Annotated in this window: 54 protein-coding genes and 1 tRNA gene; 46 read left to right on the top strand and 9 right to left on the bottom strand. The window is 49.3% G+C overall.

Features of this window, described 5'->3' with window-relative positions:
* Nucleotides 1-118 precede the first annotated feature (118 nt).
* Nucleotides 119-859, top strand: coding sequence for a hypothetical protein (locus tag AB1756_00725; GenBank protein MEW5805875.1), 741 nt, complete (start codon nucleotides 119-121; stop codon nucleotides 857-859).
* A 151-nt stretch (nucleotides 860-1010) separates the two neighbouring features.
* On the opposite strand, the gene AB1756_00720 is transcribed toward AB1756_00725, so the two are convergent.
* Entirely contained in the window at nucleotides 1011-1460 is a 450-nt protein-coding gene (locus AB1756_00720) for a JAB domain-containing protein (GenBank protein MEW5805874.1), read from the bottom strand.
* 16 nt (nucleotides 1461-1476) lie between these two features.
* Nucleotides 1477-1719: a hypothetical protein gene (locus AB1756_00715; protein ID MEW5805873.1), complete on the bottom strand. Its 243-nt coding sequence runs from the start codon at nucleotides 1717-1719 to the stop codon at nucleotides 1477-1479.
* Between the two features lie 107 nt (nucleotides 1720-1826).
* On the opposite strand from AB1756_00715, the gene AB1756_00710 reads away from it, so the two are divergent.
* From AB1756_00710 to AB1756_00680, 7 genes are all read left to right on the top strand, one after another.
* Nucleotides 1827-1903, top strand: a tRNA-Ile gene (locus AB1756_00710).
* A 103-nt stretch (nucleotides 1904-2006) separates the two neighbouring features.
* Nucleotides 2007-2735: a C4-type zinc ribbon domain-containing protein gene (locus tag AB1756_00705; protein MEW5805872.1), complete on the top strand. Its 729-nt coding sequence runs from the start codon at nucleotides 2007-2009 to the stop codon at nucleotides 2733-2735.
* Nucleotides 2716-3141, top strand: coding sequence for a ribonuclease HI family protein (locus AB1756_00700; GenBank protein ID MEW5805871.1), 426 nt, complete (start codon nucleotides 2716-2718; stop codon nucleotides 3139-3141). Before AB1756_00705 ends, AB1756_00700 begins: the two co-directional genes overlap by 20 nt.
* On the top strand, nucleotides 3138-3845 hold the full coding sequence (locus tag AB1756_00695) for a YggS family pyridoxal phosphate-dependent enzyme (GenBank protein MEW5805870.1): 708 nt from the start codon (nucleotides 3138-3140) through the stop codon (nucleotides 3843-3845). The genes AB1756_00700 and AB1756_00695 overlap by 4 nt, the downstream gene beginning before the upstream one ends.
* A 47-nt stretch (nucleotides 3846-3892) precedes the next feature.
* Entirely contained in the window at nucleotides 3893-4399 is a 507-nt protein-coding gene (locus AB1756_00690; GenBank protein MEW5805869.1) for a DivIVA domain-containing protein, read from the top strand.
* Nucleotides 4396-5670 (top strand): imidazolonepropionase, encoded by a 1275-nt coding sequence (hutI, locus tag AB1756_00685; protein ID MEW5805868.1) that lies wholly within the window; start codon nucleotides 4396-4398, stop codon nucleotides 5668-5670. Before AB1756_00690 ends, hutI begins: the two co-directional genes overlap by 4 nt.
* A gap of 35 nt (nucleotides 5671-5705) precedes the next feature.
* Entirely contained in the window at nucleotides 5706-6341 is a 636-nt protein-coding gene (locus AB1756_00680; protein ID MEW5805867.1) for a cyclodeaminase/cyclohydrolase family protein, read from the top strand.
* Here AB1756_00680 and AB1756_00675 read toward each other — a convergent pair.
* The 3 genes from AB1756_00675 to tsaD all read right to left on the bottom strand — a co-directional run bounded on the left by AB1756_00675 (nucleotide 6333) and on the right by tsaD (nucleotide 9673).
* Nucleotides 6333-6698: a hypothetical protein gene (locus AB1756_00675; protein MEW5805866.1), complete on the bottom strand. Its 366-nt coding sequence runs from the start codon at nucleotides 6696-6698 to the stop codon at nucleotides 6333-6335. The two genes, AB1756_00680 and AB1756_00675, sit on opposite strands and share 9 nt — an antisense overlap.
* 97 nt (nucleotides 6699-6795) lie before the next feature.
* A complete protein-coding gene (gene lepA, locus AB1756_00670; protein MEW5805865.1) occupies nucleotides 6796-8592 on the bottom strand; it encodes a translation elongation factor 4 in 1797 nt (598 codons plus the stop codon).
* A 7-nt stretch (nucleotides 8593-8599) separates the two neighbouring features.
* Nucleotides 8600-9673, bottom strand: coding sequence for a tRNA (adenosine(37)-N6)-threonylcarbamoyltransferase complex transferase subunit TsaD (gene tsaD / locus AB1756_00665; protein ID MEW5805864.1), 1074 nt, complete (start codon nucleotides 9671-9673; stop codon nucleotides 8600-8602).
* A gap of 134 nt (nucleotides 9674-9807) precedes the next feature.
* Between tsaD and AB1756_00660 the strand changes: the two genes are divergently transcribed.
* Entirely contained in the window at nucleotides 9808-10221 is a 414-nt protein-coding gene (locus tag AB1756_00660) for a methyltransferase (GenBank protein ID MEW5805863.1), read from the top strand.
* Here AB1756_00660 and AB1756_00655 read toward each other — a convergent pair.
* Genes AB1756_00655 through mtnA form a run of 4 tightly spaced genes read right to left on the bottom strand, consistent with a single transcriptional unit; the run spans nucleotide 10216 to nucleotide 15194 of the window.
* Entirely contained in the window at nucleotides 10216-12192 is a 1977-nt protein-coding gene (locus AB1756_00655; protein ID MEW5805862.1) for a glycosyltransferase, read from the bottom strand. The genes AB1756_00660 and AB1756_00655 overlap by 6 nt on opposite strands.
* A 15-nt stretch (nucleotides 12193-12207) precedes the next feature.
* Nucleotides 12208-13143: a glycosyltransferase gene (locus AB1756_00650; GenBank protein MEW5805861.1), complete on the bottom strand. Its 936-nt coding sequence runs from the start codon at nucleotides 13141-13143 to the stop codon at nucleotides 12208-12210.
* An 18-nt stretch (nucleotides 13144-13161) separates the two neighbouring features.
* Nucleotides 13162-14100: a glycosyltransferase gene (locus AB1756_00645; protein MEW5805860.1), complete on the bottom strand. Its 939-nt coding sequence runs from the start codon at nucleotides 14098-14100 to the stop codon at nucleotides 13162-13164.
* A gap of 47 nt (nucleotides 14101-14147) precedes the next feature.
* A complete protein-coding gene (gene mtnA / locus AB1756_00640; protein MEW5805859.1) occupies nucleotides 14148-15194 on the bottom strand; it encodes an S-methyl-5-thioribose-1-phosphate isomerase in 1047 nt (348 codons plus the stop codon).
* A 115-nt stretch (nucleotides 15195-15309) separates the two neighbouring features.
* On the opposite strand from mtnA, the gene AB1756_00635 reads away from it, so the two are divergent.
* The 37 genes from AB1756_00635 to AB1756_00455 form a co-directional block, all read left to right on the top strand.
* Complete coding sequence (locus tag AB1756_00635; GenBank protein ID MEW5805858.1) at nucleotides 15310-16962, top strand: methylmalonyl-CoA mutase family protein; 1653 nt, start codon at nucleotides 15310-15312, stop codon at nucleotides 16960-16962.
* A 19-nt stretch (nucleotides 16963-16981) separates the two neighbouring features.
* Complete coding sequence (locus tag AB1756_00630) at nucleotides 16982-17956, top strand: ABC transporter ATP-binding protein (GenBank protein ID MEW5805857.1); 975 nt, start codon at nucleotides 16982-16984, stop codon at nucleotides 17954-17956.
* On the top strand, nucleotides 17881-18936 hold the full coding sequence (locus AB1756_00625) for a dipeptide ABC transporter ATP-binding protein (GenBank protein MEW5805856.1): 1056 nt from the start codon (nucleotides 17881-17883) through the stop codon (nucleotides 18934-18936). Before AB1756_00630 ends, AB1756_00625 begins: the two co-directional genes overlap by 76 nt.
* Nucleotides 18937-19035: 99 nt before the next feature.
* Nucleotides 19036-20610, top strand: coding sequence for a TolC family protein (locus AB1756_00620; protein MEW5805855.1), 1575 nt, complete (start codon nucleotides 19036-19038; stop codon nucleotides 20608-20610).
* Nucleotides 20611-20657: 47 nt separating this feature from the next.
* Nucleotides 20658-21428: a Yip1 family protein gene (locus tag AB1756_00615; GenBank protein MEW5805854.1), complete on the top strand. Its 771-nt coding sequence runs from the start codon at nucleotides 20658-20660 to the stop codon at nucleotides 21426-21428.
* Between the two features lie 15 nt (nucleotides 21429-21443).
* Nucleotides 21444-22835 (top strand): efflux RND transporter periplasmic adaptor subunit, encoded by a 1392-nt coding sequence (locus AB1756_00610; GenBank protein MEW5805853.1) that lies wholly within the window; start codon nucleotides 21444-21446, stop codon nucleotides 22833-22835.
* A 1-nt stretch (nucleotide 22836) separates the two neighbouring features.
* Nucleotides 22837-23520: an ABC transporter ATP-binding protein gene (locus tag AB1756_00605; GenBank protein MEW5805852.1), complete on the top strand. Its 684-nt coding sequence runs from the start codon at nucleotides 22837-22839 to the stop codon at nucleotides 23518-23520.
* A gap of 1 nt (nucleotide 23521) precedes the next feature.
* Entirely contained in the window at nucleotides 23522-24739 is a 1218-nt protein-coding gene (locus tag AB1756_00600; protein MEW5805851.1) for an ABC transporter permease, read from the top strand.
* 240 nt (nucleotides 24740-24979) lie between these two features.
* The gene (locus tag AB1756_00595; GenBank protein MEW5805850.1) at nucleotides 24980-25624 is read left to right on the top strand and encodes a MotA/TolQ/ExbB proton channel family protein; all 645 of its coding nucleotides are present in this window, start codon (nucleotides 24980-24982) and stop codon (nucleotides 25622-25624) included.
* 10 nt (nucleotides 25625-25634) lie between these two features.
* Nucleotides 25635-26090 (top strand): biopolymer transporter ExbD, encoded by a 456-nt coding sequence (locus AB1756_00590; GenBank protein ID MEW5805849.1) that lies wholly within the window; start codon nucleotides 25635-25637, stop codon nucleotides 26088-26090.
* Between the two features lies 1 nt (nucleotide 26091).
* Nucleotides 26092-26565, top strand: coding sequence for a biopolymer transporter ExbD (locus AB1756_00585; protein ID MEW5805848.1), 474 nt, complete (start codon nucleotides 26092-26094; stop codon nucleotides 26563-26565).
* A 21-nt stretch (nucleotides 26566-26586) separates the two neighbouring features.
* Nucleotides 26587-27345 (top strand): energy transducer TonB, encoded by a 759-nt coding sequence (locus tag AB1756_00580; protein ID MEW5805847.1) that lies wholly within the window; start codon nucleotides 26587-26589, stop codon nucleotides 27343-27345.
* A 180-nt stretch (nucleotides 27346-27525) separates the two neighbouring features.
* Nucleotides 27526-28725, top strand: coding sequence for a tetratricopeptide repeat protein (locus tag AB1756_00575; GenBank protein MEW5805846.1), 1200 nt, complete (start codon nucleotides 27526-27528; stop codon nucleotides 28723-28725).
* A gap of 52 nt (nucleotides 28726-28777) precedes the next feature.
* Complete coding sequence (locus tag AB1756_00570) at nucleotides 28778-30028, top strand: site-specific DNA-methyltransferase (GenBank protein ID MEW5805845.1); 1251 nt, start codon at nucleotides 28778-28780, stop codon at nucleotides 30026-30028.
* Between the two features lie 237 nt (nucleotides 30029-30265).
* Nucleotides 30266-30634, top strand: a complete 369-nt coding sequence (locus AB1756_00565) for an NADH-quinone oxidoreductase subunit A (GenBank protein ID MEW5805844.1) — start codon at nucleotides 30266-30268, stop codon at nucleotides 30632-30634.
* Nucleotides 30618-31088, top strand: a complete 471-nt coding sequence (locus AB1756_00560; GenBank protein ID MEW5805843.1) for an NADH-quinone oxidoreductase subunit C — start codon at nucleotides 30618-30620, stop codon at nucleotides 31086-31088. The genes AB1756_00565 and AB1756_00560 overlap by 17 nt, the downstream gene beginning before the upstream one ends.
* A gap of 90 nt (nucleotides 31089-31178) precedes the next feature.
* Nucleotides 31179-32321, top strand: coding sequence for an NADH dehydrogenase (quinone) subunit D (gene nuoD / locus AB1756_00555; GenBank protein MEW5805842.1), 1143 nt, complete (start codon nucleotides 31179-31181; stop codon nucleotides 32319-32321).
* Nucleotides 32318-32785, top strand: a complete 468-nt coding sequence (locus tag AB1756_00550) for an NAD(P)H-dependent oxidoreductase subunit E (GenBank protein MEW5805841.1) — start codon at nucleotides 32318-32320, stop codon at nucleotides 32783-32785. The genes nuoD and AB1756_00550 overlap by 4 nt, the downstream gene beginning before the upstream one ends.
* Before the next feature lie 42 nt (nucleotides 32786-32827).
* Nucleotides 32828-34090, top strand: coding sequence for an NADH-quinone oxidoreductase subunit NuoF (nuoF, locus tag AB1756_00545; protein ID MEW5805840.1), 1263 nt, complete (start codon nucleotides 32828-32830; stop codon nucleotides 34088-34090).
* 9 nt (nucleotides 34091-34099) lie between these two features.
* Nucleotides 34100-35680, top strand: coding sequence for a 2Fe-2S iron-sulfur cluster-binding protein (locus AB1756_00540; protein MEW5805839.1), 1581 nt, complete (start codon nucleotides 34100-34102; stop codon nucleotides 35678-35680).
* A 19-nt stretch (nucleotides 35681-35699) separates the two neighbouring features.
* Nucleotides 35700-36770, top strand: coding sequence for an NADH-quinone oxidoreductase subunit NuoH (gene nuoH, locus AB1756_00535; protein MEW5805838.1), 1071 nt, complete (start codon nucleotides 35700-35702; stop codon nucleotides 36768-36770).
* A gap of 15 nt (nucleotides 36771-36785) precedes the next feature.
* A complete protein-coding gene (locus AB1756_00530; GenBank protein ID MEW5805837.1) occupies nucleotides 36786-37277 on the top strand; it encodes an NADH-quinone oxidoreductase subunit J in 492 nt (163 codons plus the stop codon).
* Complete coding sequence (gene nuoK, locus AB1756_00525; protein MEW5805836.1) at nucleotides 37274-37582, top strand: NADH-quinone oxidoreductase subunit NuoK; 309 nt, start codon at nucleotides 37274-37276, stop codon at nucleotides 37580-37582. Before AB1756_00530 ends, nuoK begins: the two co-directional genes overlap by 4 nt.
* Before the next feature lie 4 nt (nucleotides 37583-37586).
* Entirely contained in the window at nucleotides 37587-39668 is a 2082-nt protein-coding gene (gene nuoL, locus AB1756_00520; protein ID MEW5805835.1) for an NADH-quinone oxidoreductase subunit L, read from the top strand.
* A 24-nt stretch (nucleotides 39669-39692) separates the two neighbouring features.
* Nucleotides 39693-41381 (top strand): NADH-quinone oxidoreductase subunit M, encoded by a 1689-nt coding sequence (locus tag AB1756_00515; GenBank protein ID MEW5805834.1) that lies wholly within the window; start codon nucleotides 39693-39695, stop codon nucleotides 41379-41381.
* The gene (locus AB1756_00510; protein ID MEW5805833.1) at nucleotides 41357-42919 is read left to right on the top strand and encodes an NADH-quinone oxidoreductase subunit N; all 1563 of its coding nucleotides are present in this window, start codon (nucleotides 41357-41359) and stop codon (nucleotides 42917-42919) included. Before AB1756_00515 ends, AB1756_00510 begins: the two co-directional genes overlap by 25 nt.
* A gap of 192 nt (nucleotides 42920-43111) precedes the next feature.
* Nucleotides 43112-43354: an AtpZ/AtpI family protein gene (locus tag AB1756_00505; GenBank protein MEW5805832.1), complete on the top strand. Its 243-nt coding sequence runs from the start codon at nucleotides 43112-43114 to the stop codon at nucleotides 43352-43354.
* Nucleotides 43338-43742 carry a hypothetical protein gene (locus AB1756_00500; GenBank protein MEW5805831.1) on the top strand — a complete coding sequence of 135 codons (405 nt, stop codon included), beginning with the start codon at nucleotides 43338-43340 and terminating at the stop codon, nucleotides 43740-43742. Before AB1756_00505 ends, AB1756_00500 begins: the two co-directional genes overlap by 17 nt.
* On the top strand, nucleotides 43739-44620 hold the full coding sequence (atpB, locus tag AB1756_00495) for a F0F1 ATP synthase subunit A (GenBank protein MEW5805830.1): 882 nt from the start codon (nucleotides 43739-43741) through the stop codon (nucleotides 44618-44620). The genes AB1756_00500 and atpB overlap by 4 nt, the downstream gene beginning before the upstream one ends.
* Before the next feature lie 39 nt (nucleotides 44621-44659).
* Complete coding sequence (gene atpE, locus AB1756_00490; protein MEW5805829.1) at nucleotides 44660-44902, top strand: ATP synthase F0 subunit C; 243 nt, start codon at nucleotides 44660-44662, stop codon at nucleotides 44900-44902.
* 11 nt (nucleotides 44903-44913) lie between these two features.
* Nucleotides 44914-45414, top strand: a complete 501-nt coding sequence (atpF, locus tag AB1756_00485; GenBank protein ID MEW5805828.1) for a F0F1 ATP synthase subunit B — start codon at nucleotides 44914-44916, stop codon at nucleotides 45412-45414.
* 130 nt (nucleotides 45415-45544) lie between these two features.
* A complete protein-coding gene (gene aroB / locus AB1756_00480) occupies nucleotides 45545-46645 on the top strand; it encodes a 3-dehydroquinate synthase (GenBank protein MEW5805827.1) in 1101 nt (366 codons plus the stop codon).
* A 112-nt stretch (nucleotides 46646-46757) separates the two neighbouring features.
* Nucleotides 46758-48143, top strand: coding sequence for a sigma-54 dependent transcriptional regulator (locus AB1756_00475; protein MEW5805826.1), 1386 nt, complete (start codon nucleotides 46758-46760; stop codon nucleotides 48141-48143).
* Between the two features lie 293 nt (nucleotides 48144-48436).
* On the top strand, nucleotides 48437-48859 hold the full coding sequence (locus AB1756_00470) for a hypothetical protein (GenBank protein MEW5805825.1): 423 nt from the start codon (nucleotides 48437-48439) through the stop codon (nucleotides 48857-48859).
* A gap of 47 nt (nucleotides 48860-48906) precedes the next feature.
* Nucleotides 48907-49287 (top strand): hypothetical protein, encoded by a 381-nt coding sequence (locus AB1756_00465; protein ID MEW5805824.1) that lies wholly within the window; start codon nucleotides 48907-48909, stop codon nucleotides 49285-49287.
* A gap of 35 nt (nucleotides 49288-49322) precedes the next feature.
* Nucleotides 49323-49544, top strand: coding sequence for a hypothetical protein (locus tag AB1756_00460; protein MEW5805823.1), 222 nt, complete (start codon nucleotides 49323-49325; stop codon nucleotides 49542-49544).
* Between the two features lie 20 nt (nucleotides 49545-49564).
* Nucleotides 49565-50760: GGDEF domain-containing protein (locus AB1756_00455; GenBank protein ID MEW5805822.1), on the top strand; the 1196-nt coding region annotated here is incomplete at its 3' end.

Genomic DNA, 50760 nt, shown 5'->3' with positions numbered 1-50760 from the left:
GTGTTAATAATAAAAGGAGTTCTATCAGAGTTTCCGATGCGTTTCTACATTTTATTTGCTCTCAGTTCTCATGTACACTTTTTGGATAGGAACCAAAAATTTATTGTCCGATGGGAATTTGTTAGTTGAAAACTTTACTGAAAAAGTAAAAACAAAAATTCCAAAAACCGAAGCTATCATCGAACGCGATCTGGTTTATCCAGCAATACGCGGTTCAGATATTCAAAGATGGAAAGCATTTCCCCAAATAAACGTCTTAATAACTCACCCCGCCTCACAAACTCCTTATTCTGAAGAAGAAATGAGGAGGAGATGGCCAAGGACTTATAGTTATCTAACTAACTTCAAAGATGTTTTGCTACAGAGAGCACTTTATAAACACTTCCATGAGAAAGCCAACAATCCTTTTTATGGACAACGTCTTTTCGGGGACTATACTTTTTCGAGACACAAGGTTGTGTGGAAAAGAATGACAACTGACTTAATCTCTGCAGTAGCTACCCAACATAAAACTTCATTTGGTTATAAAACAATAATACCTGTTGAGACTGTTACCTTCTTCTCGACTGAAAATGAATCCGAAGCTCATTATCTTTGCGCCATTATTAATTCAACACCTGTACGCGATTTTATTAAGTCGTTTTCTTCTGCCGGCCGTGGCTTCGGCACGCCTTCGGTAATGGAGCATGTCGGCATTCCAAAATTTGATCCTAAAAATCCGCTCCACCAAAAACTCACTGAAATCTCTAAGACATGCCACCGGTTAAAATTGGAAGGCAAAGAAAAAGAAATTGAGAAATTAGAAAAAGAAAATGATGAGTTAGTGAAAAAATTATTCGGTATCAAAGAAAAAACTTGAGACCGGAACTACGATAAGCGCATTGATCAGCATTTCTATAAACTTCACAATCCGTACAAGAAAGCATGCACTAAAGTAATTTTAAATATCTAACTTGGAGTTAGCAATCAAAAAATAAGGAGATGCTTTTCACATCTCCTTTTTGACTCTTTTATTTCCTGCCATCCAAAAGCCCCTCCTCAGAAACTCTCAAGAACGCTTCTTCTCCCACAATCACATGATCCAGTACTTTGATTCCTAGAATCTCACCACTTTTTACGAGCAGCTTCGTTACCTCCAAATCATCTTGGCTGTAATTGACTCTGCCCGAAGGGTGGTTATGGAAAAGAATCATTGAAACTGCATTGGCCAGGATCGAGGATTTAAAGACTTCCCTGGGATGAGTCAGGGTACTGCTCAAAGAGCCAGTTGAGACGAAGTTCACCGAATTAATCTTGTTGCTCGCATCGATATTGATGACCCCAAAGACCTCCCGGTCAATGTTATGAAGCAACTTCCTCACAAAACTTGCCACATCCTTGGGGGTGTCGAGTGCATCCTTTCTGTACTCGTGCTTATTGTCTTTGACGAGCCTAATTTTTACGATATTGATCTTGTGCACGTTAAATCCCTCCTTTCTACTCATCCATGTGTTTGAATTCAGATACAGGAAGAGAAATCAGCCTCCCACCGATTCTTTCAAGCTCTGTTGATTTCTCCCAGCTCTCCTCATTTTTTGCTGCTCTTGTTAACGCATTGGCGATCCCGAACTGGTCATCCTCAGGTTCTGCTCCGAAGGCAATGAGGATGTTCTCTATCTGTGCTTCGCTTAGTCCATAGTGCTTCACCACATTGCTGATAACGGTCTTCGGGTTTCTCACTTTTATTTTGAATCTCAGGTGCTCATTTTCCTGATGATTCAGCTATACTCGCTGCTCATTGACAGAAAATCTCAAAATATTATAATGAAACCGCTTAAATAGAGTGTGGGCCCATAGCTCAGTTGGTCAGAGCAACTGACTCATAATCAGTAGGTCCTAGGTTCGAGCCCTAGTGGGCCCACCAGCGATTTTATGAAACAAGAGAGATGAAACGAAAAAGGATAGAAGGAGATCATACCGATGCAAGCGTTCCTTCGTGAACGCTTTTTTTATTTTAGGGGACGCCTTTGGAGAGAAACCTGTATGTGATCGTGGAGCTTCAGAAGACCATCCTGACCATGGAGAGGTTGAAATCTCTCATCAAAGAAGGACCTGCACGGCTTGAGCGATTCGATGCAGAGGTCAAGAAAGAGGAGGAAAAACTGAGATCGGAAAAAGATGGTCTCGAGAGTGCCATCAAGATCAAAAGAAAGGAAGAGGGAGACCTTCAACTTTTGCATGCGAAACTAGAGAAATACAAAGACCAGCTTATGACGGTCAAGACGAACAAAGAGTACACCGCAATGCTCCATGAGATCGAGCTCTGCAAAAAAGAGATCGACAGGCTGGAGGAAGACGTCATTCAGAAACTGTATGACATAGACATGCTCCAGAATGAGGTGAAGAGAGAAGAAGAAACTTTCACAAAGGAGAAACTGAGGATCGAAGCGGAAAAAGAGAGAGCAGAACAAGAGATACGGGAAGCCGAGGTCGAGATCGGCCGACTGGAGGCGAGAAAAGGAGACCTCGAAAAGAGACTGCCCGAGAACATTCTCAAGGAGTTCTATAATATCGCCTCCATCCGGGGAGGCATTGCCGTCGCCCGGGCCGAAGACTACACCTGTCAGGCGTGCAAATTGAGGCTTCGCCCCCAGGTCTTCCTTGATGTGAGAGCCAACAGCGGCCTCATCTCATGCGAGAACTGCGGCAGATTCCTCTACTATGAGGAAGGTTTGAATGCAGGACAAACAACTTAACTTTCTGATCGATGGGGCTTCGAGGGGAAATCCTGGCCCCGCCGGGTTCGGCATCGTCGTTTACGATGCGGAGTGGCAGAAGGCGGATGAGATCAAGGGGCAGCTTGGGGTCAACACAAACAACTATGCCGAGTATATGGCTTTGATCAAAGCGCTCGAGCACGCCCTGGAGAAAGGAGCCATGAAGGTCAGGGTCTACTCTGATTCCGAGCTGATCGTCTGGCAGATGAAGGGGAAATATAAGATCAAGAGCAAAAACATCATCCCCCTTGCCAGGAAGGCTTTTACTCTGGTCCGGCAGTTGAAGCAATTCGATATCAAAAAGATCCCGCGGGCGAAGAACAAGAAAGCAGATCTCCTGGCGAACGAAGCCATTGATTCAAGCATTGAAGAAAAAAGACGATGATAGAGATTGAAAGGCTCAGAGATAATATCCGCTCCGTTGTTGAACAGATAGAAGAGGCAGCATCTCGGTCGTCGAGACGGAAAGAGGATATTCTTCTTCTTGCAGTGACGAAGGCGGTTCCTCCCGAAATGATCGAAATGGCCATTGATGAGGGGCTCCGGTTCTTCGGCGAGAACAGGGTTCAGGAGGCTGCCGATAAGATTCCAAGAGTCAGTCCCGGAGTTGTGTGGCACATGGTGGGACACCTTCAGACAAACAAGGCAAGAAGTGCAGTGCGGCTCTTCGAGATGATACACTCAGTAGATTCCATAAAACTTGGAAGAGTGGTGGATCGGCATGCCCGGGAGATCGGAAAGATACAAAAATGCCTCGTTGAGGTCAATCTCTCTGGCGAGCCGAGCAAGTACGGGATGAATGCAAAAGAGCTAAAGCATTTTCTAGAAGCAGCTTCCGCGCTGACAGGAATATCCATCCAGGGGCTCATGACCATTCCACCGTATGATCCGGACCCTGAGAGATCACGCAGATATTTCATAAAATTGAGAGAGCTTGCAAATGAGGCATCAGGGTGGAACATACCGCATATCTCCATGAAGGAACTGTCAATGGGGATGACAGAGGATTTCCCAGTGGCAATCGAGGAGGGTTCAACCATCATCCGGATCGGCAGGGCGATCTTCGCCCGGATGCCTCTGGAGACTTGATCGGCTATAAGGGGACGAAGTCCGGTAATGGATCAACAGGAGGGCATATGAAATTGACGCCAATGGATATCGAGCATCATAAATTCCACAGGGAATTAAGAGGGCTCAAGAGAGAAGAGGTAGAAGATTTTCTTCGCACCGTCGCTCAGGAGCTTCAGAACCTGATAGCGGAGAACGGGCGGCTCAAGGACGAGATCTTCGCGCTGAGAAGCATGGTGGACGATTATCGCTCGCGGGAGAAGAACCTTCAGGAGATGATTTACTCCGCCCAGAGGTTTTATGAGGACATGAAGAACAAGACCAAGCAGGAAGAGGAATTGATCCTCAAGGAGGCGAGGATCAAGGCGGAGAAACTCCTCGATCAGGCTCAGATGCAGGTGGAGAGCCTGGAAAAGGAGATCTTAACGCTGAGGCTTGAGCGCGATTCCTTCGATCGACAGATCCGGGACCTGCTCGAGAGCCACCTGAGCCTCCTCGATTCGAAGAAAGAAGAGGGTGAATGGAAGGACAGGCTGAGGTTCATAAGGAGGAGAAAGAACAACGAGGAGGAATGAAAAACGCGGACCTTGCCATCATCAATGCTTCTGAATTGGCGACCCCTTCAGGATTCAAAGCGGCATCTGGAAAAGATACGGGAAGATTGAAGATCATCCAGGATGCGGCTGTTGCGGCACATGAGGGAAGGATTGTTTTTGTCGGTAGCATGGGACAATTCAGGAAGGAATGCTCCCTGACGCCGGATGCAAAGGTCATCGATGCGAGCGGAGGGACAATCATCCCCGGATTCGTCGATTGCCACACCCATCTTCCATTCGCAGGGTTCAGGGATGAAGAATTCCTTCTCAGGGTTTCCGGTGCCACCTACGAGGAGATTGCGAGAGTCGGTGGCGGAATATGGAACACGGTGAAGAGAACGAGAGAAGCATCATTGGAAAAGCTTGCCGCACTTTCGCTGCGGCGTCTGGACAGGATGCTTCTCCATGGCACGACGACCTGTGAGGCGAAAAGCGGTTACGGGCTGACATTGAAAGACGAGATGAAGCAGCTCGAAGCGATCCGGAAAGCTGCACGGAAACATCCTGTCAGAGTCATTCCAACTTTGCTCGGGGCGCATACAATCCCTGGAGAATACAAGAATGACAGGGAATGCTACGTCTCGCTGATCATCGAGAAGATGATTCCCGAAGTAGTGGAAGGAAGATTGGCGGAGTTCTGCGACGTTTTTTGTGATGAGCATGGCTTTTCATTGGATGAGAGCAGGAGGATCATAACGGCAGCGAAATCGTTTGGCTTGAAGATAAAGGTGCATGCCGATCAGTTCTCCTCTTCCGGGGGCTCCACTCTTGCCGCAGAGTTCGGCGCCGCTTCAGCCGATCACCTTGAGAACATCTCGGATGACGATATCGATAAGCTGGCGAGGTCAGGAACCGTGGGAGTCCTTTTGCCTGGCTCCGTCTATTTCCTGCTGAAGAAGAGTTATGCACCAGCAAGAAAGATGCTTTCTGCAGGGATGGCTCTCGCCATCTCAACGGACTTTAATCCAGGAAGCAGCATGACTGAATCGATGCTTCAGATCATCCAGCTATCTGTCTTCATGATGGACATCTCCGTGGATGAGGCGTTAACGATGGCCACGTTGAATGGGGCTGCAGCCCTCGGGCGAGCCGATAGAATCGGCTCGCTAGAAGTAGGTAAGGATGCGGACATCCTCATCATGGACATCCCCAGCCATATCCATCTTGCCTATCACTTCGGCATCAACCACTGCTCGGACGTGATAATCAAAGGCAAGGCATGCGTCGAAAACGGTAAACGCATCCAATGAGTTTTGGAGCTGAGAAATTCATAGAAGGAAAAACGATGACCGAAAAAACGCTAAAAGGATTCTTGGAAGAACTGTCTTCATCAAACCCGACACCAGGAGGAGGGAGCATCTCGGCGCTGGCAGGTGCAATCGGAGCTTCTCTTTTGGAAATGGTTTGCGGGTTGACCATAGGCAAGGAGAAGTTCAAGAAATACGAGGAAGAATTGATCGGCGTCAGGGGAAAAGCGGCAGAGCTGAAAATTGAGTGCTTTTCTCTCATAGAGAAGGATGCCGAAGCCTTTAACAATGTGATGGCATCCTACCGGATGCCAAAAGGCACGGACGCCGAGAAAAAAGCCAGAAGCGAGGCCATTGAAAGAGCGACCTGCGAGGCAACTCGTGTCCCCCTCGAGACGGCGCGGCTATGCCTGGAAGTGCTCAAACATATCTCCAGTTCTATCGCGAAGGTCAACCCCAATGCCATAAGCGATATTGGTGTTGGAGCGCTCCTGGCGCAATCAGGGATAGAGGGGGCAGCCCTGAATGTCATAATAAATGTTCCATCCATACAGGATCAATTGTTCAGGGAAGAATCAGAGAAAAAGATCATGGCGGTGAGAAATAAAGGCAAGGCCTTGAAAGAGGATATATTGAACCAGGTGGAGGAAATGATTAAAGGAAGCTTAGAATAATGGTGCGGATTCCTGCTGGTCGAAAGCCCAGTCGTAAACATAGACCTTGAAATCGACGCGGATCATATATTTTGCCTTGATGGTGATGCTCTTCTCCGTCCTGTTCACTACAAGATTCCTTCGCGTTATAGGGAGCCCCAGCTCTTTGGCCTTGTCTAGCAGGATCTGCATCGTCTCATCGGCGCTCTTGCGGAGTGAAGCCATCCGCGCCTCTTCCCTCATCGTATCCCTGAACTCGTAAGTCTTTACTTTCACAGGCACTATCTTGTAAGCGACGAATACCGCGATTGCGATGATGACGAGGGTGATGATCAAGCCAATCCGCCCTTCTCCTTTCTGGCCAAAGATCCTCTTCATAATCTCCTCCATTCAAGATAGTTTACAGCTCTTGGTTTCAAAATATAAGTGTAGAAGCCGATCTTTGTCAAGAATCTATTTTACATTTCTAAAGGATTTAATCGGCTTTTAGGATGGAGAGGAAGGCTTCCTGCGGGATGTCGACGCGGCCCACTTTCTTCATTCTCTTCTTTCCCTCTTTCTGCTTTTCCAGGAGCTTTCTCTTTCTCGTGATGTCGCCGCCGTAGCATTTTGCGGTGACGTTCTTTCTCAGCGGCTTGACGGTCTCTCTTGCGATGACCCTGTTACCAATGGCTGCCTGGATGGATACATCGAAAAGCTGCCGGGGAATGATCTCTCTCATCTTATGGGTAAGCTCTCTTCCTCTCTGGATAGCCTTCTCCCTGTGTATGATGAGTGAGAGTGCATCTACGGGTTCTCCATTGACAAGCATGTCCAGCTTGACGAGGTCGGAAACTCTCCACCCGGAAAGGTGGTAATCAAGCGAGGCATATCCTCTCGAGCAAGACTTGAGCTTGTCGTAGAAATCAATGACGATCTCGTTGAAGGGCAGCTCGTATGTGATTATGACTTTTGAAGGGGAGAGATACTTTATCTCCCTCTGGACTCCTCTCCGCTCTTCTGCCAGTTTCAGGATGGGTCCCATATGCTCGGGAGGAGTCAGAATCATCGCAGTTATGATCGGCTCCTCGATCTTGTCTATATCCTGGATGGAGGGAAGCTTAGATGGGTTGGAGATCTCGAGCGCTTCTCCCTTTTTCGTCATCACCCGGTAGCTCACGCTAGGTGCCGTCGTGATAAGGTCTATCGAAAATTCCCGTTCGAGCCGCTGCTGGATGATCTCCATGTGGAGAAGCCCCAGAAAGCCGCAGCGGAACCCGAACCCCAGCGCAGATGACACTTCGGGTTCATATGAAAAGGAAGAATCGTTAAGACGGAGCTTCTCGAGAGAATCCCGTAACGACTCGTAGTGAGTGTCCTCAGTAGGGTAAAGCCCGGCGAACACCATAGGCTTTACCTTCTGAAATCCAGGGAAGGGGTTAGTCGTGGGGTTCTTCTCTTCCGTGACCGTATCGCCGATCTGCGTATCGGCAACCCTCTTGATCCCCGCGGTGATGAACCCAACCTCTCCCACTGAGAGCTCCTCGACCTCTATCGGCTTAGGAGTAAACTTTCCGACCTGTTCCACCTCTCCAACCCTTCCCGTTGAGACGAGCTGCATCCTCATACCTTTTCTTATGATTCCATCAATGACTCTTATGAGAATAACCACACCCCTGTAAGAGTCATACCAAGAATCGAAAATGAGAGCCTTCAGCGGGGCCTCGATGTTTCCGGAAGGAGGCGGAATATGCTTGATGATCGATTCCAAGATTTCGTCCACCCCCCTGCCTTCCTTGGCGCTGGCGAGAAGAGTGTGTTCATTGTCCAGGCCGATGACATCCTCGATCTGCTCTCTGACGCGGGTGATATCGGCGCTGGAGAGGTCTATCTTGTTGATGACCGGAATGATTGTCAGATCATTCTCTATGGCCATATAGGTATTGGCAAGGGTCTGCGCTTCGACTCCCTGGCTGGCATCGATGACGAGGAGCGCCCCTTCGCATGCGGCCAGGCTTCTCGAGACTTCGTAAGAAAAATCAACGTGCCCGGGAGTGTCTATGAGGTTGAAGAGGTAATTCTCCCCCGATTTCGACCTGTAGTTCAGGGCAACGGCGTGAGCCTTGATCGTGATCCCTCTCTCCTTCTCCAGATCCATATTGTCGAGGACCTGATCCTCCATCTCCCGAAGAGAGAGAGCCTCGGTTTTTTCAAGGATCCGGTCGGCAAGGGTCGACTTCCCATGGTCTATGTGAGCAATTATGGAAAAATTTCTTATGAGTTTCTGATCCATGGATGCATTATAACCTCAGATCAGGCTCAGCGTTGAGCGCCAGGTCGGCAAACTGGCGCCGTTCAAGCTTTAGAAATGCAGCGGATGCTACCATGGCGGCGTTGTCGGTCGTCAGCTCCTGGCTCGGTATGTACACTTTCCACCCGGAAAGCTCTCCCTCTTCTCTGAAGCGTTTCCGGAGGCAGGAGTTGCAAGCTACTCCACCCGAAACTACGATGGATTTGACCTTCTCCTTTTTCGCTGCAAAGAATGTCTTGTCCACAAGAGCATCCACTACGGCTTTCTGAAACGATGCCAGGAGATCAAAGACTTTTTTATCAATGCTTTCCCGGTGATCCGTCCGCTTTCCTTCTTCTGATGCATCTCCCTTGAATACAGGTTTGATCCCCTCTGCCTGGACGTATCTCAGAACGGCTGTCTTGAGACCGCTGAAGCTGAAGTCAAGGGTCATGTCCGTCATCCGCGCTTTGGGAAATCTGATCCTATCGGGGTCTCCTCGTCGGGATAGTTCATCGATGATGGGTCCACCGGGATATCCAAGACCGAGGAGCTTGGCCACTTTATCAAAAGCCTCGCCTGCCGCATCGTCTCTCGTCCTGGCTAGAGTCATGTATACGCCTTCTTCAGGCACAAGGAAGAGAGAGGTATGTCCCCCCGAGACGACCAGGGCGACAGCGGGGAAATCGATGTCGGGATTCTCTATGAAGGGGGAGCGTATGTGAGCTTCCAGATGGTTGATGGCGATGAGAGGAACCCTGTAAACGTAGCTGATCGACTTGGCTACGGCGATCCCGACGAGAAGGGAACCAACTAATCCTGGACCGTACGTGACGGCGACAGCGGAGAGCTGGTGGAAGTCCATACGTGAGCGCTCCATCGCCTCGGTGACGACGATGTCTATATTCTCGAGCTGATGCCTCGAGGCGAGCTCGGGAACGACTCCGCCATAATCCTTGTGGATGTGAATCTGCGAGGAGACGAGGCTGGACAGTATCCGCGTCCCATTCCGCACGACGGATGCTGCCGTCTCATCGCAGGATGTTTCAATTCCCAGGATCGATTTCTCTTCCGATATATTCATGCTCGATACAGGCAGAATAGAATGCAACTATTTTGCACTCATAAATTAGCATCGAATAGAATTATGCGTCAAACCCCGCAGAATCATAGATATTTATTTTCATTCCGTTCCTATGTTGGAATGTGGATTCCTGGTTGAAGGTCTCCGATGTTCTGAAGGGAGGCGAGCTTCTCGGAGGATTACTCCTTCTTGCAGGGCTGGTCCTTGCATCCTGGTGCGCCATTCTCTTTCTCACACTCGGCAGGGGAACACCGGCCATCATCCATCCTCCAGAAAAACTGGTCGTCAGCGGACCTTACGGATTTGTGCGGAATCCCATGATGACCGGGGCTTTCCTCATGCTGCTGGGAGAAGCGCTCCTTTTCGGCTTCCTCTTGCTTCTCCTCTTCGTCTTTTTCATAGCCCTTCCGGTGGGCTATCCGCTCATCCGCTATGAAGAGGAGGAACTGGAGGAGAGATTTGGCGACTCCTACCGTGAATATAAAAAGAGAGTTCCCAGACTCCTGCCGAGGCTTCGAAGGCGGGATGAGGAACGGGAGACATTATAGGTTCTGGATCATGTCATCTATCTTGCGGCCAATGACGCGCGAAGAATAATTCTCCTCAACGAACCTGATTGCATTGGATGATATCTTTTTCCAGAGGGCCTCATCGCTGTAAACCATAATGACTCTTTCAGCGAAATCGCCGGGAGTATCGCCGATCAGGATGTTCTCTCCATCCACGACATTCATCCCTTCGGCCCCAATGGAGGTCGTGACTACGGGGATGCCGGACGCCATGGCCTCCCCGATCTTCCCCTTCAATCCTGCTCCGAATCGAAGAGGGGCGACAAAGACCCTGCAGGATTGCATGTAAGACTGAAGGTCATCGACGGGGCCCGTGAATATCGTCTCATTGCTTCCGGACTCTTTGATGAGCGCGTCTATGTATTGACCGACGACAAAAAGGTTCAACCTGAGAATCTCTTTCTTGATAAGGGGAAAGATATCCCTGTTGAAATACTTCACAGCATCGGGATTGGGGGGATGTCCATAGCCTCCGACGAATAGAAGATGATCCCTGCTATGGAAACCGCTGATTTTGCTTGCTATGTCGTGTATATTCGGGATCACCTCGATCCTGACCTGTGGCAACTCTTTCATCAACATTTCTTTCTCTTCATTTGTTATTGCAATCGTCAGATCGGATTGTCCGTATATGGATAGCTCCTGTCGTTTCGTCCGAAGCGATCTCAGCATCATCTTTTCATCATCCAGAAGCTCAGCCATCCTCCCTTCCCTCAGGAAGTGAACGTCGACGGAATCAGTGATGAGTTTCGTCTGCTTCCCGTATTTACGGCAGAGCTTCAGATAGTGTTGTCCCATGTCATAATGGACAAACCATACGAGATCGCAGGGATTGAGGGCGAGGAATTTTTTCAGGAAGAATCTTCTCTTGAGCGTTCGCATCGAGATTCCCTCCCCTTTTTTGAATAGGGGGGCAACCATTACGCCTATCTGCTCCAGGTCAACTTTGTATCTATTCTGATCGTCCTGAGGCCGATGGGCAAAGAAAGTCAAGCGGTGTCCCTGTCCGGTCAGAATCTTGAGGATGTTGAAGAGCCGGAGGGCTCCGGAATTCCTGTCGTGAGCCGGTAACTGGTGATAGATGACCAGAATGTTCTTGCCTCTTCGCCTGTCGGATGCCATCTCATAGAATCTTTCTTCAGGCGGGAATTGTTGTGAGAGGACGCATTTCCACTTTTCTACGAACTTTACCCTGTTCACCTCCTGGTATCTCTTGATGCTCGTGTACACATCTTTGCCACAGGAGACACCCTCATGGTGCTTGACGACGCACAGCGGCTGATAGAGGACCTTGTAACCCATCTGGCGGATTGAGAAGCAGAGGTCGGTATCTTCATAGTAAGCCGGAGAGAATCTCTCATCGAACCCACCCACTTTATCGAAGAGGGCCTTCCTGACGAGGAGGCAGGCGCCGGAGCAGTAATCAACCTCGCGGATAAAGTTGTACTGAGGCATATCAGCAGTTTTGTAGCGTCCGTAATTCTTTGCGGAGCCATCCCGGAAGACGATCCCGCCTGCTTCCTGGAGTCTTCCATCCGGATAAATCAACTTCGCTCCGACCGCACCAACTTTTTCATCCGTTTCGGCCAATCTCATCAGATGATCGGCGAAACCGCCGTGTGGAACCGTATCGTTATTCAGGAATAGAATGTATTTACCTCTGGCGATTCTGGCTCCTCTGTTGCAGGACTTTAGAAAACCTATGTTCTCAACATTCTGGAGAATGTGAATCCTCCCTTTCAAACTCTCCTTCAATGAATCTTTCCAGGAGGCCAGATGTTTTTGTGTGTCATCAGTCGAGGCATCATCGACGATGATGAGTTCTGCATCGCCGCCGAGCTCTGGAACAACGGCTTCAAGGTATTGTCTTGTGAATAAGAGATTATTGAAAACGGGAGTGATGATAGACAATCGAATTTCCGGAACAGCTTCTCTTTCTTTATGCATCATTCTCCCATCGGCGTTTCATTTAAGATTCTTTCGAATATGTCGGCGGAATAATGAGCCGGGAAGCGCGATTTCCAGGATCAGACGGCGATAATTCTTGAGGCTTGGATAATGGGAAACGGCTGCGCGGAAATGTTCTAAGATTGCGCTGCGCGGGAAATCGCCACTTTTCAGCATAAGACTGCCAACGCGTCCATAAAGATTGCCGATGCAGCGATTGACAATGGAAGTATTGAGTCGGGAATAATCCGGGTGCCTTTCGACAAAGTGCAGCGCCACCCGTAGAGCTTCACGGGAAGTTTGTACGAGATCCCTTGTCGTGTTCTGCCTGTGGCGGCGATAGAGATAGAGCGGCTCATCGAGATAAGCCAGTCTGTATTTCAGAGTGAATCGGAGGGCCATATCAACGTCGCATCCGAAGGCGAGCTGTTCGTCGAACAGTCCCACCTCCTCGAGACAATCCAGGCGGAGAATGGGAGTCGATGCGATCCCCCAGTCTCCGCCGACCAGTATGCTCTCCGTTGTGAAGAATCTTCCCGGCGATCGCTTCGGCATGACCTCAAGCAATTTGTCCTTACCATTCCGGGTAGATTGAAGGACACGCCGCCCTACAATTAAACCACCGATATCTGGTTCGTTTTCCATGACGTTCATGGCGCGTTCGAGATAAAGAGGATCCAGGAGATCATCGGATTCGAGAAAAGCAACGATCCTGCCCTTCGCCAGTCCGATCCCGCGATTGTAGTTGGCGGCGATTCCTGCGTTTGGGAAATCATAAAAGCTGATCCTGGAAAGGTAAGGCATGACGACTTGATGAGTCGCATCTTCAGAGCCGTCATCTACGACGATGATTTCATGGTCCCTATAGCTCTGAGCCAGGACACTCTCAATTGCGGCCTGGATGTAGGCAGCATGATTGTAGCTGGGAATTATGACGCTAACCCTTGGCATCATTATTCCTTATAGTTCATATCACACGCGTCTGCTTCGTTCCCATTTTCTCCATCTTTCATAACTTTCTGGAAAGATGTAACTCCATAGCAGGTAAACATAAGCCCGGAGGAAGAATGGGAATGTGGCAATACTGCGCAGCAGGTAACATCGCGCTTCCCTCAAAGTGGCGGCATTGCCGGAGGATAGTGCCAGAAGTTCACGTCCAAGCCTGATGCTCTCCTTCCCCATGGCTCTGCGGAAGAACCAGGGGTGAGACCTGACGAACTCGGGATGCTCTGCAGAGAATTTCTCCAGGATGCGTATCCACATTCGGGCATTAAGCGAGCGGTCGCCGCTGACATTCTCGCCATGGATCCGGCAGAGCAGCAACGGTTCCGGAACGCCGACCATCCTGGTATGAAAGGAGAGGCGAAGCCACATATCGCAATCGGCCGCAGAGGGGATCGACTCATCAAAACCACCTACCTTTTCAAAGAGATGACGCCGGACCATCGGCATCATAATCGCGCCACTTTCTCCCCAGAGCAGGGATTTCGTGGTAAAGGAAAGATCCACTTTTTTCTTCCCGAAGGTTCGGTTCGTTCTCGAACCGTCAGAGCGGATGGCTCTAGCGCGCATCGCGATGAGCCCGGCATCCGGGTTCACCCTGGACGCTTCGATAAGGGTTTCAAGGGTTTGGGGTTCCCACATGTCATCGGAGTCGAGGAAGGCAACCCATTCGCCCGTGGAAGCGCGGATGCCGCTATTTCGCGCCGCCGCCTCGCCCCTGTTCTCCTGGCGTATGTACCTGATGCTTTCCATGTAGGTAGAAAGCGCTTCCTTTGTATTATCCGTCGAGCCATCGTCAACCACGACTACTTCAAAATCGCGAAATGTCTGGGCAAAGACGCTTTCTAGTGCCTGCGTTATGTAATGTGCCCGGTTGTATGTGGGAATGATGACGCTTACCTTCGGCATGTTCGTATTATAGCATCGAAGAAATGACTTCCCTTTTTATCTCCGGCTCATGACCTGGAGCCAGTGATCTCGTTCAGGGCAAGCCTGTATGGGGGGCGTGCAATCCCTCTTTCCGTGATGATGGCTGTGACATTGGCGTGAGGAGTCACGTCAAAGGCAGGATTTCTCACATGCACTCTCTCGGGGGCTACAGGGATGGAATGAAAGTGCGTGATCTCCTCTCTATTTCTTTCCTCGATCGGAATCCCCTTTCCTGAATCGATAGACATATCAATGGTTGAAACTGGAGCCGCCACGTAGAAGGGGATGCCATGCTCTTTTGCCAGAATGGAAAGGGAATAGGTTCCGATCTTATTCGCCAGGTCGCCATTGGCGGCAACGCGGTCCGCACCGACGATGACGAGATCGATTTCTCCCAGGTTCATCATGTAGCCGGCCATGTTATCGGTGATCAGAGTCACGGGTATCCCATCCTTTATGAGTTCCCAGGCGGTCAGACGCGCACCTTGAAGGAAAGGCCTGGTTTCATCTGCAAAGACCCTTACCTTCTTTCCCTTCCCTACTGCCGTTCTTATCACGCCCAGAGCAGTGCCATGCCCGGCCGTGGCAAGAGCTCCCGCATTGCAGTGCGTCAGGACGGACGCCTCCGAAGGGATAAGTGTGGAGCCAAACTCTCCGATTCTTCGGTTAGCGTGGATATCTTCCTCCATGATTGCATGTGCCTCCAGAACCATGAGAGCCGCGATCCTATCCGGCGAAGATGCTATCTTTTCCTCAAAGAGATTCTTCATCCTCTTGATGGCCCAGAAGAGATTGACTGCTGTCGGTCTTGTCGAAGCAAAGAGCGGAAAGAGGGCTTCCACTTTACTCTTGAATTCATCCGGAGGCAACGAAGTGAAATTCTTTGCACCCAGGGCGATCCCCATGGCAGCGGCCACTCCTATGGCTGGCGCCCCCCTGATCGCCATCTTCTTTATGGCATCGGCGATCTCTTCCGGCGTCTTGAGTGTCAGATAAGCCTCCCTGGCCGGGAGGGCTCTTTGATCGATCATCACGACGCCGTTCTCCGTCCACTCTATGGTCTTGAAGGTCACTTTCTTCATTTAGCGCTGATGATACCGTAACACAGGCTCCATTGCAACGCTACAAAGAGTAGTGGTTGCTTTGGCTAATCGGGGTGTGATATCTTTGAAAAATAAATATAGAACGATGCCTGACGATAGGAAAAAAGTCTGGGAAGAAAGATACAGAAAACAGACGCGAGAGGTTCCTGAGAGGAAAAATAAGTTTGAGACTCCCTCTGGTATCGAGATCAAGCCTATCTATACTCCGGCCGATGCAGATTGGCTGGGCTACGATGCCGATCTTGGTTATCCTGGAGAGTACCCATTCACGAGAGGAGTCCAGACGACGATGTACCGTGGCCGCCTATGGACGATGAGGCAGTATGCTGGCTTCGGCACGGCGAAGAAGACGAACGAGAGATTCAAATATCTCCTGAAAGAAGGACAGACCGGTCTCAGCGTTGCCTTCGACCTTCCCACGCAGATGGGATACGACTCGGACCATCCCATCTCGAAGGGGGAAGTGGGGAAGGTTGGTGTTGCCATTGATTCGCTCGAGGATATGGAGATCCTCTTTGATAGGATCCCACTTGAGGAGGTCTCCACGTCAATGACGATCAATGCCACGGCAGCCATACTTCTTGCCATGTACGTCGCTATTGCCATGAAGCAGGGGGCCGATCTCAAGAAACTCAGAGGAACGGTTCAGAACGATCCCCTTAAGGAGTACGTGGCGAGAGGGACGTATATCTTTCCCCCGGAAGAGTCTATGAGGCTCGTGACCGATCTCTTTTCCTACTGCAGAGAGCATGTTCCGCAGTGGCACACGATAAGCATCAGCGGTTACCATATCAGAGAGGCAGGCGCCACGGCCGCTCAGGAGATTGCCTTTACCTTTGCCAATGGGATCGCCTATGTGGAGGCGGCCCTCAGACGAGGGTTGAAACTGAAGGATTTCTGCGAGAGACTCTCTTTCTTCTTCAACTCACACAGCAATTTCCTCGAGGAGGTTGCGAAGTTCAGAGCCGCGAGAAGGCTCTGGGCAAGGATCATGAAGGAGAGATTCCACGCTGACGATCCTTCTCTCATGAAGATGAGATTTCACACCCAGACATCGGGGGCAACGCTAACTGCCAATCAGCCCGAGAACAATATAATCCGCGTCACCATGCAGGCCCTCTCATCGGTCCTCGGCGGGACACAATCCCTCCACACAAACTCAATGGATGAAGCCCTCGCGCTGCCGTCTGAAAATGCCGCGAGGATCGCCTTGAGGACTCAACAGATCATCGCCCATGAAAGCGGCGTGGCAGACACGATCGACCCTCTGGCAGGGTCTTATCTGGTGGAATCCTGGACCAGCCAGCTTGAGAAGATTGCTCTCGACTATATAAGAAGGATCGATGAGATTGGGGGAGCTATTAAGGCCATCGAAAGCGGGTACATGCAGAGAGAGATTCACAATTCAGCATACCGGTGTCAGAAAGAGATTGAAGAAGCCGAAAGAATGATCGTAGGGGTCAACGTTTACAGATCCTCCTCTGAGGAAAAGATGGATATACTTAAAGTTGACAGCAGCATCGAGGAAGAACAGGTGGCCAGGTTGAGAGCTCTCCGGAAGAGAAGAGACAACGAAAAGGTCAGTAGATTGCTTGCCGCTTTGAAGGAGGAGGCTGCGACCCGGGGAAATCTTCTCCCGCACATCCTCGATGCTGTCGGAAGCTATGCCACGGTGGGCGAGATCTCAGATGCTTTGAGAAAAGTGCTGGGTCGGCACAGAGAAACATTTATCTGCTGATCTGTCTCCTGATTCGTTTATGAGTGATTCCTTGCTGAGTATCCAAGACCTGAAAACATATTTCCAGACTTCGCAGGGCGTCGTCAGGGCCGTCGATAGTGTCTCGCTTGATGTCAAAGAGGGTGAGATAGTCGGTCTTGTCGGCGAGTCGGGATGCGGGAAGAGTGTCACGGCGTTTTCCATTCTCAGGCTTGTCTCTGAACCCGGAAAGATCGTGGGCGGGAAGATCCTGTACAAGGGAAGGGATCTCCTGGCACTCGACGAGAAGGGAATAAGAAAGATTAGGGGAAAAGAGATTGCCATGATCTTCCAGGAACCGATGACTTCCCTGAACCCTGTCTTTACCGTAGGGAACCAGATCGCCGAGGCCGTGAGGCTCCACCAGAAGAAGGGCAGGAAGGAAGCCTGGAAAGAGGCGATCAGGATGCTGGGAGTAGTTTCCATTTCCTCTCCGGAAAAGAGAGTTTACGATTATCCCCACCAGATGAGCGGCGGGATGAGACAGAGGGTGATGATCGCCATGGCTCTGTCCTGCCGCCCTTCCCTTCTGATCGCCGATGAACCAACAACAGCGCTGGATGTCACGATCCAGGATCAGATCCTTACTCTTCTCAAGAAGCTCCAGGGGGAGTTCAAGCTATCAATTCTTCTGATCACGCATGACTTCGGGATCGTTGCGGAGACGGTGGATAGGGTTGCAGTAATGTATGCGGGGAAGATCGTGGAGGAAGCTCCAGTAAAGTCTATCTTCAAGGAGCCGAAGCATCCCTACACTATGGGCTTGCTTAATTCCATCCCGGGCGTTGAAAGAGGAGGATCCAGGAAGAGACTGCCGACAATCGGGGGTTCCGTTCCCGACCTGCTGAACCTTCCTGAGGGGTGCACATTTGCTCCAAGATGCCCTTCCGTCATGGAGAGATGCATGAAGAAATATCCGGAGATGGTTTCTCTGGATGGTTACAGAAGCGTGAGCTGCTACCTGTATATAAGATGATGTCCGACAGACCGAACAAAGATCTGCTGGTCGTTGAGGGGTTGAAAAAATATTTCCCGGTCAGGAGAGGGATCTTTTCCCGCATCAGCGGGTATGTCCGGGCGGTGGATGGTATATCTTTTCATGTCAGGAAAGGAGAGACGTTTGCTCTTGTAGGGGAATCCGGAAGCGGAAAGACGACGACGGGCAGGCTCGTCTTGAGGCTTATGGAGCCTACGGATGGCAAGATCCACTTTGTTGGCATCGATATCTTTTCATTGCGCCAGCGAGAATTGAGAAAGATAAGGAAGAGAATGCAGATCATCTTCCAGGATCCCTATTCGTCACTCAATCCGAGGATGTCTGTCGGGTCCACTGTGGGCGAGCCGCTGATCATCCACAGGCTCGTCGAAAAGAAGAAAAGATATGAAAGGATTATCCAGCTTCTCGAGATGGTTGGTCTGGAAGAGGGTTGCATAAATAAATATCCCCATGAGTTCAGCGGGGGACAAAGGCAGAGGATAGGAATCGCTAGAGCGCTTGCAGTTGAGCCGGATCTCATCGTCGCAGACGAGCCCGTCTCCGCGCTGGACGTCTCCGTCCAGGCACAGATCGTGAATCTCCTTATGGAACTTCAGGAGCGGCTCGGGCTGACCTATCTGCTGATTGCCCACGATCTCAGACTCGTGAGGATGATCAGCGATACGGTTGCCGTGATGTACCTCGGGAAAATCGTGGAGCAGGGAAGCAACGCACAGATTTATCATTCTCCAAAACACCCCTATACACTGGCCCTGCTCTCCTCCGTCCCTGTTCCGGATCCGCAAAGGAAGAAAGAAAGGGTCCTTCTAGAGGGAGAGATCCCCACTCCAATAAACCCCCCGTCCGGCTGCCGATTTAGAACGAGATGTCCGATGGCCATAGCCATATGCGTGGATCAGGAACCCCCTCTCAGAAACCTGGGTAATGGCCATCTGTGTGCCTGTCATCTGATCTCATAAGCCTCCAGCAGAGCCTTTTTATGATAGGGGAAACAAAAGAGCTTGAAATATCGTATTAATGCAAAGATTCTTAAGGTCAGTGATTGATGGAGGAGTGAAGTGAAAACGAATCGTTTCCTGTGTTTCAGTCTTGTCATTTTCTTTGGCTTAGCCGGCGCTTATATTCCATCTTCCCATTCTGAAGAAGGGAAAGCCGGGGGGTTGAGCCTCTCACTTGATCGATGCATCGAACTCGCCCTCGAGAACAACCTTGTGATCGCCGCGCAGAGGATCGATCCGGAGATCAACCGGCTCAACTATGAGATCGCCAGAACCCTCTTTGATCCAAATCTCAGCACCGGCGGTTCTAGAAGCGTTTCAAATAGCCAGGCCGTAACTTTCATCAGCATCACAAAGAGAGAGTACGACAACTACGATATAAGCCTGAGCGGCAAGGCTCTTACGGGAGGGAGTTACTCTCTTTCCCTCAATGCGAGCCGGACCTATCTGACGGCGGGCTTTCCGATCACCTTCAATCCGAGTTACACGACCGGGATCAATCTCAACATCACCCAGCCATTTCTGAGAAACTTTGGAAGAGAAGTCACGAAGCATAACATTCTGGTAAGCAAGAACAGTTATGACATGAGTCTGTCCTCATTCCAGCGCATAGTCATCGACACCGTAACGCTTGCCGAACAGGCTTACTGGAATCTCGTCGGAGCTATAGACAATCTGAAGGTGCAGAAGGAATCTTTGAAGCTTGCAGAGGACCAGCTTGAAAGAAACAGGATAATGGTCAAGGTGGGAACCAGGGCTCCCATCGATGTCACCGATGCAGAAGCCACGGTGGCATCGCGAGTCCTCTCTGTGATCAATGCGGAAAATGCAGTCAAGGCTGCGGAAGACTCTCTGAGGAAGATACTCAACATTGCTCCGGGGACCTCTCTCTGGGACTCCGCCATTCTTCCCACGGATCGCCCATCATTCGAAGCGGTAAGCGTTGACCTCGAGGCAAGCATCGATGCCGCATTGCGTAAGAGACCCGAGATCGAAGAGTCTAGGATCAATCTGAAGAACCTTGAACTGACCATGAGGTATCAGAAAAACCAGGGCCTTCCCCTCCTCGATCTCAGTGGAAGCTATGGCCTGAGCGGCGTCAGCGGGACCATTCTTCCCGGTCCCGATGGGCTGATGGGAACCCCTGACGACATCTTTGTTCAGGAAGGGATCAGTGGAGCCTTTGATGACGTTAAAGACAGGAACTATACGAACTGGAGTCTCGGCCTTAATTTCGCGATCCCGATCATGAACAGAGCTGCCTCCAGACAGTACGTCATCTCCAAGCTGAACTATGATAAGGCGAACATCCAGCACAAGAGTCTGGAACAGCAGATAGCGATCGACGTGAAAGAAGCTGCGAGGAATATAGAGATGAGCCTGAAGAGACTGGATGCTGCCAGGGCGAGCAAGATCCTGAGCCGGGAGAGATTGAACGCTGCGCAGAAGAAATTCGAGAACGGGATGGCGACAAATTTTGAAGTAGCCGAGTATCAGCAGTACCTTGCGACGGCCGAGAGCGAGGAGATAAACGCCCTCATTGAATACAACAAGGCACTCCTTAGCCTTGAGAAAGCGCAAGGGACACTTCTTCAGAAGAGGGGGATCGTGTTGGAATCATCGCAGAAGAAATAGAAAATATTAGGGAGGAATATAATTAAGGATATCCATGGGAGGCGGATATGAATCAAGAAATGGGATCGAAATCGGCCGGGACGCCCGGGGAAGAAAAACCGACAATGAACGCCTTGCAGCGGTTTTTCGGCCTCTTCTTCTCACCTGTTAGGGCATTTCAGGACATCAATAGAAAGCCATCGTTCATCTTACCGCTGGTCGTGATGATCATCTTTTCCCTGGCGGCGACTTCAATCGTCATGCCAAAGATCGATTGGGAAGCCACCATGCAAAAGAGCTTGGAGCGAGCGGGACGGGAGATGTCCGGCGAAGAGATTGAAAAGGTCATTCCCATCCAGAGGAGCGTTGGCACCATTATTGGATATGTTGCAGCCTTCATTGCTCCGGTCCTGACCGCTCTTGTCGTTTCAGGGATATTTTTTGGAATCGTCAGGTTGTGGGGCGCTGGAAGCAGCTTCAGCAGGGTCTTCGGCGTCGTCACTCACTCTTACCTGGTAGGTCTGATAAAGACGGTCCTCATGGGTGTTGTTGCCTTGAGGCAGGAATCGATTATAGCCGATGATATAAAGTATTTCGTCAAGTCAAACCTGACCATCCTTCTCAATAAGGAAGAGGTCAGTCTTGCGCTCTACACTCTGGCAAGCAAGATAGATCTTTTTTCCATCTGGACTGTCATCCTGCTCATAATCGGCTTATCCGCCGTGTCGAAGCTCGGCATGAAACAATCTGCAGCGAGTGTTCTCATCACCTGGCTCGTCTACATAGCCGTCTCGACAGCCTGGGTTGCCATGATGACGGCTCTTTTTCATATTAAGTAATCGATCGGAGGGGTTTTGAAAAAGGTCATTCTTATATCTTCCGTCGTCATTCTTATCGCCGTTATCGTCTATTTCTCGGTCTTCTATGGCAGAGAAGGACAGGGTAAAGAAGTTTACGCCTTCAAAGCGGAGAGGGGTGATATCGTCTCTTCCGTTTTCGCTTCGGGAAGGATCGAACCGAAGACGAAGGTAAACGTATCCTCCAACGTCATCGGAGAGATCAAAGAGATAGGAATCAGAGAGGGAGATCGGGTTAAAAAGGGAAATTTCCTTGTGCAGCTCGATAAGGAACGGTACCTCTCCGAAGTCGAAAAACTCGAGGCTTATCAAAGAATGTCCCGAATCACCCTGGAGAAAGAGAAAGTCAATCTGGAGAACTACGAGAATACCTTCAGGAGGGTGCAGGCTCTTTACAACGAGAGGATCATCTCCGAAGATGTTCTGGAAGAGGCAAAGCTCAGACTGGATACGCAGAAGATCTATCTCAAATCCCTGGACGAACAGGTTCTGCAAGCAGAAGCCGATCTGGAGAAGGCGAGGGACGAACTGAATAAGACAAGGATAACTTCTCCAATGGACGGGCTCGTAACACAGTTGAATGCGGAAGTGGGGGAACAGGCATTGGCCGGGACGATCAACATCCCCGGGACGGTCATCATGGTCATCTCTGATATGAGCGAAGTCCTGGCCGGGGTGGACGTCGATGAGACCGAGGTAGTCTCGGTCAAGAAGGGACAGGAAGCCAGGATCAAAGTCGATGCTATCGGGGACAAATATGAGTTCCAGGGGATCGTAGAAGAGATAGGAAATACGGCCGTCAAGAAGGGAGAGATCAACGTCTTTCCCGTAAAGATCAGGATAACGAATCCCGATGAGAGACTGAAACCGGGAATGACCGCCCGCGCCTCCATCGAGACGGATAAGAGTGAAGGGGTCATAAAAATTCCAATCCAGGGTGTCGTCTCTAGGAATGTCGAGAAGGAGAAGGAAAAAGCCAGAGAGAGAACAGAAAAAGAGAAGAAGAGGGGGAAGAAGGAAGGGACGGAACAGTCGGATAAGGCTGAGGGAAAACCAGTGGAAGGATTAACAACGCAATTGGATAGACAAAGCGCAACAGAGAAGAAAGATTCAGGTAAGGGCGGGAAAGATGAGGAGCGCGATGCAGTCTACTTAATGGTCGAAGGGAAAGCTATCCTCGTTCCGGTTGAGGTCGGCATCAGCGATGAGTTCTTCGTAGAAATAAAGAGCGGGGTTAAAGAGGGGGATATGGTCGTAACCGGTCCCTATCGCACGTTGAAGAATTTAAAGGAAGGGGACAAAATTAAAGAGAAGAAAGAAGAGGAAGAAGCCGAGAAAGACAAGAAGGAAGAAAAGGCATCAGAAGTCGAAGTAAAGGTGGAGGATTGAGATGTCTCTGATCAGGACAAAGAACCTGGTAAAACTCTACGATATGGGTGTGGCGCAGGTTGTCGCCCTCAATGGGGTCACAATCGATATCGAAGAGGGAGAGTTTGTGGCCATCATGGGACCGTCCGGCTCCGGAAAGTCAACGCTGATGAACCTCATTGGATGCCTGGATACTCCCTCGAACGGATCCTATCTGCTCAAAGGGGAAGAGGTATCCAGACTAGACGACAATCAGCTTGCCGCCATCAGAAACAGGGAGATCGGATTCATCTTTCAGACTTTCAATCTTCTACCCAGGACGGATGCACTGCACAACGTGGAACTCCCCCTTATTTACTCCGGCATGACACGCGGTGAGAGGAAAGAGAAAGCCATGAAAGCTCTGGAAGCCGTCGGGTTAAAGGAGAGAATGCACCATAAGCCAAACGAGATGTCAGGCGGTGAAAGACAGCGAGTTGCCATCGCTAGAGCTCTCGTTAATCAGCCGTCCATCATTCTTGCCGATGAGCCTACCGGCAACCTCGACTCGAAGACAGGGGAAGAGATCATAAGCATCATCGTCGATCTGAATGAGAGAGGACACACCATCATCCTGGTGACCCATGAGGAGTATATTGCAAAGAAGGGAAAGAGGATCATCAAGCTTTTCGACGGGAAGGTCGTTGACGATCAAAAATTGAACTGAAATGCTAATCATAGAAAATTTTAGTCTTGCCTTTAAGGCACTCTGGCAGAACAGGATGCGTTCCTTTCTCACGACGCTCGGGATCGTCATCGGGGTTGCAGCAGTCATTGGCGTTGTCTCCATCGTCCAGGGCCTGTCATTCATAATCACTGAACAGATCGAAAGCATGGGATCGAATACAATAATAGTCTTTCCGGAGCGACCTCCTGGAAAGGAGGGGGAGAAGCTGGGCAGGATCGAGCTGACCTGGGATGATGGTCTGGCAATCAAGAGGCTGTGTGATGAGGTCAATGATGTCAGCCCGGTAATTCAGCGCATGGCAAGGATAAAGATCGGAGAGGAACACGGGACGGTCACAGTCGCGGGTACTAATCCCATCTTCCAGGATATAAGAAACTTCTTCGTGGAAAAGGGGAGGTTTTTCTCGACGATTGATGAGAGGACGAGGGGATGGGTATGCGTGATAGGTCAGGAGATCATCAAGAAGTATAAGATCCGCGGCAATCCACTGGGTCAGAAGATCAAACTGGAGAACCAGGATTTCAAGATCATCGGTATCATGGAAAAGAAAGGGGAGTTCTTCGGACAGAGTTTCGATGAATTCGTCCTGATCCCCTTCAGCTCATCCGTCTCTCTGTTTGGAGAGGAATCCGGTAAGAACATCATGCTCCTGATCCAGGCAAAATCAACGGGGAAAGTGGAGCTCGCGAGCGACCAGATAACCGAGCTCCTGAGGATCAGGCACTCTCTGAAATCCGGACAACCGAACGATTTCAGAGTCATCACGCAGACGCAGATCCTCGAAGGGTGGAACACCATCTCAAACGCTGTGACCTATGTTGTGGGTGGCGTCGTGAGCATCGCACTCATCGTCGGCGGAATCGGAATCATGAACATCATGCTGGTCTCCGTAACGGAAAGGACAAGGGAGATCGGGATAAGAAAGGCAGTGGGAGCGAAGAGACGCAACATTCTCATTCAATTCATGGTGGAAGCCATCACCCTCAGCTTCCTGGGAGGGGCCATAGGGATTCTTTTCGGATATGCCATTGGGTATGCGACCAGCAAATTGATACCGAACTTCCCTCCGGCACATATCCCCGTCTGGGCCATCATAGTCAGCTTTATCTTTGCCACAGCCGTGGGGTTATTCTTCGGGATCTACCCGGCAGCCAAGGCTTCCCGCCTGGACCCTATCGAATCTCTCCGATACGAATAATTCTCTCTTATGAAATTGCTGCAAGATACCTGCACCTGCTGACCGACAGTCAGTCCTTGGCTTGACACCCCATAGGGCATCAAATAATATTTAATTGGAAAAAAAGCTAAATATGTGCATAATATTTCTCTATAAAAAACGGACGAGAATGCTTGAATTAGGTGTTTGAAGAGCGTTTGTCGCAGGTGAAAAGTCAATTCGAAACGTTTAAATCAATAATCATTAAAGGAGGATAAGAACGTGGGAATTCTAGGAGACTTATGGAAATACTATCTGGATGGTGGATTTGTCATGCACTTCATCACCATCTGTTCCATCATCGGTATCATGGCAATCATTTACAAGCTGATTGTCTTCAGGAAAGCGAAGATTGATACCAATGAGTTTGTATCAAAAATCAGAAAAACTCTTTTAAACGGCAACGTGGATGAGGCCATAAAGGTCTGTGAAGAATACCGGGGTCCCGTGGCCACTATTTGTAAAACAGCATTGTTGAAGTATGGAGCCTCCCGTGAAGAAATCGAAAAGACCATGGAGAACGCAGCCATTCATGAGGTAGCATACCTGGAGAAATTTCTGGTCTCCATCGCTACCGTTACAAATATTGCCCCTCTTCTCGGCTTTTTCGGAACGGTCGTCGGGATGATTATGTCCTTTGACGTCATATCCCAGCAGGGTTTGAATAACCCGGGCTTGGTGGCAAAGGGTATCTCGGTGGCCCTTCTGACGACGGCCTACGGGTTGATCGTGGCTTTTGTCTGTCAGCCATTCTACAACTTCTTTACAGGAAAGGTAGCCTCCTTCATCAGGGAAATGGAAACATGTTCGAACATCCTCTTTGAGACCATGGATGAAATGGAGAGAACGGGAGTCAAAACCCGTTAGAGGTTGATATATGAAACTTAAAGGCACAAGGAAGATCGGAGCCATTATTCCAACGGCTTCAATGGCCGATATTGCTTTTCTTCTCATCATCTTCTTCATGGTGACGACGGTCTACAATGTGGATCGAACGAATGTCAACCTCCCTCTTTCCATGGAAAGAACAGAGGTACCAAGGGGTTCCGCTTACATCGTCGTCGCCCAGCTCATAAACGAAACGACCCAGAACATAGTCTATAAGTTTTCTGATGGTGAGCAGATGAGCCAGCAGGTTTCGGGTCCGCATGACCTTTACATCTCGATCTCGAATATTACGTACACCGATCCTGGACGCCCCTTCGTCATCAAGGCCGATAAGGATATTAAGTATGCGCTGGTGGATGAAGTCATCGATCTCTGCAGGCGCTCGGGAGCAATAAATCTTCTGCTACTCACGCAGCAGAAGACGGTCGAACACAAGGAGTACTGACATGAAATTGAAAGAGAAAGGAATGACGGCGGAGATTCCAACAGCATCCATGGCTGATATCGCCTTTCTGCTGATCATCTTTTTCATGGTGACGACGGTCTTTTCAGCGACAAAAGGGCTTGACTTCAAGCTTCCGAAGGAGGATCAGAATCTGCCACCGTCTGAGGAAGAGGCCGTCTACATCAAGGTCAATCCAGATGCTTCCATCTCTGTGGATGGAAAATTGATGAGTCTGGAAAATATCCTTCCCTATCTGCAACCCAAGCTTCAACGATGGCCGGATAAACCCATCATTCTCCACACTGATCCGGAGGCTCCCTATTCCGCCATGGTCGCCGTTTACGATGTTTTAACGCAGGGAGAGAAAGTCATCGGGATAAAGGTAAAGAATGTCTCCATTCCCACCTCGAGCGAGATCCAGGAATACATTGCCACGTTTGGATATAATCCCTTTGAAGTCGGGTTTTCGCAATAGCTTGCGGTTTTAGAGGAATTCATGAATAAGGAAAACAATCGGCAAAAATCTGAAGGGCAGGTCAGGAATGAAAAACCCAGAGTCAGGGAGAGATTCCGCGAAGAGGATGTTCTCTTCGAGAGCTATTTCCATCCCGAGGACAGAAAGATTAAGCAGATCGCTTTCATAGGTGCCGTTGTCATCCACATCATCATGCTTTTGATGAGATTCCCCACCTTCTCCAAATTTACGGCTGCCGAGAAGCCCAAGGAAAACATCGTCATAGTCAGAAAGTACGTTCCTCCGCCTCCAAAAGTTGAAAAGCCGAAACAGGCTGTGCAGCAGAAATTGACGAAAAAGATGCCGATCCCTGATCCGACTCCAGATGAGCCGGAACCGATAAAAGAGCCTGAACCCGAACCCGAGATCGAGCTTATCCCCCCGGATGCGGAGATCATGATAGGGATTCCTGCTCCTGAAGCCCCACCTCAACAGGGACCACTTATCGCAGGAGTCGCCGGAGTCACTAACCCCGAGTTGATACCAGAGACCAAATTGTTGCCTGTCTATCCAGAGCTGGCTCGAAAGGCCAAGATCGAGGGAAGCGTCATCCTCCAGGCGGTCATCAAAAAGGATGGAACGGTGGGGGACATTGTAATCCTTCGTTCTCCCGGAGCAAAGCTTGGATTCGAAGAAGCCGCAGCGGAAGCCGTGAAGAAATGGAGGTACAAACCGGCTCTTCAGAACGGCAGACCAGTTGATGTCTACTTCACTGTGGAAGTCAACTTCACACTGCTGTAAAGGTTTTTGCAGGTTCAGTAATAAGCCCCTCTTAAAATGCAATTTCTGATTTTAAAAGAGTTATCGACTTGATTTGATTTCTGATTAAGCCTATATTCATAAAGATTAATGGCATGTTTATTGCTCACTATTAAAAGCACTGAAAGAATTTGAAAATTTTTGTTAGGAAGGTGTTTTTCAATGAAAAAAAGAATTAAAGAAATGTTCTTCCTCGCCTTTGTTGCACTTCTCTCTTCCATGACCTTTCTCCATGCGGATTACAAGCAGGGTGCACAGTATTTCAAGCAGGGGAAATATGTGGAAGCGGCGAGTGAATTCCAGACCGAGGTGGATCAAGCACCCAACTACGATTATGGGTTCTACATGCTGGGCATGTGCTACATGATGCTTGGCAAGTACGATGTCTCCCTCAATCATTTCAAGAAGGCGATCGAGCTGTCTCCGGATAAATTCGATTACCACAATGGTCTGGCCCGGCTCTATCTCAAACAGAAGAAGTACTTTTTTGTGGTTGATACTTTGAATTCCGCAGCCAGCCTGGCGAACACGCCTGAAGAGAAATATCAGCTCTATTATGCACGAGGGCTTGCCAATGCCGGCCAGAAGAAGTACCCGGAGTCAATCGATGATTTGAAGAAAGCAAAACAGATCAGAGTGGATCAGACAATTCTGGAGCAACTCGGTAAATCCTGTTATCAGGTGGATGATTTTGATTGCGCCATGGAATCGCTTAAAGAGGCGGTGCGAATGAATGCAAACAGCCACGATGCGAATTACTATCTATCGAAGTCTCTGATCGAGAAGGCAAAGAGGGAAAAGGACAAGCAGAAGAAGAGATCCTTATATACGGAGGCGATCGCTCATGCGGAAAAGGCCGTAAAGTTGAAACCAGGAGACGTTGAAAGCATGAATCTCATCGCAGGCGCCAATTTCGGAGCAGGGAACATTGATAAGGCTATCGAGCATTTCAAAGAAGTGATCAGGATAAAGCCAAATCATTGCTGGGCGATGATCAACATAGGCAAGGCGTTGATTGCTCAGCAGAAGTATCAGGATGCTGAAAGCTGGCTTGATAAAGCGGTCAAATGCGATGTTCAGAGCGCCATCGCATATCAGACTCTGGGTTATGTCCTTATGAAGCAGGAAAAACTGGAGCAGTCCCTTGAGGCTTATCAGAAAGCCAACTCTCTGAGACCAAACCCGATCATTGCCGAGAGCATTGAAAGAGTGAAGAATAATATTGAGGTAAGGGAGTACAACAAGAAGATAGCGGAGCTCGAACAGAAGCAAAAGGAACTTGATGAAGCAGAGATGCAGAAGTATCGTGAATTGAAGGAGAAAGTGGATGCCTGGAAGAAGAAGCAGGAAGAGGCAGAATAGCAACTTGCTTGCTGGATCTTAGAATTCGTAAATACTGAATAAAGTATACAAGATGAACAATTGGGCAAAAATTATAATTGGCGACAGCAGGTCAATGAAAGAGGTAGAAAGTGAGAATGTAGATTTAATTATTACTTCACCTCCTTACTGGCATATCAAAGATTATGGTATCCCTGGACAGATAGGATATGGGCAAAGTCTTCATGAATACTTAAGAGATTTATATTACGCATGGACTGAGTGTTTCAGGATACTTAGAAAAGGGGGAAGACTATGTCTTAATATAGGAGATCAATTCGCAAGGTCAATCATTTACGGAAGATATAAAGTTATCCCTTTGCATGCAGAATTCATTGCCCAATGCGAAAAAATGGGTTTTGATTTCATGGGTTCTATCATTTGGCAGAAAAAAACAACCATGAATACTACTGGCGGTGCAAATGTAATGGGATCTTTCCCATATCCTCCAAATGGAATTGTAGAAATTGATTATGAGTTTATTCATATATTTAAAAAGCCCGGACAAAGCAAAAAGGTTTCAAAAGATATTAAAGAAGCTTCTAAGCTAACGAAGGAAGAATGGAAAGAGTATTTTGCAGGACACTGGCATTTTGGTGGTGCCAGACAGATAGGGCATGAAGCAATGTTTCCGGATGAACTACCAAGAAGGCTAATCAAGATGTTTACATATATTGGAGATACCGTTTTGGATCCCTTTCTGGGAAGTGGAACCACTGCTGAAGTGGCTTTAGAGTTAGAGAGAAATGCTATAGGTTACGAAATAAACGAAGAAATTGCTGAGATAATAAAAAAGAAGATCGGCTTGAATGAAAATGAGCCCAGGTTTTTTGAAAATATACAGATAATAAAAAGAAAAGAGGCAGCTGAATTGCCTAGAATTGATTATATTCCCGGAATTCAAGATGCAAAACCTAAAATTGATCCTAAAAAAATTAATTTTAAGGGTGATAGATCATATAAAGTGATAGACATTGTAAATGAGAATGCGATAAAGCTAGACACAGGACTAATCGTCAAATTCTTAGGGCTAAAGATTGATAAAAGAAATGCTACGAATGATTATTTGCAGGATTATATTCTTGGGAAAAATGTATATTTAAGATTTCAAGAAGATAAAGTGGCAGATGAAAATGCTGTGATGGCTTATGTTTATTTAAACAATAAGATTTTTATCAATGCTTATTTAATTAAATCTGGATTCTGCTCCCCTGACTTCTCAATCAATCATAAACTTAAAGACAGGTTCATCGAGTTGTGGAAAGAGAGGCAAGAAAATGCCTGAAGAATACTTCATTTATTAGCTTGGCACATCAAAAGTTATCTGCAATTTCTGATTCTTCTTATTCTTCCAATTATACAGTTTTAATTTTTAAATGAAGGAGATGGTTGAACTCCTATTATTGACAGTAAATGTAGTGTATGCTAGCATTTGTATCTTATTTTAATTGCAGTTTATTTCGCATGAGGTGGATTACTCTGTTTCCAGCCTTAGTTGATTGTACCGCTATAGTAGCCGAACATGACTGATTCTTTATTTCCTGTATTTCTAGTTTTCCTGGCTTCCGCTTTTATCGTCGCCAGCATCCTCATCCTCACACATCTGCTGGGCGGCCGGAGAGATTCCAGGGTGGATCTCACTCCTTACGAATGCGGCATGACTCCGTTCGAACCGGCGCGTAAGAGATTCACCGTTAAGTTCTATCTCATTGCAATGCTCTTCATCCTGTTCGACATAGAGGCGGCTTTCCTCTATCCATGGGCCGTGACATTCCGGGAGTTTTCGAACCTGAAAATCTTTGTCCTCATCGAAATGATGGTTTTCATAGGAATACTCTTCGTGGGATTCCTCTACGTATGGAAGAGTGGAGGTCTTGACTGGGATAAATAGCATGGGAAGGATAGACGAACATCTCGAAGAATTGAAGAAAAACATTCCAGATTGCGTTCTGGAGACCGGATCCTATAACGATCAGGATTTTGCTGTAGTTAAAGCTGATAAGATACTCGACATCTGCCGCTTCTTCAAAGATAGACTCGGTTTCGATTTTCTTACCGATGTTTGCGGTGCCCATTTCCCTGAGCGCGAGTATCCCTTCGAGATCATCTTTCATCTTTACTCCTTCAAGAGAAATGAGAGAGTGCGTCTGAAGATCAGATTGAAGGATGGAGACGAAGCGCCATCTGTTTCTTCCGTCTGGCGTTCGGCGGACTGGAATGAACGGGAGATCTTCGATATGTTTGGTATCAGGTTCAGTGGGCACACTGATCTTCGGAGGATCCTGATGCCGGAGGAATACAATGAATTTCCTCTCCGGAAAGATTTTCCAGTTCAGGGCCGGTAGAATGATTTATGCTGGCTGCGATGAAGAGGATTCAGTTTGAGATATACGACTGAAAAGATTGACGACGAGAAGGAAATCCTGACAATTAACATGGGGCCTTCGCATCCTAGCACCCATGGGGTCCTAAGAGTGGTCCTTCAGCTCGACGGAGAAACCATTGTCAAGGCGACTCCCTATATAGGCTACCTCCATAGAGGGATGGAGAAAATCGCCGAGAACAAGACATACCACCAGTTCATCCCTTACACGGACCGATTCGATTATCTGGCTCCGCTCTCCAACAATGTTGGCTATGCCCTGGCCGTGGAAAAACTTCTCGGGATCGATATCCCACCGAGAGGACAATATCTGAGGGTGATGATCTGCGAGCTTTCCAGAATTGCGGCTCACCTGATCTTCATCGGAGTCATGGCGGCAGACGTAGGCGCCGCCACAGTTTTTTTTCTCTCCTTCCAGCAGAGGGAGTACCTCTATGATATCTTCGAGAAATTATCAGGAGCGAGATTCACGAATTCATATACGAGGATCGGCGGCGTCGCGAGGGATATCCCGGATGGCTGGATAGAAATGGTCCGCAGATTCCTATCCACCTTTCCGAGGGAGCTTGATGATTACGAGAGGCTCCTCACGAGGAACAGGATCTGGATGGAGAGGACACAGAACGTCGGAGTGATAACCGGTGAAGAGGCAAAGAACTATGGTCTTACCGGTCCCAATCTGAGGGGCTCGGGCATCGAATGGGATATCCGAAAAGCATTCCCTTACTCAGGCTACGAGAATTTCGACTTTGAGATCCCGGCCGGAACGGTAGGTGATTGCTATGACAGGTATCTCGTTAGGATGGAAGAGATAAGGCAGAGCGTCCGCATAGTCGAGCAAGCTATCAAGAATCTGCCCGATGGCCCGGTCAACGCTCCCGAACCCAAGATCTTCCTTCCTCCCAAGCAGGGCGTCCTGACCAAAATGGAGGAGCTGATTCACCATTTCATTCTCATCACCGAGAGCTTCGACGCGCCGGATGGGGAGATATACAGCAGCATAGAAGCGCCCAAGGGAGAACTCGGCTTTTACATAATCAGCACAGGAGGGAAATCCCCCTATAGACTAAGGATCCGCTCCCCCTCCTTTAATAATCTGCAGGCGCTTCCCAGAATGCTTGAGGGCAGGCTTTACTCGGATGCCGTCGCGACGATCGCAAGCCTGGACCCTGTTCTTGGCGAGGTGGATCGATGAGTTTTTCTCCAGAATTTGAAAGAAAGGTAGGTGATATCATCAGGGAATATCCGAATAGAGAAGCGATTCTGCTGCCGCTTTTATACATGATCCAGTCAGAGAGGGGTTTCCTGTCAAAAGAGGATGAACTGTATGCAGCCGAGAAAGCTGGAGTATCTCCTGCATGGATCAGAGGAGTCGTGACATTCTATACCATGTTCCAGGGGAAGGAGATCGGGAAGTACCTCATCCAGGTCTGCACGACGCTATCCTGCTTCTTGAGAGGTTCTGACAGCATCCTCGAGCACATCAAACAGAGGCTGGGCATAGATGTCGGAGGAACGACTCCCGATAAGAAATTTACTCTGGTCACTGTGGAATGCCTCGGCTCATGCGGGACAGCTCCTGTCATGCAGATAAATGATGACTATTACGAGGACCTTGACATCGAAAAAGTAGATGAAATTCTGAATTCTCTTCCATGACGTCACAGGGACGAGCGAGAAAGTCTTGAGAAACGCATTGAGATGGAACTGATACTTACAAAAAACATTCATAAGCTAAATTCGGAATCGATTGATGTCTATCTATCTGGCGGTGGCTATAGATCGCACGAAAAAGCTCTGAAGACTATGACTCCCGATCAGGTCATAGAAGAGGTTAAGAAGTCCGGGATAAGAGGAAGGGGTGGGGCAGGCTTTCCGATGGGGGGCAAATGGGGTTTCGTTCCAAAGGATGATTCCAGGCCCCACTACATGGTCTGTAACGCCGACGAGAGTGAGCCGGGGACTTTCAAAGACCGGATCATCATTGAGAAAGATCCCCATCTTCTCATCGAAGGAATCATCATCGGCTCTTACGCCATCAGGGCTCATCTTGCCTTTATCTACATCAGGGGTGAATACGTCCATGGCTATAACATCTTGAAAAAGGCGATCGCCGAAACATACGATAAAGGATTCCTTGGAAAGAACATCCTTGGCACAGGATTCAATCTCGATCTCATCCTCCACAGAGGGGCAGGAGCCTATATCTGCGGCGAAGAGACGGCTCTGATGGATTCCATCGAAGGGAAAAGAGGAAATCCACGCCTGAAGCCTCCTTTCCCGGCTCAGATCGGGATATTCAAAAACCCGACCAACATCAACAATGTGGAGACGCTGGCCAATGTCCCGGCCATCATCGAGAAAGGTGGAGAGTGGTACAGCAAGATTGGCCGTGCGAACAATACAGGAACTAAGCTTTACTGTTTGAGCGGTCACATCAAGAGACCGGGGGTCTATGAGCTTCCCCTGGGCATCCCGCTCAGAGAGTTGATTTACAACCATGGCGGAGGGATGCTCCAGGATGACAGGAAGCTCAAAGCGGTAATACCGGGCGGTTCCTCGGTTCCAGTCCTGACGGCCGACCAGGTCGATGTGTTGATGGATTTCGATTCACTGCAGGCGGCTGGGTCGATGCTCGGCTCGGCAGGGATCATCGTGATGGATGACAGCGTCTGCATGGTAAAAGCGACCCACCGTATCACGAAATTTTACGCTCATGAATCGTGCGGGCAGTGCACCCCGTGCCGCGAGGGGACAGGATGGATGGAAAAGCTATTGAGAAGAATGGAAGCGGGAAGAGGGGAGAACGGAGATACTGAACTCCTCTACGACGTGGCGCAGAACATCCTTGGAAATACAATCTGCCCGCTCGGCGATGCCGCGGCAATGCCGGTCATGAGCTTCGTGGAGAAGTTCCGCGAGGAGTTCGAATTTCACATCTCCAACAAAAGATGCATGGTTTAAAGGTTATCGATGCCGACACTGAGGATCGATGGGAAAGAAGTAACGGTGGAAAACGGGACTACCATCCTGAAGGCGGCGGAGTCGATCGGTATTATCATCCCTCATTTCTGTTATCATCCTGAACTCTCCATCGCCGGGAACTGCAGGATGTGTGTTGTCGAGGTCGAGAGGATGCCCAAGCTCCAGACTGCTTGTTCCACTGAGGTTTCGGATGGAATGGTCGTTCACACGACGACTGACCGAGTCGTGAATGCCAGAAGAGCCATCATGGAATTCCTCCTGATCAACCATCCCCTCGATTGCCCCATCTGCGACCAGGCAGGTGAGTGCAGGCTTCAGGATTATTCCGTCAGGTATGGTATGGCCAGCAGCCGCTTTGCAGAAGAGAAGGTCAAAAGTGTCAAGAGGGAAATCTTCGGACCACATGTAATATATGACGGAGAGCGATGCATCAAATGCACGCGGTGCATAAGATTCTGCTATGAGATCACAAAAACCGGGGAACTTGACATGTTCTTTAGGGGGGACCACAGCACTGTGGGGATCTTTCCAGAAAGAGATCTCAAGAACGATTATTCAGGGAATGTGGTCGATCTCTGCCCGGTAGGAGCGCTAACCCTCCGGGAGTTTCGCTTCAAGTCAAGAGTGTGGGATCTGAAGAAGGTCAACACGATCTGTCCGGCCTGCGGAAGGGGATGCAACATCATCGCCTGGGTCAAGGACAACAGAATCTTCCGATTGACCCCTCGCTTCAATCCTCATGTCAACCGTAGCTGGATGTGCGATCATGGAAGACTGAGCCACGAGTTCCTGTACAGAAGCGAGAGGCTCGTTTCACCAGAGATCATGAATGCCGAACGAAGGAGACTCAACTGGAAGGAAGCTTTTGATTGTGTAACAGATGCTCTGAAAAGCATTCTGCAGAATCATGGAAGCGGCTCCATCCACCTTGTTGTCTTCCCGTTCATCACGAACGAAGATGCATTTCTCATCCTTAAGGTTTTGAAAGATGTCTTTCCCAAATCCACCGTTTCAATTCCGATTATTGAGATAGGAGAAGACGATTCGCTACTCATCAGGAAGGACAGGACACCAAACAGGAGAGGAGTGGAAGAAATATTCAGGGAAGTGTCTTCGAGAATTATCAGTGTGGATGATGCGGCAAAACGGGTGAAGGAGGGGATGATAAAAAGCCTCGTAGTTCTGGGCGAGGGATTAACCGGTGCCAATGACTGTAACATTCTTGCAGATACCCCCATCTCCCCTCTAGAATTCTCCCTCTTCATCGGAAGCTTCAAGCCCTGGAATGCAAACGACTTTAGTGCCATGCTTCCAGCATCCACATGGGCAGAATTGGATGGCACCTTCACCAATTTTGAAGGATTTGTTCAGAGAATATTCCCCTCTGTTCTCTCCTCTTGTGAGAGCAGGCCGTTATGGAAGATCGTGCAGGAGCTGGGATCCAGAATAGGGACAAGATGCGCTTTCAGGTCGGCATCTTCCGTTTTTGAGAAACTGGCGGAGGAGCATCAATCTTATCGAGAACTGAGATACTTTTCATTGACGGATGAAAGCAGGATAAAAAAGTAGAAAGGCGAAGAAGCACATTATGCCGGGATTTCTGACAGGATGGACATCAGAAGAATTCATGGTTCATATGGTCGCCACGCTCGTCAAGATCGGGGTCGTCTTTGCTTGCCTGATGACCGGTCTTGCCCTGATGACATGGGTAGAGAGAAGGGTCAGCGGCTGGATCCAGGACAGGCTGGGGCCAAACAGAGTCGGTCCATTTGGTCTTCTCCAGCCTCTGGCAGATGGAGTTAAATTCTTTCTCAAGAAAGATATCGTTCCGGACCATGTTTACAAGCCCATCTATATCCTGGCACCGGGCATTTCTCTCTTCATCGCCTTGCTAGCCTTTACGGTCATACCGTTTGGAAGCGAGCTGACCGTATTCGCTTGTAAGATCCCGTTGGTGATTGCCAACATAAACATAGGGATACTGTTCATCATCGGGATGTCGTCTCTGGGGGTTTACGGGATTGTCATGGCGGGCTGGTCCTCCAATAACAAGTATTCACTCATGGGAGGCTTGCGCTCTTCTGCCCAGATGATCAGCTACGAGCTCTCGCTAGCTATATCGATCGTGGGCGTCCTTATGATCTCTGGCACTCTCAGGTTGACGGAGATCGTGGAGAGGCAGGCGGGGGGATTCTGGCATTGGAACATCTTCATGGGGGGATGGCAGATACTCGGCTTCATAATCTTTCTGGTGGCCATGTTCGCCGAGACGAACAGGCTCCCATTCGATCTTCCAGAGGCGGAATCAGAGCTTGTTGCCGGATACCACACGGAATACAGCAGCATGAAGTTTGCCATGTTCTTCATGGCGGAGTACATTAATATGATCACGGCTTCGGCCCTCATAGTTACGTTCTTCCTCGGAGGCTGGCAGCTCCCATTTGACATGGGGTTGTCGGGAAATCTCCTTGCCCTGGCCCAGATGATAGTATTCGCCACGAAGGTTTCCTTTTTTCTCTTCCTCTATGTCTGGGTCAGATGGACGCTCCCGAGATTTCGCTATGACCAGTTGATGCGATTGGGGTGGAAAGTTCTCTTTCCCCTCTCGCTCTTGAATATCATTATCGCAGGCTTACTCGTCGCATTTGATCTTGTTTAAAATGGTATGGAAATAATGATTTTTGCAATCACGGCAGCAGTGGCTATCCTGTCGGCCATCATTGTGGTCACGCACAGGAATCCCGTGGTCTGTGCGCTCTCGCTTGTCGTAAATCTCTGCTGTATCGCTGTCTTCTATCTCCTTTTGAACGCCATGTTCCTGGCAGCCATTCAGGTCATCGTCTACGCCGGTGCCATCATGGTTCTAATCCTCTTCGTCATCATGCTCCTCAACCTCCCGCAGATGGAGCGCCGGAGAGAACCCGCAGGCCTTCTGCAGAGCATCCTTGGTGGTTTGCTGGGCGTTCTATTTCTTTATGCCATAGGAAGAGCCCTTTCTGGATACAGCAGGGGATTCGAAGCAATGCCGATAAGAGAAGGTTTCGGCTGGACGGAGTCCGTGGGAAGACTCCTCTTCACAAACTACTTCTATCCCTTTGAAGTAATTTCGCTACTGCTGATCGCGGCGATGATCGGTGCCATCATTCTGGCAAAGAGAAAGATTTGAACTTGGAAATAGCTCACTATTATCTTCTGGTCAGTGCCATCATATTCACCATTGGCGTACTCGGTGTCCTTCTGAGGAGGAGCGCAATCATAATCCTCATGTCCATCGAGCTGATGCTCAATGCCGTCAATCTGGCCTTCGTAACCTTCTCCAGGATCAATCACTCCCTTGATGGACAGATCTTCGTCTTTTTCATTATGACGGTAGCCGCCGCGGAAGCCGTCGTGGGACTGGCCATCGTCATTGCCATTTTCAGGAAGAAAGTTTCGACGGACGTTGACGAAATCAATCTGATGAAGTGGTAGACAGATGCTGAAGTTTGCATATTTGATAATCCTGTTTCCATTCATAGGGTTCCTGATCAACGGGCTCTTGGGGAGGAGGCAGATACCGAAGAGATGGGTGGGGTACATAGCGTGCGGGGCGGTATTTCTGTCGTTTCTGTTATCTGTCTGGATTTTCGTGGAGCTGAACGGGGATATAGGGAAGTATGAGGGGATGCCAGGGGTGAGGGTGAGCGAGGGGGGGAGGAGTGTGGAGGTGGAGGCATACGAATGGGTGCCGTCGATGAAGGTGATGGGGGGAGAGAGAAGCCTGCGTATCGGGATGAACTTGCAGATAGACCCGCTGTCGAGCGTGATGGTGATAGTTGTGAGTCTTGTTGGGTTTCTGATCCATGTATATTCAATCGGATACATGTGGGAGGAGGGAGGGTACTACAGGTATTTTGCCTTTTTGAATCTGTTCATGGGGATGATGCTGACGCTTGTATTAGCGGGGAACTTTGCGATGATGTTCATCGGGTGGGAGGGTGTGGGGTTATGCTCCTATCTGCTGATCGGATTTTTCTTTGAGAAGGAGTGGTGTGCTGATGCAGGGAGGAAGGCTTTCATCGTGAACCGGATCGGGGACTTTGGATTCATGATTGGGCTGCTGCTGATCGTCGTAGTCTTCGGGACGCTGGACATAAGCGATGTTATGGGGATGATAGGCAGTGGAGAAGCCGGAGGGATAGAGATCACGCTGATAGGGATACTGCTCTTCATCGGAGCCATAGGGAAGTCTGCGCAGATACCGCTGTATGTATGGTTACCTGATGCGATGGCTGGGCCTACGCCTGTATCGGCGTTGATCCATGCGGCTACGATGGTGACGGCAGGGGTCTACATGGTGTCACGGTGTGCGGTGCTGTACGTGCATGCACCTGCAGCACTCACTATAGTGGCGGTGATAGGGGGGCTGACGGCCATCTATGCGGCAAGCATAGGGCTTATGCAGAACGACATCAAGAAGGTGCTGGCATATTCGACCGTGTCGCAGCTTGGATACATGTTTCTGGGGGCAGGAGTAGCGGCCTTTGGGGCAGCGATCTTCCATCTAATGACGCATGCCTTCTTCAAGGCATTGCTGTTTCTTGGCTCAGGGAGCGTAATCCACGGGAGGAAAGGGGAGCAGGACATCAGGAAGATGGGAGGGCTGAAGAGGCATATGCCGGTGACGCACGTGACGTTTCTATTAGGGGCGCTGGCCATCGCTGGGATACCTGGATTTTCTGGATTTTTCAGCAAGGAGGAGATACTGTTCAGGACTTATGTAAGCAACAAGGTGCTGTGGCTGGTTGGTTTGGCAGCGGCAGGGATGACGGCGTTCTACATGATGAGGCTTGTATATCTGACGTTTTACGGTAAGGCGAGGTTCGACGAGGAGGAGCAGCATGTTCACGAAGCTCCGAGGGTGATGACGTATCCACTGGTGATCCTTGCAATCTTCAGCGTGATAGTGGGGTATGTAGGGATACCTAAGGTTCTAAGTCCTGGTAAAGACATCAACTATTTCGAGCATTACCTTGAGCCATCATTTGAGGCTCATGAAGTGGCAGCAGGGATGGGCGGAGAAAAGATTCATGAAGGAGAGGATGAGGTGAGCGCAGGTGTTGAGTTAATGTTGATGGTGGTGGCGGTTATCATCGCCATCGTGGGGATATACATTGCATGGGAGATGTATCTCAAAAGGCCGGGGCTTCCTGGGAGGGTAGCCGGGAGATTCATGTCTTTGTACAGGCTCATCTCCAACAAGTACTGGGTGGACGAACTTTACGATGCAGTGATTGTGCAGCCCTACTACTTCCTCTGCAGGAGGAGTTTTGACTTCGACACCTGGGTCATCGACGGAACCGTAAACGGTGTGAGGCATCTGACCGTCGGCTTGAGCCATCTATCCAGCTTCAACGACAAGTGGGTTGTAGATGGAATGGTCAATATCCTCGGATACGGAATCAAAGGATCTTCTTGGGTATTCCGGAAGGTGCAGACTGGACTTGTTCAGAGCTATGCGACGGTCATCATCCTGGGAACTTTCATCCTGCTCAGCATCTTCCTCATATTTATTTAGATGGCTTGAAAAGGAGCATGAGAAATGACTGAATTCCTAACGAAGATTCACATACTGTCCATCGTGACATTCCTTCCTCTTGCGGGAGCGATCATCCAGCTCTTCTTCCCGAGGGATTGGAAGAACTTCCACATGAAGTTCGCCACCCTTGTGGCATTTCTTGGTTTTCTTATCTCCCTTCCGCTCTGGTTCGTCTATGATGCAGGAAACGGGGGATTTCAGTTCGTGGAGGACCACGCATGGATCCAGACCATCGGAGCCAGGTACATACTCGGGATCGACGGCATATCCCTTCTGCTTCTCCTCCTGACAACACTCCTTGGTTTCATCTCAATTCTCTCCTCCTGGACTGCCATCACAGAAAGGGTCAAAGAGTACTACATCTTCATGTTGATTCTTCAGACCGGAATGCTCGGCGTCTTTGTTTCACTCGACTTCTTCCTCTTCTACATATTCTGGGAAGTGATGCTTGTCCCCATGTATTTCCTCATCGGAGTCTGGGGAGGGCCAAGGAAGCTCTATGCAGCCATCAAGTTCTTCCTTTACACGCTGCTCGGTTCTGTGATCATGCTTCTTGGAATTCTTGCACTCTACTTTTACAATGGGGCTGTTACGGGAACATACACCTTTGACATACGGCTTCTGCATCAGCTCGGGCCGATGTCAGCGGAATGGTATGCGCTGCAGTTCTGGGTCTTCCTTGCCTTCTTCGTCGGCTTTGCCATCAAAGTTCCTCTCTTCCCGTTCCACACTTGGTTGCCAGATGCGCACGTAGAGGCTCCAACGGCTGGTTCAGTCATCCTTGCCGGCATTCTCCTGAAAATGGGGACGTATGGCTTTGTCCGCTTCTCCCTTCCCATCATGCCTCTGGCCACGCAGAGGCTCATGCCCTTCCTGATGACAATATGCATCATCGGCGTCATCTACGGAGCGATGGTAGCCATGGTCCAGAAGGACTGGAAGAAGCTCGTGGCTTACTCCTCAGTGAGCCATCTAGGCTTCACCATGGTGGGAGTCTTCGCCCTCAACTGGCATGGGATATCGGGCGGAGTCATCCAGATGATCAATCACGGGCTATCCACAGGTGCCCTCTTTTTGATCGTCGGTCTGATCTACGAGAGACGGCACACCAGGATGATCTCGGATTTTGGCGGTCTCTCGAAGGTCATTCCCCTCTTTGCCACTTATTTCATGATCATCATGCTATCCTCCATCGGACTTCCGGCGCTCAATGGTTTCATAGGAGAGTTCACGATACTCGTTGGAGCTTTCCAGCTTCCCCAGAAGCACTGGGCCATCCTGGCAGCCACAGGGATCGTCCTCGGAGCCGCCTACATGCTCTGGCTCTATCAGAGGACGATGTTCGGAAAACTCGATAAGCCTGAAAACGAGAAACTCTTGGATCTGAACTTCAGAGAAGTGATGACCCTGCTTCCCATCGTCATACTCTGTTTCTGGATAGGCATATATCCCAGGCCATTCTTTAACATTCTCGACAAGCCTGTGGACAAGCTCGTCCATCAGGTTGAGATGAGGTACGACTATGCAAAGGAGGAGAGTTACGCAAAAACTCTCTCTTCTAACTGCACTTCGAATCAACTGGAATCCAGGGAACTCTCGCGCCATGAGCCTGTCCGGAATGGACTGAGCCAAAACATAATGGACAGTGATAAGGAGAATCATCCGATGTGCGTGGAGGAAGGGGAGATCTGATGACCCTGAGCGTTTCTGAAATCATACGAGGAATGCACTGGATCAAACCGGAGATCCTCCTGTCCTTTTTTGGATTTGTTATGCTCATCCTGACTGCTCTATTCCCGAGAGACTGGCGGAAGGGGATAGGATTTCTCTCGCTGATCAGCATCCTTATCGTTCTGATTCTCATCCCGACCTATATCGGATTCAAGGGGAAGGAAGATGGAAAAGTGATCTCGGGAGAAGCACAGGGAGCGTTTCCCGATATCCACGGAAGACCGGGTTTCGTCGTGGATGGGTTTTCAGTATTTTTCAAGATCGTTATCCTTCTCTCCTCCGCTCTCGCGATACTCCTCTCCTTTAAGTATCTGGACTACGAACGGATCCAGGAGGGTGAATACTATGCCCTCATCATCTTCGCCGCAGTGGGGATGATGTTCATGGCTTCGGCTCTTGACTTCGCTTTGATCTACGTTGGACTCGAACTCATGGCGCTCTCGGTTTACATCCTGGTCGGGTTCATCAAATGGAACAGGAAATCAAACGAGGCGGCGTTGAAATACTTCCTTCTCGGAGCCTTTTCTTCCGGAATACTCCTCTATGGTATCTCTCTCGTTTATGGCGTATGCGGCACGACGAATCTTAATGGGATACGGATCGCCATCGAGAACGGGGTCGAGAATTATCTCATCCTTGAGACCGGGATGATTTTCATACTTGTCGGGATGGCATTCAAGATCGCTGCCGTTCCCTTTCACATGTGGACCCCCGACGCCTATGAAGGGGCGCCGACGAGCATCACGGCCTTCATTTCGACCGGTCCCAAAGCAGCCGCCTTCGCAATCCTTCTGAGGGTCTTCATCGAAGGATTCGTCCATCTACAGGAGGACTGGACGCTCCTCTTTGCTCTGATAGCTTTTGCCAGCATGACGCTGGGCAACATTACCGCCATCTCTCAGGATAACGTCAAGAGGATGCTTGCCTATTCGAGCATTGCCCACGCCGGATACGCCCTCATGGGGGTGGTTGCCTTCGGTGCCGCATTCGGCGACTGGGAAACCAAGAAATTCGGGCTCATTTCAGTCATCCTGTACACGCTTATCTACACTTTTATGAACATAGGGGCCTTTGGCTTTGTGGTCCTTCTCAGGAGAACTCAGCAGGTGGGTGACAGACTGGAAGACTTTTCAGGACTTGCCAGAAGGAACGGACTTGCAGCCTTCGTCATGCTTATCTTCATGCTCTCACTTGCTGGCATCCCCTCCACTGCAGGATTCATCGGGAAGTGGTGGCTCTTCGGTGCTGCGATCAAAGCCAACTACACCTGGCTGGCCATAGCGGCAGTCATCAACAGCGCCATATCCCTTTACTATTACATGAGGGTCGTCGTAACAATGTACATGGGCCAGCCCAGAGAAGAAGAAAAGTTTGTATTCCCTCCAGGCGTTACGTCTGCCCTTGCCATATCGGTCTTTTTCATCTTCCTGATCGGGCTCTACCCCGGCCCCTTCATTGATTTTGCAAGGTTCGCGCTTCTCCCCATTGCTTTCCGCTAACCTTTTGCGTTCTCAGGCTGATGATTCTTAGAACTCAGCTTGTTGGACAATCCGATTGTGCGATCCGCCAGGTCTGTGAGGCAAAGGCAGAATATTTCCATCATCCGGGAAATGTGATAATCTTCAGTTTGCCTGATATTTATTGCCTAAAGGGATGAGCGTGATTGATCCCTGGAAGCAGGGTCGGCGGGGATGGAAAGAAAAGATGAAGATAAAAAGCGCGCAGATCTGCCGGGAGTGTGGCGAAGCGCAGGCCCATATCTGGGGATAGGCTGGTTCTTCGTCATTTCCATTCTGGGAGGGCTCTTCCTGGGAAAGTGGCTCGATAAGAAGTTCTATACGGAGCCCTGGTTGATGCTGGCAGGGATTGCTCTGGGACTCTTTCTTGGATTCTACAACCTTATCAAAGTAGTGCTCCATGAAGGGAAAAAGTAGTATCGCTAAGAATTTCCTGCTGACTTCTCTTGTTCTGCTTCTTCTGTCCTGGATCCTCTTCCTCTATCCATTCTGGAATACTGCGGAAGCCGGACTCCTGTCGGGATTGTTCATAGGCTCACTTTCAAACTTTGCCATTGCTCTTGGTTTCTTCTCTGCCGTCATCTGGTCGTTTGATAGGCCCCAAGGGACCTTCCTTGCAACTCTTTTTGTCGGAATGCTTGTCAAGATGATAATTCTAGCCCTGATCCTCGTCTCTCTCATCCTGACTTTCCATACGAATCGTGCATGGCTTATCTCTTCTTTTATGCTATATTATTTCGCATTTCAAATTCTTGAAGTTATCTTCTTCGTAAGATACGCTGGTAGTTTGCGGGGAAAGAAATGATCTTAAAACTTGTCGAGGAACATGCGAGTGAAGCCGCAGAGCATGCCGTTGAAGCCGTGCATGGAGCGAAAGCTGCCGGTGCCGCCTCTCACGGTGGGAGCGGCGTGGCAGAGATTCTGGAGCATCATATCCTCAACTCTAATACGATAGAGGTGCCCTTCATTGGAGAGGTGCATCTCCCTCACATCGAACTCTTCGGGATAGACATCTCCATCACCAAGCATGTCGTGATGATGTGGATCTCCTCGCTCGTCCTGATCATACTTTTTGCGGTGGCCTTCCGGAGGAAGAGCGCAACCCCAAAGGGTCTTGCCGCAATGCTGGAGATGATGGTCCAGTTCGTCCGCGATGAGATCGCAATCAAGAACATAGGCGAGGAAGGGAGGAGATACACATCCTACCTTTTGACCACCTTCTTCTTCATCCTGGCCTGCAATCTTCTTGGCCTGATCCCATACGGGGCCACAGCAACCGCGAATATCGGTGTGACGACAGCGCTTGCGGGCATGTCCTTCATCATGATCCAGGTATCGGGAATGATCAAGCATGGTCCGATAAAGCATTTCAAGAACCTCATCCCCCATGGAATTAATCCGTTTCTTCTTCCGATCATGATCCCGGTAGAGATCATGGGGATGTTTACGAAGCCCTTCGCCCTTTGCATCCGACTCTTTGCCAATATGACTGCGGGCCACATTGTCATCCTCTGCCTGCTCAGCCTCATCTTCGTCCTGAAGACTCTCATCGTGGCACCGGCGAGCGTCGCTTTTGCCATTTTCATATATTTTCTGGAGTTGCTCGTTGCCATCATTCAAGCTTACATATTCACGATGCTGACATCGCTCTTCATCGGGATGTCGGTTCATCCGCATCATTAGGGGAATCATGCGAAATCATCTTCTCAAAGGAGGATTTGAATGGAAGCATTAGGATTATTTAAAGCGTTGGCCTATCTTGCGGCAGGTTTGGGAGCCGGGCTGGGAGTCGTTGGTGCTGGATACGGGATTGGTCGATTGGCCGCTTCCGCCATGGATGGGATTGCCAGGCAGCCCCAGGTGGCGGGAGACATCAGGACATCGATGATCATTGCCGCGGCCCTTATAGAAGGAATCGCCTTTTTCGCCGAGGTTGTCTGCATCCTTCTCGTTTTGATGAAGTGAGGGTATGACGGATGGAGAAACTGATTACTCCCGACATCGGTGTCATCTTCTGGACGATCGTCACGTTCCTCGTCGTCCTTTTGTTCCTGCGCCTGTTTTTCTGGAAACCGATCCTCAACATCATCGATGAGCGGGAGAAAACGATCAAGGAAAGTATCGATCAAGCAGATCGCGCGCGCGATGAAGCGGAGAGGCTGCTTACAGAACAGCAAGCGGCGCTTGAAAAGGTGAAGAGGGAAACGACTGAAATGCTCGACGATGGCAGGAGAGAGGCAGAGAGAGTTAAAGCGGAGCTCATAGAGCAGGCCAAGAGGTCGCAGGAGGAAATCATCGAGCAGGGAAAGAAAAAGATCGAGCAGGAAGCAAGGCTGGCCATGCAGGGGATCAAGGAGAAAGTCGTCGATCTTGCCATCACGGCGGCAGGCCGCCTCATCGAGGTCTCCCTCGATGAGAAGGGTAAGAGGAAGCTCGTGGAGGATTATCTGGAGGAGCTCTCCAGAAAGAAACACTGAGAACCTTCCCGGAAGATTCATGTTATGATAGAACCCGGCGAAAGCCGGGTTTTTATTTCAGCAATCGATGCGGACCGGTCAGTCCTCCTCGCTATAGCTGGAAGGATATGGAGTGCAAGCGTTGGGTAAAGTGAAAACATTCAGGCTGACATTTCCTTCCCAGAAAAAATCCTGCAATCTTCATATTGGACGTGGGCTCCTGAAAAGGGTTCCCGGGGTTCTTGCCGGCATGGAGCTCGCGGAGGTGTATCTCCTCCTTACAGATAGAAGAGTGGGGAAGCTTTATGGGAACGCTCTGTTCAATTCGCTCAAAAAGAGAGGGATCTCCTGCAGGAAGCTGGCTGTGCCGCCGGGTGAGGGGAGCAAGAGCAGAGAGATTAAAGAGTTAGTCGAGGACCGGATGATCGAGGATCGATTCGGAAGGGATTCGGCGCTGCTCGCTCTTGGAGGGGGTGTCGTGGGAGATCTGGGAGGGTTCGTGGCTTCCACCTATATGCGCGGCATCCCGTACGTACAAATTCCGACAACATTACTATCGATGGTGGACAGTTCCGTCGGTGGCAAGACGGCAATCAACCATCCTTCCGGTAAGAATCTGATCGGCTCTTTCCACCAGCCTGAGGCCATTCTCATGGATGTCGACACGCTGCTCACACTCCCGAAAAGAGAGTTCCGCTGTGGGCTGGCAGAAGCAATCAAGTATGGAGTTGCTCTCGATGAATCGTTGTTCGATCTGATTGAAGAGAATGCAGATGCCATTGTGTGTATTGACTTGGACCTTGTTGAGAGGATAGTATCCAGGTGTGCCCGGCTAAAAGGAGAGGTCGTTCAGAAAGACGAGAAAGAAAAGGGTCTTAGAAAGATCCTTAACTTCGGTCATACAGTTGCTCACAGCCTGGAGCTCCTTTCCTCATACAGGATTCGCCACGGGGAAGCTGTATCAATCGGGATGCTCGTCGAAGGAGAGATCTCCAGAAGGATGGGACTTTTGAATGACTGTTCGCTACAAAGGGTCCGCGACCTCCTCCGATCATTCTCTTTACCGGTAAGCGTGCCTGCGGCATTCTCCACTCGTGACCTCATCGAAATCTCCAGACGGGACAAGAAGATCAGGAGAGGAAGGATTGAGTGTGTCCTCATCGGAGGGATCGGAAAGCCAGCGGATCGCCGGAAGATAACTTTCCCTGTCGATGAGATGCTTATTCTAGAAGCCCTTAAAGCTTGTTCTTAGTTTTATGATGCAGTCGATCTGCACCATATCAATTCTTTGTTGATAATTTCAGGGTTTATGTCTATCATTTCAGCCTTGAGACCTTTTGTTTCTCCCTCGTGGGAGGGTGGAGATGGAAACAAGAATCGTTAAAGAAAAAAACATCACTTCGGTTAAATATTGCGGCCACATCCTCGTCATCGACGATGATCACTCCCTGCTTGGTATGATCAGAGACGTCCTCTCTTCGGATGGCCACGTCGTCGAAACGGCGGATAATGTCTCCGATGCGTTGAGGAAGATCCAGGAAAGCCTTTACGACGTCTTTTTGATCGATCTGGTAATGCCCGAGATGGACGGCATCTCTCTAATGAAGGAAGCGATGAAGGTTCAACCTGAGTCGGAGCTCATCATCATGACGGGGTTCGCCGATATCGAGAGCGCTGTAAGGGCCATAAAGGAAGGAGCATACAATTACATCACGAAGCCTTTCCAGATTGAAAAGCTACTCATCGATATCCAGAAGACGCTCGAGAAGAAGTATCTTCAGGAAAACATCGACACGCTCAAGAGACAGCTCGATGGGGAGATGCGCTTCGGAGAGATGATAGGTTCCTCGCCAGCAATGCTTCGTGTCTTCCATCTGATCAGACAGGTAGCGCTGACTGATTGCACAGTTCTGATTTTTGGAGAATCGGGGACCGGGAAGGAACTCGTTGCAGGTGAAATCCATAACAGATCTCCGAGGAAAAATGGACCGTTCATAGCCGTGAGTTGTGGTTCGCTTCCTCCATCCCTCCTTGAAAGCGAGCTCTTCGGACATGTCAGAGGAGCCTTCACGGGGGCCTCCAGCACGAAGATAGGGCTCTTCGAAGCCGCCGATGGAGGAACAATCTTTCTCGATGAAGTCGGAACGGCCAACAAGCAGACCCAGGTCGGTCTCCTCAGGGTTCTGCAGAACAGGGAGATCAGGAAGATAGGAAGCACGGTCAACAAGAAGATCAACGTCAGGGTCATCGCTGCGACCAATCTTGATCTCAAGAGGGCGATCGAGTGCGGAGAGTTCCGCGAGGATCTCTACTACCGGCTCAGCTCGGTCTCCATTAATCTGCCACCTTTAAGAAAAAGAGTTGAGGACATCATTCCTCTGGCAAATAAATTCATCTCTCAATATTGCAGGAAGCATGGAAGGAGCGCGAAAACTCTCTCTCCAAAGGCCATGGAATTCCTGACCTGTTACCACTGGCCTGGAAATATCCGGGAGCTGGAAAATGTCATAGAAAATGCCGTGATAGTCTCGGAAAGGGAAATCATCCGGCCGAAAGATCTGCCTTCTGATGTCGCTTCAGAGGAAGATGCCGGAGCTATCAAGGATGTATTAACTCTCCAACAGGCTGAAGAGAAACACATAAGAGATGCTCTCATGCTTTCCGGTGGAAATAAGCTCAAAGCCTCGAAGATGCTAAACATTCCTAGAGCCACGCTTTACAGAAAGATGCAGAGGTTCAAGATCGATTGAAATCGCCATTTTTCATGCCTCCCTATAGCATTCTCATATTGATACAAAGTTTCGCATTGCAAACAACCCTTTTGTTATTAGCAAATTGTAAGGATCAATCATTTTCTCTAAACCCCTCAAACAGTAATTTATTCTCATTTTTAGACATTATCTTGCAACCAGCCTAAAAACGACAGATTCTTAATAGCCTCCTAATTCATTAAAAATAAAAAAGATATAAATTTTTTGCCCAAAATTTTTCTCTGGCATCGCCATTGCCTTATATCAGCAAAGTTTAGGAGGCAGAAGGAACGATGGATCTACTCGAATCAGGCAGCAATCGAAGAAAAGGTCAGGTTTTCCTCTTCATGAACAACGGAAACCATCATAATGTGGAGATATTTCATGAAGTCTGCAATAGCCTCGACCTGGAGCTAGTCTCCATCAAGGGGAGGATCGGAGAGAAAAGCGTATTTTCGGCTATCACCCATAGGCCGATCGCGGCCATCGTCATCCAGAGGAAAAATCCAGGCGAGAATCTCAATATCATCTCCGAGATCAAAGTGAACCTGAAAAAACTTCCCATCATCTTTTATGTGACGAAATATTCGGAGAACCTGGAAAATCTGATACGCAGGGTAGGAGTACACTATTTTCTCCTGAAAGATTTTGAAAAAGAGGAGCTATGTCTCGTTCTCGACATGCTTTCGGAAAGCGAGAAAAGCGATATCAATTGATCTGATAGACAGGAATGAGCTTAATCTGTTTTAAGTGAGGAGGGCTCATGAAGAGAAGAGGAGCCGGTAGGTTGCAGGGAAGAAGATATTTGACTACCAGAAAGAATCTCGATGGAAAAGCCGATGCTATTTTTACATCCAGACCGGAGATCAGGAACGGAAGGATCGAAAATACCGGCGATGTGTGGGTAATCATGAACAGCGCGGGAGAGGAGCTGGAAGATTTCTTCAGGGAAGGGATCGAATTGTGGGAGGATGAGTTGTGTGAGATTCCCATTAAGAGCGATCCGAAGCCGGTCATGTGCCTTGGGATAAAGGGGAAGGCAACGGTCATCATGGGAGAGGCTAAGGGAAACGCAGATTATCTGCTTTCAAAGATCATTTCAGGGAGCTTTCGTGGTTTGGAAGGAAAGATAGGAAAAAGTTGATTTTGAAGAAATTTTGGAAGGATAGGGGAAACAAAATGGCGCAAAAAGAAAGCATGGCAGTGGTGGATGAGAGACTTCAAACGGTCACCGCAGAGGATCTGATGAGGCAGATCATGAGAATCGTAGAGGAGACGGTGAGGGATTGCAGCAATGGTCAGTGCGTGACGGTCGATTACCTGGGCCAGTCTCTGGAAGCTCATGAGCTTGATCTGAGAAAGTTCATCCTCAAGATCAGCGGGTATGTTACGTTAAACTGAACGGCCGGGGGGCAGATGAAATGTTGAATCAGCGACATCCAGAGAATCTTCTACCCATCGGGAATGATGGCACGGGCAACGTCAGCCGGAAGATCAGAGAAGAATATGAGAACCTGCTGAGACAGTTCGTCTTCATCAATAGGTTAATCTCAGTTCTTTTATCTTCTTCCGATGTGGATGAGATGCTGGAAAAAATAGTTTCGGGTATTCATCAGACTCTGAGCATCGAACGCGTCGGGTTCCTCTGTCTTCGTCAGGGAGAAGATCTCCTCCAGGGCCAATTCGCTTCTGGAATAGAGGCTGAAAGCCGGGAGAGGCTCCAGATCCCGATCCATGAATGCAGCTGGATCCTTCTCAATGCTGCCAGGCACAAGAGTTCTTTCTTTTCACGCGTCGAATCCGCCGCCTTGAAGAGACTGCTCTATCGTTCCCTCGGTGAGGAAGAAAGAGATTCTCTCTTCTTCCCGATCTTTTCCTACCGCGGGGAGGGTTGCCTTCTGAATCGGAGCGAGGCCTTCCTGAAGATCTCTCATGAGTTTTCCAGGAATGGTGCGCACAGAGGAAAGAAGGAAGACTACGCCATCGGGGAAGAATGCTTGACCTGCAAATATTTTCCGTTGCTGGGAATCCTATGGATGGATAACAGGTCCAGTGGGCATCCCTTCCACCATGAACTTATCACTCTATACACGCTCCTCCTGAACATGGACATCGCTGCTGAGAACAGGATCCTCATGCGTGAGCTGAAGGAAGTCTCCATAAAGGATGGGCTGACTGGAGCTTTCAACAAGAGCTACCTTATTTCCATTTTGGAAAAGGAAGTGGAGAGGGCTTCCAGGCAGGGAAACAGCCTGTCCATTGCCATGATGGATCTGGATGATTTCAAGAGGATCAATGACAGCTACGGACATCAGTTCGGGGATAAATGCCTGCAGATATTCGCGACGTTTGTTCAAAACTCCATAAGAAAGATGGATTATTTCTGCAGGTTTGGAGGCGATGAGTTCGTCATAGTTCTGCCGGGAGCTTCTGCCGATCAGTCTGCCAACGTTGTCAACAGGCTGGTGGAGAGATTGAAAAATGAACGGGTCAGCATCGGGGGAACTTCGTTGACCATGCAGATCAGCACAGGGATCGCCACATATCCGGACATGGCAAAGAATGCAGAAGAGATTCTGAATTGTTCGGACAGGGCTCTCTACGATGCCAAGAAACG

This window comes from Acidobacteriota bacterium (assembly GCA_040752675.1).
In the GTDB taxonomy this organism is placed as follows: Bacteria; Acidobacteriota; Polarisedimenticolia; order JBFMGF01; family JBFMGF01; genus JBFMGF01.
This window is presented reverse-complemented; position numbering and strand designations above follow the sequence as displayed.

Coding starts and splice junctions, on each gene's coding strand:
- AB1756_00700 (MEW5805871.1), top strand. CDS start 2,716: ATGCAGGACAAACAACTTAACTTTCTGATCGATGGGGCTTCGAGGGGA.
- AB1756_00695 (MEW5805870.1), top strand. CDS start 3,138: ATGATAGAGATTGAAAGGCTCAGAGATAATATCCGCTCCGTTGTTGAA.
- AB1756_00690 (MEW5805869.1), top strand. CDS start 3,893: ATGAAATTGACGCCAATGGATATCGAGCATCATAAATTCCACAGGGAA.
- hutI (MEW5805868.1), top strand. CDS start 4,396: ATGAAAAACGCGGACCTTGCCATCATCAATGCTTCTGAATTGGCGACC.
- AB1756_00680 (MEW5805867.1), top strand. CDS start 5,706: ATGACCGAAAAAACGCTAAAAGGATTCTTGGAAGAACTGTCTTCATCA.
- AB1756_00675 (MEW5805866.1), bottom strand. CDS start 6,698: ATGAAGAGGATCTTTGGCCAGAAAGGAGAAGGGCGGATTGGCTTGATC.
- lepA (MEW5805865.1), bottom strand. CDS start 8,592: ATGGATCAGAAACTCATAAGAAATTTTTCCATAATTGCTCACATAGAC.
- tsaD (MEW5805864.1), bottom strand. CDS start 9,673: ATGAATATATCGGAAGAGAAATCGATCCTGGGAATTGAAACATCCTGC.
- AB1756_00655 (MEW5805862.1), bottom strand. CDS start 12,192: ATGATGCATAAAGAAAGAGAAGCTGTTCCGGAAATTCGATTGTCTATC.
- AB1756_00650 (MEW5805861.1), bottom strand. CDS start 13,143: ATGATGCCAAGGGTTAGCGTCATAATTCCCAGCTACAATCATGCTGCC.
- AB1756_00645 (MEW5805860.1), bottom strand. CDS start 14,100: ATGCCGAAGGTAAGCGTCATCATTCCCACATACAACCGGGCACATTAC.
- AB1756_00635 (MEW5805858.1), top strand. CDS start 15,310: ATGCCTGACGATAGGAAAAAAGTCTGGGAAGAAAGATACAGAAAACAG.
- AB1756_00630 (MEW5805857.1), top strand. CDS start 16,982: ATGAGTGATTCCTTGCTGAGTATCCAAGACCTGAAAACATATTTCCAG.
- AB1756_00625 (MEW5805856.1), top strand. CDS start 17,881: ATGCATGAAGAAATATCCGGAGATGGTTTCTCTGGATGGTTACAGAAG.
- AB1756_00615 (MEW5805854.1), top strand. CDS start 20,658: ATGAATCAAGAAATGGGATCGAAATCGGCCGGGACGCCCGGGGAAGAA.
- AB1756_00605 (MEW5805852.1), top strand. CDS start 22,837: ATGTCTCTGATCAGGACAAAGAACCTGGTAAAACTCTACGATATGGGT.
- AB1756_00600 (MEW5805851.1), top strand. CDS start 23,522: ATGCTAATCATAGAAAATTTTAGTCTTGCCTTTAAGGCACTCTGGCAG.
- AB1756_00590 (MEW5805849.1), top strand. CDS start 25,635: ATGAAACTTAAAGGCACAAGGAAGATCGGAGCCATTATTCCAACGGCT.
- AB1756_00585 (MEW5805848.1), top strand. CDS start 26,092: ATGAAATTGAAAGAGAAAGGAATGACGGCGGAGATTCCAACAGCATCC.
- AB1756_00580 (MEW5805847.1), top strand. CDS start 26,587: ATGAATAAGGAAAACAATCGGCAAAAATCTGAAGGGCAGGTCAGGAAT.
- AB1756_00575 (MEW5805846.1), top strand. CDS start 27,526: ATGAAAAAAAGAATTAAAGAAATGTTCTTCCTCGCCTTTGTTGCACTT.
- AB1756_00570 (MEW5805845.1), top strand. CDS start 28,778: ATGAACAATTGGGCAAAAATTATAATTGGCGACAGCAGGTCAATGAAA.
- AB1756_00565 (MEW5805844.1), top strand. CDS start 30,266: ATGACTGATTCTTTATTTCCTGTATTTCTAGTTTTCCTGGCTTCCGCT.
- nuoD (MEW5805842.1), top strand. CDS start 31,179: ATGGGGCCTTCGCATCCTAGCACCCATGGGGTCCTAAGAGTGGTCCTT.
- AB1756_00550 (MEW5805841.1), top strand. CDS start 32,318: ATGAGTTTTTCTCCAGAATTTGAAAGAAAGGTAGGTGATATCATCAGG.
- nuoF (MEW5805840.1), top strand. CDS start 32,828: ATGGAACTGATACTTACAAAAAACATTCATAAGCTAAATTCGGAATCG.
- AB1756_00540 (MEW5805839.1), top strand. CDS start 34,100: ATGCCGACACTGAGGATCGATGGGAAAGAAGTAACGGTGGAAAACGGG.
- nuoH (MEW5805838.1), top strand. CDS start 35,700: ATGCCGGGATTTCTGACAGGATGGACATCAGAAGAATTCATGGTTCAT.
- AB1756_00530 (MEW5805837.1), top strand. CDS start 36,786: ATGATTTTTGCAATCACGGCAGCAGTGGCTATCCTGTCGGCCATCATT.
- nuoL (MEW5805835.1), top strand. CDS start 37,587: ATGCTGAAGTTTGCATATTTGATAATCCTGTTTCCATTCATAGGGTTC.
- AB1756_00515 (MEW5805834.1), top strand. CDS start 39,693: ATGACTGAATTCCTAACGAAGATTCACATACTGTCCATCGTGACATTC.
- AB1756_00505 (MEW5805832.1), top strand. CDS start 43,112: ATGGAAAGAAAAGATGAAGATAAAAAGCGCGCAGATCTGCCGGGAGTG.
- AB1756_00500 (MEW5805831.1), top strand. CDS start 43,338: ATGAAGGGAAAAAGTAGTATCGCTAAGAATTTCCTGCTGACTTCTCTT.
- atpB (MEW5805830.1), top strand. CDS start 43,739: ATGATCTTAAAACTTGTCGAGGAACATGCGAGTGAAGCCGCAGAGCAT.
- atpE (MEW5805829.1), top strand. CDS start 44,660: ATGGAAGCATTAGGATTATTTAAAGCGTTGGCCTATCTTGCGGCAGGT.
- atpF (MEW5805828.1), top strand. CDS start 44,914: ATGGAGAAACTGATTACTCCCGACATCGGTGTCATCTTCTGGACGATC.
- AB1756_00475 (MEW5805826.1), top strand. CDS start 46,758: ATGGAAACAAGAATCGTTAAAGAAAAAAACATCACTTCGGTTAAATAT.
- AB1756_00470 (MEW5805825.1), top strand. CDS start 48,437: ATGGATCTACTCGAATCAGGCAGCAATCGAAGAAAAGGTCAGGTTTTC.
- AB1756_00465 (MEW5805824.1), top strand. CDS start 48,907: ATGAAGAGAAGAGGAGCCGGTAGGTTGCAGGGAAGAAGATATTTGACT.
- AB1756_00460 (MEW5805823.1), top strand. CDS start 49,323: ATGGCGCAAAAAGAAAGCATGGCAGTGGTGGATGAGAGACTTCAAACG.